We start from the raw sequence: 57,671 nt of genomic DNA on the forward strand, positions 1-57,671 counted from the left end.
CGCGGCAGTGAGACTGTGGGGGATAAGCTCCATGGTCGAGAGGGAAACAGCCCAGAGCATCGACTAAGGCCCCTAAGCGTACGCTAAGTGGGAAAGGATGTGGAGTCGCAGAGACAACCAGGAGGTTGGCTTAGAAGCAGCCATCCTTGAAAGAGTGCGTAATAGCTCACTGGTCAAGTGATTCCGCGCCGACAATGTAGCGGGGCTCAAGCGTACCGCCGAAGTCGTGTCATTGCAGTATTGACTCCTAACGGGGGCTGTGATGGGTAGGGGAGCGTCGTGTGCCGGGTGAAGCTGCGCCGTAAGGCAGTGGTGGACGGTTCACGAGTGAGAATGCAGGCATGAGTAGCGATACAAGAGTGGGAAACTCTTGCGCCGATTGACTAAGGGTTCCTGGGTCAAGCTGATCTGCCCAGGGTAAGTCGGGACCTAAGGCGAGGCCGACAGGCGTAGTCGATGGACAACCGGTTGATATTCCGGTACCCGCTTTGGAACGCCCAGTACTGAGTCTTCTGATGCTAAGGCCGTGAAGCCGCCTGCTGAGTCTTCGGATGAGGTGGGAGTGGTGGAGCCGCTGGTCCAGGGAAGTAGTAGGTAAGCGATGGGGTGACGCAGGAAGGTAGTCCAGCCCGGGCGGTGGTTGTCCCGGGGTAAGGGTGTAGGGCGTTGCTCAGGTAAATCCGGGTGACATGTGTCTGAGACCTGATGCCGAGCCGATTGTGGTGAAGTGGATGATCCTATGCTGTCGAGAAAAGCCTCTAGCGAGTTTCATGGCGGCCCGTACCCTAAACCGACTCAGGTGGTCTGGTAGAGAATACCGAGGCGTTCGGGTGAACTATGGTTAAGGAACTCGGCAAAATGCCCCCGTAACTTCGGGAGAAGGGGGGCCATTTCTGGTGATCGCCCGTGCGGTGTGAGCTGGGGGTGGCCGCAGAGACCAGCGAGAAGCGACTGTTTACTAAAAACACAGGTCCGTGCGAAGCCGTAAGGCGATGTATACGGACTGACGCCTGCCCGGTGCTGGAACGTTAAGGGGACCGGTTAGTCGTGCCTTCGGGTGTGGCGAGGCTGAGAACTTAAGCGCCAGTAAACGGCGGTGGTAACTATAACCATCCTAAGGTAGCGAAATTCCTTGTCGGGTAAGTTCCGACCTGCACGAATGGCGTAACGACTTCTCGACTGTCTCAACCATAGGCCCGGTGAAATTGCACTACGAGTAAAGATGCTCGTTTCGCGCAGCAGGACGGAAAGACCCCGGGACCTTTACTATAGCTTGATATTGGTGTTCGGTTCGGCTTGTGTAGGATAGGTGGGAGACTGTGAAGTCGCGGCGCCAGCCGTGGTGGAGTCGTCGTTGAAATACCACTCTGGTCGTGCTGGATGTCTAACCTCGGTCCGTGATCCGGATCAGGGACAGTGTCTGGTGGGTAGTTTAACTGGGGCGGTTGCCTCCTAAAGGGTAACGGAGGCGCCCAAAGGTTCCCTCAGCCTGGTTGGTAATCAGGTGTTGAGTGTAAGTGCACAAGGGAGCTTGACTGTGAGACTGACGGGTCGAGCAGGTACGAAAGTAGGGACTAGTGATCCGGCGGTGGCTTGTGGAAGCGCCGTCGCTCAACGGATAAAAGGTACCCCGGGGATAACAGGCTGATCTTCCCCAAGAGTCCATATCGACGGGATGGTTTGGCACCTCGATGTCGGCTCGTCGCATCCTGGGGCTGGAGTCGGTCCCAAGGGTTGGGCTGTTCGCCCATTAAAGCGGTACGCGAGCTGGGTTTAGAACGTCGTGAGACAGTTCGGTCCCTATCCGCTGCGCGCGTTGGAGTCTTGAGAAGGGCTGTCCCTAGTACGAGAGGACCGGGACGGACGGACCTCTGGTGTGCCAGTTGTTCTGCCAAGGGCATGGCTGGTTGGCTACGTTCGGGAGGGATAACCGCTGAAAGCATCTAAGCGGGAAGCCTGCTTCGAGATGAGGGCTCCCACCCACGTGATGGGGTAAGGCTCCCAGTAGACGACTGGGTTGATAGGCCGGATGTGGAAGCCTTGTGAGGGGTGGAGCTGACCGGTACTAATAGGCCGAGGGCTTGTCCATGTGTGCTCGCGTCCACTGTGTGGTTCTGAAACAATCAGCCGCCGTATTCCCTGCTCCTGTTTTTGTGGGGTGTGTGGGGTGGTGTGTGTTTCGTGGTGTTTCGGTGGTCATAGCGTTAGGGAAACGCCCGGTTACATTCCGAACCCGGAAGCTAAGCCTTTCAGCGCCGATGGTACTGCAGGGGGGACCCTGTGGGAGAGTAGGACACCGCCGAACAAATATTATGAATGCCGTGGTCTCCGAGCTTTGTCTCGGGGACCACGGCATTTTTGTTTCCCGTTACTTCACGTTCTTTCGTGCCGGGACTCCGACCGGGGTGATCGTGCCCTACATCGCGCCGGGCGCCCACCACCTGTACCACCTGTACACGGTCCGGGCGCCGGGGAACGGCCGGCCGGACCGGGACGCCTTCGCGCGGGCCCTGGCCGTACGCGGGGTCAAGGCGACGGTGAGTGTGCCGGTGCCAATGCGCCGCATGCCGGCGCACCGGTCGGGGGCCGTACTGCCGCAGACCGAGCTGGTGGCCGCGGACAGCCTGTCGCTGCCGGTGCATTCCGGGATCACCCAGCGGGAGTTGACGCACGTCGCCGACGCGTGCAATGCCCTCGGCGGACTGATCTGACCGACCGGCGACCGTACCGCCGGCTACGGCCCGGCCGGTGTTTCACCGCACACCCGTTCATGCGCTACGATCTTTTCGTTGTCCCGCCCCAATAGCTCAGTCGGTAGAGCGTCTCCATGGTAAGGAGAAGGTCTACGGTTCGATTCCGTATTGGGGCTCTTAAAGGTGAGGCCTCCGCTATAGGGCGGGGGCCTCACCTTTTTGCCGGGTCTGATGCGGGCCTGATCCGGGTCTGACCGGCGTCCGGTCCGGAACCGGACCCCGCGAGGGGTCCTACTTGGGTACGCGCATCGCCAGGATCGCCATGTCGTCCGAGGGCGCGTCGGAGGCGAACCGTTCCACCGCGCGCTGGATACGCGCCGCGACCGCGCCCGCCGTCAGCCCCGTGCAGGTGGCCAGGACTTCGGCGAGCCCGTCGTCGCCCAGCATCCGGGTGCCCTCGCGGCGTTCGGTGACGCCGTCGGTGACGCACAGCAGGACGTCTCCGGGGTCGAGCGTGATCGACTGCTCGAACAGCTCCAGGTCGTCCATGACGCCCAGCAGCGGCTGCGGCTCGGCGGCGGGCTCCACCGTGCCGTCCGGACGCAGCCGGAGCGGCAGCGGGTGGCCGGCGCAGACCATGCGGAGCACCGCGCTGCCGTCGTGCTGCGGCCACAGCTCGCCGTAGAGGAGGGTGAGGAACCGGCTGCGGGCGCCCTCGTCCAGGATGGCGGCGTTGAGGCGCTCCAGGACCGCGGGGCCGCCAAAGCCCTCGCGGGCCAGCAGCCGCAGTGCGTGCCGGGCCAGACCGGTCACGGCGGCGGCCTCCGGGCCCGTACCGCAGACGTCGCCGATGGCGAAGCCCCAGCAGCCGTCGCGGATCGGGAAGAGGTCGTAGAAGTCGCCCCCGACCTCGTTGCCCTCGCCGGCCGCGCGGTAGACCACCTCGACCTCGACACCGGGCACGTGGGGCAGCTCCGGCGGCAGCAGGCTGCGCTGGAGGGCCTGGCTGATGGCCGTGCGCTCGCTGTAGAGGCGGGCGTTGTCCAGAGCCAGGGCGGCTCGCCGGGAGAGGTCCTCGGCGAGCTCCAGGATCTCCTGGCGGAAGCGCTCGTCGGTGGGCTTGCCGAGGGTGAGCATGCCGATGACGCGGTTGCGGGCCACCAGCGGCAGGACGACCGTCTCGCCGCCGACCGCCGCGGCCGTGGCCAGCTGGACGCCGGGGGTGTTCGCCGGGCGGTTGCGCGCCGCGGAGGCCGCTCCGACGCCGAGGCTGCGCAGCGACGCGCGCAGCGCGCTGGAGTGGGCCACGTCCGAGGGGTCGGTCCAGATACGGGCGCCGGGGGTGGGGTCCGGGTCGGGCGGCCGTACCTGGGACAGCAGCGCCTTGATGCCGTCGATGCGGTCCTCGTCCTCATGGAGGACGAAGGCCAGCTCCGGCTCCGACTGCGACTGCTCGGCGATGGTGTAGACGGCGCACCAGCTGGCCAGCGTCGGTACGGTCATCTGTGCCATCAGGGCGAGCGTCTGGTCCCGCTCCAGCGTGCCCGCCAGCAGGTCGGAGGCTTCGACCAGGAAGGACAGCGAGCCGCGGCGCAGCCGCTCCAGTTCGGTGAGGCGGGCGCTCTCCACGGCCAGCGCGATCCGGTCGGCGGCGAACTGCAGCCGCAGCGCCTCCTGGTTGGAGTAGCGGCCCGGGGCCTCGGCGGCGACCCCGATGGAGCCGGTGAGGCGGCCCTCGACCTTCAGCGGCACGGTGACGACCGAGCGCATGCCGGTGCCGGACAGCAGCGGTACGGCGCCGGGGACGGCGGTGAGGTCCTCGTGCACGGCGGGCATCCGGGCGCTGCCGTAGCGGCCGGTGCCGGCCTCCACGGGGACCCGGGCGAAGCGCTGCCGCCCCGAGGGCAGGCCGGTGGAGGCGCGTACCTCCAGCTCGGTCTCGTCGTCGGTGGCGAGCAGCAGGTAGGCGGCGTCGCCGTCGAGCATGTCGCGGGCGCGCTCCACGGTCCGCTGGAGCAGGCCGTCGAGGTCGTCGGGGGCCGGGGAGCCGATGAAGACCTCGAAGGCGTCGGTGCTCCTGCCGCGCTGGGTCAGGCCGGAGTCGGAGTGGGCCGGCCCGCGGGTCGGGCTCTGCAGGACGGCGCGCTCCTCGGCGCGTACCAGCAGGCACACCGTGGACGGCTCGCCGGCGCTGTCGCGGACCCGCAGGTGGGAGCCGTAGACAGGCAGTACGCGCCCGTCGGCGTCCCGCAGGCCGTAGGTGCCCTCCCAGCGGGAGAGCTGGAGTGCCTCGGCGAGGCCGATGCCGGTGCCGGGGGTCTGCGGCCAGGCGGTGATGTTGGCCAGCGACCTGCCGAGTATGTCGGCGGGGGTGTGGCCGAAGAGCTCGGCGGCGTCGTCGTTCCAGCGGGTGACGGTGCCGCGGTTGTCGGCCTGGACGACCGCGACCCGGACCCGTTCGTCGGCGACCGGCAGCTCGGCGATCGGCAGCACGGGGCCGGCCGAGCGGGTGCCCGCGGGGCGCTCGGGCAGGTCGAGCTGGAACCAGACGTCCTTGCCCGCGGCGGTGTACTCCACGCCCCAGCGGCTGGCCAGCGCGGCGCACAGCAGCAGGCCCCGGCCGCCTTCGCTGTCGCCGTCGCGGAACTGCCGGCTGCGCGGCTGCATCGGGATCTCGCGCTCGGGATAGTGGTCGGAGACCTCGACGCGGACCGCGGTCTCGTACCGCAGACAGGTCACGTCGGCCGCGGTGCCGGCGTGCACCACCGCGTTGGTGACGAGTTCGCTGGTGAGGACCACCGCGTCGTCCACCACGTCGGCGAAGCCCCAGCCGTGCAGGGTGTCGCGGACGAACGCCCGGGCAACGGCGACCGACCGCCCGACAGGTTCGAAGCTGGCCGCTGCCCGCGCCGTGATCACCGGTCTCCTCACTGCTGCTCGTGGCCTGACGGGCGCGGTGGCCGTGCCCGTCGAGGTGGCGCCGCGCTGCTGGACTCTCATCGCCGGCTCCTGGAGGTGTGCGCCCGTCGGGGGGCAGACCCCCGACACCAGAGCCAGGTTACTGACCCGCAGGGACGCGGCGTGCGCCGGTTGCGGGTGTTTCCACCCGGAAACGTGCCGCGTTGCATATGCGATGGTGCCGAACTGTTATGGCCGGGCGGGGCCATGGTGAAACACTGGGCTTGCTCGTACAGCAGCAAGCTTGCACATCCGCAGGTCGGTCGACCCTCCAGGAGGGACACGGTGGAGTCTGGCGCATCGGCGCGGGGCACAGTCACGCGTACGAAGAACGGGCGATCCCGTGGCAGCGGGACCGTAGAGGTCGATTCGGCCGCGCTCACCAAGCTGCTCGGGGCGCTGGCCGCGATGCGGGACGGCAACTTCCGCAAGCGGCTCATGGTGTCCGGCGACGGGGCGATGGCCGAGATCGCGGCCGTCTTCAACGAGGTCGCGGACCGTAACCAGCACCTTACCGGGGAGCTGGCCAGGGTACGGCGGGTGGTCGGCCGCGAGGGCAAGCTTAAGGAACGGCTGGAGACCGGGGCCTGCGAGGGCGCCTGGGCGGCGGCGATCGAGGCGTCCAACGCGCTGGTGGACGACCTGGTGCGGCCGGTGTCCGAGGTCGGCCGGGTGCTGTCGGCGGTGGCCGAGGGCGACCTGGTGCAGCGGATGGACCTGCGGGCGCAGAACGCCGACGGGTCGGCGCATCCGCTGCGCGGGGAGTTCCTGAAGGTCGGCCGTACCGTCAACGGGCTGGTCGACCAGCTGTCGGCGTTCACCGACGAGGTGACGCGGGTGGCCAGCGAGGTCGGCACCGAGGGCAAGCTCGGCGGCCAGGCCAAGGTGCGCGGGATGTCCGGGTCCTGGAAGGACCTGACGGACTCGGTGAACACCATGGCGTACCGGCTGACCGCGCAGGTCCGCGACATCGCGCTGGTCACCCAGGCGGTGCTCAAGGGCGACCTGTCCCGCAAGGTGACCGTGCACGTGGCCGGCGAGATGCTGGAGCTGAAGAACACCGTCAACTCGATGGTGGACCAGCTGTCCTCCTTCTCCTCCGAGGTCACCCGGGTGGCCCGCGAGGTCGGTACCGAGGGTGAGCTGGGCGGGCAGGCCCAGGTGCCGGGTGTGGCCGGGGTGTGGAAGGACCTGACCGAGTCCGTCAACGGCATGGCCGGGAACCTGACGGCCCAGGTGCGCGACATCGCGCAGGTGACGATGGCGGTCGCCAACGGCGACCTGACGCAGAAGATCACCATCGGGGCGCGCGGCGAGGTCGCGCAGCTCGCCGAGACGATCAACGCGATGACCGAGACGCTGCGCACCTTCGCCGACGAGGTGACGCGGGTCGCGGGCGAGATCGGTGCGGAGGGCCAGCTCGGCGGGCAGGCACAGGTCCCCGGCGCGGCGGGCACCTGGAAGGACCTCACCGATTCGGTGAACACCGCGTTCCGGAACCTGACGGCTCAGGTGCGGGACATCGCGCAGGTGACGACGGCGGTGGCCGGTGGCGACCTGTCGCAGAAGGTCACGGTGGACGTCTCCGGCGAGATGCTGGAGCTGAAGAACACCGTCAACTCGATGGTCGGGCAGCTGTCCTCCTTCGGCGACGAGGTGACGCGGGTGGCCCGCGAGGTCGGCGTCGAGGGCATCCTCGGCGGGCAGGCGCAGGTGTCCGGGGCGGCCGGTACCTGGAAGGACCTCACCGATTCGGTGAACACCGCGTTCCGGAACCTGACGGCTCAGGTGCGGGACATCGCGCAGGTGACGACGGCGGTGGCCGGTGGCGACCTGTCGCAGAAGGTCACGGTGGACGTCTCCGGCGAGATGCTGGAGCTGAAGAACACCGTCAACCGGATGGTGGACCAGCTGGGCTCCTTCTCCGCGCAGGTGACCCGGATGGCCACCGACGTGGGCACCGAGGGCCGCCTCGGCGGGCAGGCCCGGGTGGACGGGGTCTCCGGCACCTGGAAGGACCTGACGGACTCCGTCAACTTCATGGCCGGCAACCTGACGTCCCAGGTGCGGCAGATCGCGCAGGTCACCACCGCGGTCGCGCGCGGCGACCTGTCGCAGAAGATCGACGTGGACGCCCGGGGCGAGATCCTCGAGCTGAAGAACACCATCAACACGATGGTCGACCAGCTGTCGTCCTTCGCCGAGCAGGTCACCCGGGTGGCGCGCGAGGTCGGCACCGACGGGCGGCTGGGCGGGCAGGCGCAGGTGCCCGGCGTGGCCGGGGTGTGGCGCGACCTGACCGACTCGGTGAACTTCATGGCCGGCAACCTCACCGGTCAGGTCCGCAACATCGCGCAGGTCGCCACGGCCGTCGCGCGCGGCGACCTGTCGCAGAAGATCGACGTGGACGCCAAGGGCGAGATCCTTGAGCTGAAGAACACCCTGAACACGATGGTCGACCAGCTGTCGTCCTTCGCCGAGCAGGTCACCCGGGTGGCGCGCGAGGTCGGCACGGAGGGCATCCTCGGCGGCCAGGCCGAGGTCAAGGGCGTCTCCGGTACCTGGAAGGACCTCACCCAGTCCGTCAACTTCATGGCGAACAACCTGACGTCCCAGGTGCGCAACATCGCCGACGTGACCAGCGCGGTCGCCCAGGGCGACCTGTCGCGGAAGATCACCGTCGACGCGAAGGGCGAGATCCTGGCGCTGGTCACCACGGTGAACACGATGGTGGACACCCTGTCGGCGTTCGCCGACGAGGTGACGCGGGTGGCCCGCGAGGTCGGCACCGAGGGCCAGCTCGGCGGCCAGGCGCGGGTGCGGGACGCCTCGGGCATCTGGAAGGACCTCACCGACAACGTCAACCTGATGGCCAACAACCTGACCAGCCAGGTCCGGTCGATCTCCTCGGTGGCCACCGCGGTCGCCAACGGCGACCTGACGAAGAAGATCGACGTGGACGCCCGGGGCGAGATCCTTGAGCTGAAGAACACCATCAACACGATGGTGGACACCCTGTCGGCGTTCGGTGACGAGGTGACGCGGGTGGCCCGTGAGGTCGGCACCGAGGGCATCCTCGGCGGCCAGGCGCGGGTGCCGGGCGTGGCGGGCACCTGGAAGGACCTGACCGAGTCCGTCAACGGCATGGCGTCCAACCTGACCGGCCAGGTGCGGCAGATCGCGCAGGTCACCACGGCGGTCGCCCGCGGCGACCTGTCCAAGAAGATCGACGTGGACGCCCGGGGCGAGATCCTGGAGCTCAAGACCACCATCAACACCATGGTCGGGCAGCTGTCGGCCTTCGGTGACGAGGTGACGCGGGTGGCCCGCGAGGTCGGCACCGAGGGCCGCCTGGGCGGTCAGGCGCGGGTGCCGGACGTCTCCGGCATCTGGAAGGACCTCACCGAGTCGGTGAACCTGATGGCCAACAACCTCACCTCCCAGGTCCGCAACATCGCCCAGGTCGCCACCGCGGTGACCCGCGGCGACCTGAACCTGCGGATCGACGTGGACGCGGCCGGCGAGATCCTGGAACTCCAGGACTACATCAACACCATGATCGTCCGGCTGCGCGAGACCACCCTGGCCAACAAGGAGCAGGACTGGCTCAAGGGCAACCTGGCCCGTATCTCCGGCCTGATGCAGGGCCGCCGCGACCTGGGCGACGTGGCGGCGCTGATCATGAGCGAGCTGACCCCGGTGGTCTCCGCGCAGCACGGCGCGTTCTTCCTGACCGAGGACACCACGGAGGCCGGCGAGGAGTACGAGCTGCACCTGATGGGCAGCTACGGCTTCTCCCGGAAGTCGATGTCCACGGTGTTCCTGCCCGGCGAGGGGCTGATCGGGCAGGCCGCGGTGGAGAAGCGCAGCATCCTGATCGAGCACGCACCGCCCGGGTACCTCAAGATCACCTCGGGGCTCGGGGAGGCGCCGCCGTCCCACGTGATCGTGCTGCCGGTGCTGTTCGAGGGCCGGGTGCTGGGCGTGATCGAACTGGCCGCGTTCCAGCCGTTCACCCAGATCCAGAAGGACTTCCTCAGCCAGATCACCGACATCATCGCGATCAGTGTCAACACCATTTCGGTCAACACCAAGACCGAGGGGCTGCTCAAGCAGTCCCAGGAGCTGACCGAGCAGCTGCAGGAGCGCTCGGCCGAGCTGGAGAGCCGGCAGCGCGCCCTGGAGATGTCCAACGCCGAGCTGGAGGACAAGGCCGAGCTGCTGGCCCGGCAGAACCGTGACATCGAGGTGAAGAACACCGAGATCGAGGAGGCCCGGCAGGTCCTGGAGGAGCGCGCCGAGCAGCTCGCGGTCTCGATGCGCTACAAGTCGGAGTTCCTCGCCAACATGTCGCACGAGCTGCGCACCCCGCTCAACTCGCTGCTGATCCTGGCCAAGCTGCTCGCCGACAACGCCGACGGCAATCTGTCGCCGAAGCAGGTGGAGTTCGCGCAGACCATCCACGGCGCCGGCTCCGACCTGCTGCAGCTGATCAACGACATCCTGGACCTGTCCAAGGTCGAGGCCGGCAAGATGGACGTCTCGCCGACCCGGATCGCCCTGGTGCAGCTGGTCGACTACGTGGAGGCCACCTTCCGGCCGCTCACCGCGGAGAAGGGCCTGGACTTCTCGGTACGGGTCTCCCCGGAGCTGCCGGTCACCTTGCACACCGACGAGCAGCGGCTGCTCCAGGTGCTGCGCAACCTGCTGTCCAACGCGGTGAAGTTCACCGACAGCGGCTCGGTGGAGCTGGTGATCCGCCCGGCCGGTCCCGAGGTGCCGCAGTCGATCCGCGAGCAGCTGCTGGAGGCCGGCACCCTGCGGGGGGTCGACCAGCCGCTGATCGCCTTCTCGGTGACCGACACCGGTATCGGTATCGCGGCCGGCAAGATGCGGGTGATCTTCGAGGCGTTCAAGCAGGCCGACGGCACCACCAGCCGCAAGTACGGCGGCACGGGTCTGGGGCTGTCGATCAGCCGTGAGATCGCCCGGCTGCTCGGCGGCGAGATCCACGCCGACAGCCAGCCCGGCCGCGGCTCGACGTTCACGCTGTACCTGCCGCTCAGCCTCGGCGAGGTGCCGCCCGCGGTACCGCAGCTGCCGGCCGGCGGCTACGGCTCGGAGTTCGACCAGGGCGGCCAGGGGCGTACCCGTAGCCCCGGCAGCAGCCTGGCCCGGCTGCGCCGCCGATCGGCGCTGCCGCCGGCCGCCGCCGCCAACGGCTATGGCGGCCAGGGCGGTGGCCAGGGCGAGCGGCAGAGCGCGGGCGAGCTGCCCGAGCCGTGGTCGGACGACACGCAAGGGGAAGGGTACCCGGGCTTCGTCGGCGGCTTCAGCGGCGAGAAGGTGCTGATCGTCGACGACGACATCCGCAACGTCTTCGCGCTCACCAGCGTGCTGGAGCAGTACGGCCTCACGGTGCTCTACGCCGAGAACGGCCGGGAGGGCATCGAGGTCCTGGAGCAGTACGACGACATCGCCGTGGTGCTGATGGACATCATGATGCCGGAGATGGACGGTTACGCCACGACCTCGGCGATCCGGAAGATGCCGCAGTTCGCCGGGCTGCCGATCATCGCGCTGACCGCCAAGGCGATGAAGGGGGACCGGGAGAAGGCCATCGACTCAGGAGCGTCGGATTATGTGACGAAGCCCGTGGACACCGATCATCTGCTCACGCTCATGGAACAGTGGATGCACGCACGCTGACCGGCGTGCGGGCCGGTACGGCTCGGTGGGTCGCCGAACGGGTGGCCCCGCCGCCCGGCCGGCGTGTCGGCAGGCGCGGGCGGCCAGGCAAGGCGTATTCTTCGCCGACCCGTTTGTCGGATGAGGTGTGGGGGCGTCGGAATCAGGGAACCTTCTGGTCCCCGCCTACGTTTTCGGTGTGTGTTGAGTGACCTGGCGGTGACAGGGTGTGGCGAACGACGGGGTGCGGCTACCATGACCGGCACAAGGACGGGCGGCATGACGGAGCTGTCCCCGGGGGCGGCGACCGGCACAGGACCGGGGCGAGGAGGGCGGGCCATGGTGCAGAAGGCCAAGATCCTCCTGGTCGATGACCGGCCGGAGAATCTGCTGGCGCTGGAGGCCATTCTCTCGGCGCTCGATCAGACCCTGGTGCGGGCATCGTCAGGGGAGGAAGCGCTCAAAGCGCTGCTGACCGACGACTTCGCGGTGATCCTGCTCGATGTCCAGATGCCGGGCATGGACGGATTCGAGACCGCGGCGCACATCAAGCGGCGGGAGCGGACCCGGGACATCCCGATCATCTTCCTGACCGCGATCAACCACGGGCCGCACCACACCTTCCGCGGCTACGCGGCCGGCGCGGTCGACTACATCTCCAAGCCGTTCGACCCGTGGGTGCTGCGGGCCAAGGTGTCGGTCTTCGTGGACCTCTACATGAAGAACTGCCAGCTGCGCGAGCAGGCGGCGCTGCTGCGGCTCCAGTTGGAGCAGGGCCTGCCGGTCGGCGCCGGGATCAACGGCGGCAAGGGCAAGGAGTCGGTGGGCATCATCGCCGAACTGTCCGCCCGGTTGGCCGCGGTCGAGGAGCAGGCCGAAGCGCTCGCCAAGCAGCTCAACGAGTCCGGCGACGGCGCCGCCGTGGCCACCGCCGCGCACCTGGAGCGCAAGCTCACCGGACTGCGGCGGGCCCTGGACGCGTTGGAGCCCGGCACCGGGGGCGGCGTCATCAGGCAGCAGAACTCCGACTAGGGTCCGTCGTCGACCGACGAGAGCGCGGCACGGCAGACGTGCGGGTGCGGGTCCCGCGGCGCCGCGGCGATCCGAACGACGGACCCCGGGGTGCGATCCGGTGTCCGGCGCCGCCGGCGACGGACCCGCCTGGCGCCTGCCCGTGGACCGGCGGCCGTTCACCGGCCGCCACGACGGGTGCGCGGCGGCCGGGCCGCGTCACCGGCGGTCGGGGCCCGCGGTCGGGGCTCCGGGCCGGGGAGCCGGTGGTCGGCGGGCCGGACGGTGAACGGCGGGAATACCGCTGCCGGGCGGCTGGTGACGTGGCGTCAATCATCTCATCGGCGCGACCCGACACGAACGGGCGTATCCGGCGGCGGGCATGCCCCCCGGCCGAAGGGCGGTAACCTCGCCTCCATGGCCTCCCGTACGTCCGGCACCGCCAAGAAAGCCCCGGCGAAGCCAGCGGCGAAGAAGCCCGCGGCCAAGAGACCCGCGGGAAAGAGCGCTCCCGCCAAGAAGGCGGCGGCGGCCAGAACCGCGCCCAGACCCGCGCCGAAACCCGCCCCTTCACCGACCAACGGCCTCTACCGCATGGTGCGCGCGGTCTGGCTCGGCTTCGCCCACGGCGTCGGCGCGGTCTTCCGCGGCATAGGGCGCGGCGCCCGCGGCCTGGACCCGGCGCACCGCAAGGACGGCCTGGCGCTGCTGCTGCTGGGCCTGACTCTGGTGGTCGCCGCCGGCACCTGGTCCGACCTGGACGGCCCGGTCGGCGACCTGGTGACGATGCTGATCACCGGCGCCTTCGGCCGGCTCGACCTGCTGGTGCCCCTTCTGCTCGGCGCGGTCGCCGTCCGGCTGATGCGCCACCCCGAGCGGTCCGAGGCCAACGGCCGGATCGTGATCGGCCTGTCCGCGCTCGTCATCGGCCTGCTCGGCCTGATCCACATCGCCTGCGGCTCCCCGGGCCGCAGCGAAGGCGCCCAGGCCATGCGGGACGCCGGCGGACTGATCGGCTGGGCCGCAGCCGCCCCCTTCCTCCACACCGTCGGCGCCGCCCTGGCCGTACCGCTGCTGCTGCTCTTCACCGTCTTCGGCCTGCTGGTGGTCACCGCGACCCCGGTCAACGCCATCCCGCAGCGGCTGCGGTACGCGGGCACCAAGCTCGGCCTGTACGCGCCGGCGCCGGACCCCGAGGCCGTACCACTGGAGGACCTCTTCGGCGAGGGCGGGCAGTCCGGCACGCCCGAGGACGAGTCACCGGTACGGCGGCTGCCGCTGCGCTTCAGCAGGACGCCGGTCGACCCGGACGCGGACCCGTACGACGTGGACCGCGACGGCGCGCTGGAGGGCGCCGCCGAGCCCAGGCCGCGGCGCAGGCCCAGGCGGCGCGCCGGGCCGGGGGACGGCCCCGACGCCGTCGACGTGGCCGCCGCCGCCGCTGCCGCGCTGGACGGCGCACTGCTGCACGGCGTCCAGCCCTCGCCCCTGGTCGCCGACCTCACCGGCCGGGTCAGGAAGCAGGTGCCGGCCGCCCGCGCGGAGGAGGGCGAGGACGGCGACGAGACCGGGGACGCCGGGTACCCCGGGTACGCGGCGGCGTCCGCGGCCGGCGGCGCCGTCCCCGACCTGACCAAGCACATGGACGACCCGGGCGCGGGCGTGCCGCTGCCGCCCCGCGCCGAGCAGCTCCAGCTCGCCGGCGACATCACCTATGCCCTGCCCTCCCTCGACCTGCTGGAACGCGGCGGCCCCGGCCGTACCCGCAGCGCCGCCAACGACGTGGTGGTGGCCTCGCTCACAAAGGTCTTCAAGGAGTTCAAGGTCGACGCGACGGTCACCGGCTTCACCCGCGGCCCGACGGTCACCCGCTACGAGGTCGCGCTGGGCGCCGCGGTCAAGGTCGAGCGGATCACCGCGCTCGCCAAGAACATCGCCTACTCCGTCGCCAGCCCCGACGTACGGATCATCAGCCCGATCCCCGGCAAGTCCGCGGTCGGCATCGAGATCCCCAACAGCGACCGCGAGATGGTCAACCTGGGCGACGTCCTGCGCTCCGCCGAGGCGGCCGGCGAGGTGCACCCGATGACGGTGGCGCTCGGCAAGGACGTCGAGGGCGGCTATGTGATGGCCAACCTCGCGAAGATGCCGCACGTCCTGGTCGCCGGCGCCACCGGCTCCGGCAAGTCCTCCTGCATCAACTGCCTGATCACCTCGGTCATGGCCCGCGCCACCCCCGACGAGGTCCGGATGGTCCTGGTCGACCCCAAGCGCGTCGAGCTGACCGCGTACGAGGGCATCCCGCACCTGATCACCCCGATCATCACCAATCCAAAGCGGGCCGCCGAGGCGCTGCAGTGGGTGGTGCGCGAGATGGACCTGCGCTACGACGACCTCGCCGCGTACGGCTTCCGGCACATCGACGACTTCAACGCCGCGGTGCGCTCGGGGAAGGCCAGGACCCCCGAGGGCAGCGAGCGCGAGCTGACGCCGTATCCGTACCTGCTGGTGATCGTGGACGAGCTGGCCGACCTGATGATGGTCGCGCCGCGCGACGTGGAGGACTCCATCGTCCGGATCACCCAGCTGGCCCGCGCGGCCGGAATCCACCTGGTGCTCGCCACCCAGCGGCCCAGCGTCGATGTCGTCACCGGTCTGATCAAGGCCAACGTGCCCTCCCGGCTGGCCTTCGCCACCTCCTCGCTCGCCGACAGCCGGGTCATCCTGGACCAGCCGGGGGCCGAAAAGCTCATCGGAAAGGGTGACGGACTGTTCCTGCCGATGGGCGCGAACAAGCCGATCCGCATGCAGGGCGCCTTCGTCACCGAGGAGGAGGTCGCCAAGGTCGTGGACCACTGCAAGGCGCAGCTCACGCCGCGCTACCGCAGCGACGTCACGGTCGGCAGCGCCCCCAAGAAGGAGGTCGACGAGGAGATCGGCGACGATCTGGACCTGCTCTGCCAGGCCGCGGAGCTGGTGGTCTCCACCCAGTTCGGCTCCACCTCGATGCTCCAGCGCAAGCTGCGGGTCGGCTTCGCCAAGGCCGGCCGGCTGATGGACCTGATGGAGTCGCGCGGCATTGTCGGCCCCAGCGAGGGGTCCAAGGCGCGCGATGTCATGGTGACGGCCGACGAGCTGGACGGCGTACTCGCGGTGATCCGTGGCGGAGGAGTGTCGTAGGACTGTCCCGGGCGTCCCCCGGGCGCATGGCGAACGCCGCCGGGACGTGTGCCCCGGCAGGAGTCGGGGCACGTTCCCGGGTAACCGTTCCTCCGCCCCACACGTCCAGTTCTCACGGGTGAAGCGGCCCGCCGCAGCCCGAGTGGCGGACACATACCGGCCGTCCGGTTGCCCCCGTGTTTCGAACCACCCCTAGACTGAACTTCCAGCAGGTGGCTGCACGCTCGAAAGGCGCTCTCGTGTCCATCGGCAACTCGCCCCCCGACGACCGGCCCTCGGTCGGCCGTGCCCTCGCCCAGGCCCGTATCGCCGCGGGCCTGTCCGTCGACGCGGTGAGCACCACCACGCGGGTCCGCGTCCCGATCCTGCAGGCGATCGAACAGGACGACTTCTCCCGCTGCGGCGGTGACGTGTACGCGCGCGGCCACATCCGCACCCTCGCCCGCGCCGTGGGGATCGACCCCGAACCGCTCGTCGAGCAGTACGCGGCCGAGCACTCCGCCGAGACCGCCCCCGCCCCCGTGGCGCCGCTGTACGAGGCCGAGCGGATCCGCTCCGAACCGCGCCGCCCCAACTGGACCGCCGCCATGGTCGCCGCGATCGTCGCGGTGGTGGGCTTCGTCGGCTACACGGTGGTGTCCGGCGACGGCGGCGACGGCGACACCTCCGCCACCTCGCCCACCGCCTCCCCGAGCTCCACCGGCCCCTCCGGCCGGTCACCGCAGGCCAACGGCGTACCGAAGCCCCCGGTGCCGTCCGGCAGCGCCATCGCGGCGGCCCCGCCCGGCAAGGTCACCGTCAAGGCCAGCGCCGAGGGCGGCACCAGCTGGATCCAGGCCACCGACGGGAACGGCAAGCAGCTGTTCCAGAACTCGCTGAAGAAGGGCGAGTCGGTGACCTGGACCGACGACAGGAAGATCAAGCTGGTGGTGGGCAACGCCGGCGCCGTCCAGCTGTTCGTCAACGGCAAGGACATCGGCCTGGCCGGCTCCAAAGGACAGGTCGCCCACCTCACCTACACCCCGGGCGACCCCACCCAGGGCTGATGTGTGCGCGGCGGTGTTCGAACCGCCGCGTACAGGTGGCCGTACCCCCTGCGGGTAGTCTGGGCTCATGCCCGAACCCCGTACCGTCGCTCTTGTCACGCTCGGCTGCGCCCGCAATGAGGTGGACTCCGAGGAACTCGCCGGCCGGCTCGCGGCGGACGGCTGGCGGCTGGTGGACGACGCGTCCGACGCCGACGTGGCGGTGGTGAACACCTGCGGCTTCGTGGAAGCGGCCAAGAAGGACTCGGTGGACGCCCTGCTGGAGGCCAACGACCTCAAGGGGCAGGGCCGCACACAGGCCGTGGTGGCGGTGGGCTGCATGGCCGAGCGGTACGGCAAGGAGCTGGCGGACGCCCTCCCCGAAGCCGACGGAGTGCTCGGCTTCGACGACTACGAGGACATCTCCGACCGGCTGCGGACGATCCTGGCCGGCGGCGTCCACGCGTCGCACACCCCGCGCGACCGGCGCAAGCTGCTGCCGGTCAGCCCGGCGGAGCGGCAGCAGGCGCGCGTGGCGCTGCCGGGGCACGGACAGGGGGCGGCGGAGGACCGGGCCGCTGTTCCCGACGGGGCGGCGGCCTCGGACGACCCGGCCGCTCCCGGCGGATCGGCCGCCCCGCAGGGCCCGGCCGCCGATCTCCGCGACCTGCCGGCGGGCGTCGCCCCCGCGTCGGGGCCGCGGGCCCCGCTGCGGCGCCGGCTGGACTCCGGCCCGGTCGCCTCCGTGAAGCTCGCCTCCGGTTGCGACCGCCGGTGCAGCTTCTGCGCGATCCCGTCCTTCCGCGGCTCCTTCATCTCGCGCCGCCCCTCCGACGTCGTCGGCGAGATCCGCTGGCTCGCCGGGCAGGGCGTCAAGGAGGTGATGCTGGTCAGCGAGAACAACACCTCCTACGGCAAGGACCTCGGCGACATCCGATTGCTGGAGACCCTGCTGCCCGAGCTCGCCGCGGTGGACGGCATCGAACGCATCCGGGTCAGCTACCTCCAGCCCGCCGAGATGCGTCCCGGCCTGATCGAGGTGCTCACCGCCACGCCGGGCGTGGTCCCGTACTTCGACCTGTCCTTCCAGCACTCGGCCCCCGCCGTCCTGCGCGCCATGCGCCGCTTCGGCGACACCGACCGCTTCCTGGATCTGCTGCACACCATCCGGGCCAAGGCGCCCGAGGCGGGCGTCCGGTCCAACTTCATCGTCGGCTTCCCCGGCGAGACCGAGGACGACCTGGCGGAGCTGGAACGCTTCCTCGGCTCGGCCCGGCTGGACGCCATCGGGGTGTTCGGCTACTCCGACGAGGAAGGCACCGAGGCGGCCACGTACGACCGCAAGCTCGACGAGGACGTGGTGGCGGCCCGGCTGGCCCGGGTCTCCCGGCTCGCCGAGGAACTGACCGCGCAGCGCGCCGAGGAACGGCTGGGCTCCACGGTGCGGGTGCTGGTCGAGGCAGTGGACGAGGAGACCGGCGAGGTCACCGGGCGGGCCGACCACCAGGCGCCGGAGACCGACGGCCAGGTCGTCCTGACCCCGGCCGGAAGCCGGTGGGAGCCTGCCGTCGGGACGTTCGTCACCGCGAAGGTGACCGGTACGGAGGGCGTCGACCTGATCGCCGAGCCGCTGGGTGTGCAGGAGACCTGTCACGGGGACGACGAGGTGGGCAGATGAGCGGAGCCTCCTCCACGCCCGCGTCCGCGTCCCCGTCCACACCGCCCCCAGGACCACCCTCGCGGCCTTCCGTGTCGCCTTCGCCGGCGCCCTCAGCCACGCCTTCGCCGGCACCGTCCGGCCCGTCCGCTCCGTCAAAGGCTTCGGCGGCTTCGGCGGCTTCGGCGGCTTCGACGACGGCGGCGGCGGTGTCGGTGTCGGCCGCCGAGTCCGTGCCGTCCCTGGCCGGGCCGATTCCGCCGGTCGGGCCGGTGACCGCGAACGGATCCGTACGCCCGCCGGCGCCCACCGGGGCCTCGGCCGCCGCCGACCACCTCGGCGACCCGGCGGAGCCCAAGGCCCGGCTGATGAACGTCGCCAACCTGCTGACGATGATCAGACTGGTGCTGGTGCCGGGCTTCGTCCTGCTGCTGGTGCACGGCGACGGGCACGACCCGGCCTGGCGGTCCTTCGCCTGGGCGGCCTTCGCGATCGCCATGATCACCGACCTGTTCGACGGCGAAGTGGCCCGGCGCTACGGCCTGGTCACCGACTTCGGCAAGATCGCCGACCCGATCGCCGACAAGGCCATCATGGGCGCGGCGCTGGCCGGACTGTCCGCGCTGGGCGACCTGCCCTGGTGGGTGACGGTGGTGATCCTGGTCCGCGAGCTGGGCATCACGCTGATGCGGTTCTGGGTGATCCGGCACGGCGTCATCCCGGCCAGCCGGGGCGGCAAGCTCAAGACGCTGGCGCAGGGGGTCGCGGTCGGCATGTACATCCTGGTGCTGACCGGGCCGCTGGCCACCATCCGGGCCTGGCTGATGGTCGTTGCGGTGATCCTCACGGTGGTGACCGGCCTGGACTACGTACGGCAGGCCGTCGTGCTGCGGCGGGCCGGACTGGCGGCCGAACGGGAGCGGCGCGCATGACGGCGGCCCGCGAGGTGCTGCGGCTGCTGGCGGAGCACGGCTGGACGCTGGCCGTCGCCGAATCCCTCACCGGCGGTCTGGTGGCCGCGGAACTGGCCGCGGTGCCCGGCGCCTCCCGCAGCTTCCGCGGCTCGGTGACGGCCTACGCGACCGCCCTCAAGCACGAGATCCTCGGAGTCGACGCCGCCCTGCTGGCCGCCCGCGGCGCCGTGGACGCCGAAGTGGCCCGGCAGATGGCCGCGGGCGTACGGGACCGGCTCGGCGCGGACTGGGGTATCTCCACGACCGGAGTCGCGGGCCCCGATCCGCAGGACGGCAAGCCGGTCGGCACGGTCTTCGTGGCGGTGGCGGGGCCGGTTCCGGCGGGCGGTGCCGGTGCGATGGCGGCGCCGGCTCCGGCGGGCTGGCCGGCGGCCGGTGCCGAGGGGGTGGAGAGCGCGGGGACTGTGGTGGCCGTGGAACTGAGCCTGACCGGTGACCGTACCGCGATCCGCGACGCCTCGGTGGCCGCGGTCCTGGAACTGCTCGCCGCGCGCTTGAGGAGGAGTACGGTTGCGCATCCGGGATTCGGCCAGAGTCTCTGATAACGGTCCCGGTACGAGTCCGGGCGCGGAGGATAGGGAAGAGGTCGGGGGGAAGGGATGTTTACAGCCCTGAGTGAACACGTCTCGGCTCCCCGCACGGCCGGTGCCGGAGGCGGTACGGTGGGGCCAGGCAGATGCGGTTACGCGGTCCGAGGAGGGAGCCACCGATGATCCTGCTCCGTCGCCTGCTTGGTGACGTGCTGCGTCGGCAGCGCCAGCGCCAGGGCCGCACCCTGCGTGAGGTCTCCTCGTCCGCCCGGGTCTCGCTCGGCTATCTGTCCGAGGTCGAGCGGGGGCAGAAAGAGGCGTCCTCCGAACTGCTCTCGGCGATCTGCGAAGCCCTGGACGTGCCGATGTCCGAGGTCATGCGTGAGGTCAGCGACGATCTGTCACTCGCCGAGCTCTCGCAGTCCGCGGCCACCGAGACCACCGCCGCGCCGATGCGGCCCCTGCTGGGCGCGGTCACGTCTGTCACTTCCGTCACCTCCGTGGCCTCCTCCGGTCCGGACGAGCGGATCACCATCAAGGCCCCCAAGAAGCCCGCCGAAGCCGTCGACGTCGTCGCCGCCTAGGCCGGGGCTCCGGCCCCCTCCCCTGTTCCTCTCACACTTCCCTGTTCCTCTCACACTTCGCGCGGCGGCCCGCCCGGGACATGTCCCCGGGACGGGCCGCCGCGCTTTGCCATGTGTACGCCGCCAAGGCAGGGTAGGCGAAGAGGGTCAGCGGGGGATGAACCGGACCTGAACGCGTCGATCCGCGAGGAGAACAGCGCATGACTGTCGTGAAAAGCCCTCTGTCCCAGCAGTCCCTGAAGACCGTCGGTGACGCTCTGCAAGGCGCACTGGTGGACCTGGTGGACCTCTCGCTGGTGGCCAAGCAGGTGCACTGGAACATCATCGGACCGCGGTTCCGCTCCATCCACCTCCAGTTGGACGAGGTGGTGTCGGCGGCCCGCACCGCGTCCGACACCATCGCCGAGCGCGCCTCGGCCCTCGGCATCTCCCCCGACGGCCGCGCCGGGACGGTCGCCAAGACCAGCGGCATCGACACGGTGACCGACGGCTGGGTCAAGGACGCCGAGGTGGTCGAGATCATGGTCGCCGCCCTGGGCTCGGTCATCACCCGGATGCGGGAACGCATCGAGTCCACCGACGAGCCGGACCCGGTGACGCAGGACCTCATCATCGGCATCACCGCCCAGCTCGAAAAGCAGCACTGGATGTTCCAGGCGGAGAACGTCTGAGCCGGACAGCGACCCCCGCAAGGCGCTGAGCCGCAGGAACGGCCGGGTTACACCGTATGCGGCGGCCTCCACGGACGAGATCCGTGGAGGCCGCCGCACGCGGTCGGACCTCGGTCGTCGGTGTGCCGCGACAGGCCGTGGACCGGATACGCCCTCGCGCGGCGTCCGGATTCCGTGGCGAGGGCGGCGAGGCGGTCGACGGTCTGGTCCGGGCGGATTCCCCGAGGCGGCTTTCCCCTGGCTTTCCCCCTGGCCGTCCCCCTGGCCGTAGACCGGCGGTGAGTCGGTGGCGGGGTCGAGCACGGTGTCTGCCGGGCCCCGGAGGCTGCCGGTCGCGTGGGCGTTGATCTCGCGCACCGAGCGGCTCACCCCGTTAGCGTCGGAGAGGCGGCGCCGGGCGTTCCGGGCGCAGAAGGTCCGAACGAGCGGCTGCCGGACGGGTAGGACGCGGCAGTACCTGACCTCGGGGCCGGGAAGACTGTCCGGGCCCCGCAGGGGCCCGGGGGGCCGGGGCGAGGAGGCGGCGATGCGTGTACTTCGGCTGCGGGGGCAAAGCGTTGTGCGCGCGGCGATACGGGGCAGGGCCGGGCAACGGGGCACGGGGCGGCGTGCGAACCGCGCGGACGGCCGGGGCCCGAGCCGTGAGCGGGGTCGTGAGCGGGGCCTGGACCGGGGCGGGGGCGCGCGCCGACGGTCGGTGCGGGTCGGTCGGTGGGTCGTCGCCGTGGTGGGCGGGCTGCTGTGGTGGTGGGTGGTGCTGCGACTGGCGGTCCGGCCGCAGGCCGCGGGGCCGTGGGAGGGCGCGGCGGCCATGGCGGGCTGGAGCCTCGGCCTGATACCCCTGCACGCCGTACCCGCCACTGCTGCCCGGACGGTCAGCCGTCGCCGGGCGCCGGGCCGGGCTGGCAACGCGGGCACCAGTACGCCGCCCGGCGCTGATCCTCCCGGCCATGCCGCCCGCCCCTGACCGGGGTGCCGCAGCGCAGACACGGCCGCCCCTCCCGGCCGTACACCCAGTTCGTCCGGCCCCGCCGGGTGTCCCCGGTCGTGACGTGCCCGGGGCGTGACCGGTTCGCCTCCAGCAGCCGCTTCGCCAGTACCACCAGCTTCTCCGGCACCCGTACCTCCCCGAACGGCGTCCACGGGGTCACCCCGCGCAGAAAGCACAGTTCCGACACGTAGACGTTGCCCACCCCGGCCAGATTCCGCTGGTCGAGCAGCGCCTCCCCTAGCGGCCGGTCCGGGCTCGCCGCCAGCCGTCTCAGCGCCCGCGCCGCGTCCCAGTCCGGCCCGAGCAGATCAGGACCCAGGTGCCCGACCACCTCGTCCTCCTCGGCGGTCGGCAGCAGTTCCAGCACCGGCAGCCGGTAGCCGACCGCGACCCGCTCCTTCGTCTCCAGCACCGCCCGCACCTGATGCGCCGGCCCGCCCCGCCACCGCTCCCCGGGGCCGTACAGGTGCCAGGAGCCGTCCATCCGCAGGTGCGAGTGCAGGGTCAGGCCGTCGGACAGCCTCGTCAGCAGGTGCTTGCCGCGTGCGGCCACCTCCAGTACCCGGCGGCCCGCCAGGTCCACCGTCGCCAGGCTGGGCACCCGCAGATCCGTACGCTGCAGCGGGCGGCCGGCCAGCGCGGCGTGCAGTCGGTGCGCGGTCAGCCAGACCGTGTCTCCCTCGGGCATCCCTCCATTCTGGCCGACCCGGCAGGCTTCCGGGCCGACCGTCCCGTCCAGCTTCTCTCCGTTCCGTCCTCCCGGGGCCGTCCTCCCGGGGCCGTCCTCCTGGGGCCGGGAGGACGGTCAGCGGTCGTCGCGCAGCCGCAGGCCGCGGGGGGTGGCGTGGAAGCCCGCCGCTTCCAGCGCCCGGCCCAGCGGGGAGGTCAGCGCGGACTCCCCATTGGTCCGCTCCACGGTGAGCCGGCCCAGCGCTCCCTCGCGGACCGCCAGCGCCAGGGCGTCAGCCGCGGCCTGCACCCGTATCCCGTCCACCGGCCAGGACAGCAGCGTCTTGCCGCCCCGCTCGACGTAGAGGGCCAACTCGCCGTCGGTGAGCACGACCAAGGCGCCCGCCTTCCGCCCCGGCTTGTGGGTCACGCCCGGCGGCTGCTCGGGCCAGGGCAGCGCCGCCCCGTACGGGTTGGCCGGATCGGCGGCGGCCAGTACCACCGTCCGGGACCTGCTGTGCGGTTCCTCCTCCCGCTCCCGGGCGGTGTTCAGCGCCCGCAGCCGGTCCACGGCGCCGTCCATCGCGAACTGCGCCGCCCCCAGACCCTCCACCACATAGCCGCGCCGGGCCTGTCCGGTGTCCTCGAAGGCCGCCAGCACCCGGTAAGCCGCCGAGAAGCCGCCCGCCACCCCCTCGGCGGCCACCGCGCCACGGGTGACCACACCGTGCCGGTCCAGCAGGGTGTGGGTCAGGGCGTGCGCCCGCAGAGTCGGATCGGGCTCCAGCGCGGGCAGCAGCGACCAGCGGCCCGCAGTGGTGGGCGGCCCGCCGCGGGAGGCGGTAGCGCGCGGGACCCTGGCGGCCGGCGAGCTGTACCGGCCGCGCGGCACCGCCCTCGGCGCCCGGTGCGCGGTGGCCCCGGCGGTGCGGCCCGAGCCGAGCAGCGCCCGCAGCGGCGCCAGGGTGTCGTTGGTGAGCCGGCCCGACCAGGCCAGATCCCACACCGCGTCGGCGATCTGCGGGTCGGTCGCCTGCTGCCCCGCGGCCCGTACCAGGTCGGCGATCTGCCGGAAGAACAAGCCATAGCCGCCGTCCAGAGCGGCCAGTACCGCCTGGTGCAGCGGGCCGGGCTCCAGCGGCCGGGCGGCCGGCAGCAGCAGCGGAGCGCTGTCCGCGGGGTAGAGCGAGACCCAGCCGTCCTTGCCGGGCAGCGCCCCGGCGCCGGCCCACAGGATCTCGCCGGAGGAGGTCAGTTCGTCCAGCATCGGCGGGCTGTAACCGGTGACCCGGGACGGCAGCACCAGCCGCTCCAGGGCCGAGGCGGGCACCGCCGCGCCCTGCAGCTGCTCCACCGCCCGCGCCAGCCCGTCCATGCCGCGCAGGCTGTGCGTGCCCACGTGCTGCCACTGCGGCAGGAACACCCCGAGCGTCGCCGGCGGCACCGGCTCCAGCTCCTGCCTCAGCGCCGCCAGCGAACGCCGCCGCAACCTCCGCAGCACCCCCGTGTCGCACCACTCCTGCCCGGCCCCGCCCGGCCGGAACTCGCCCTGTGCGACCCGGCCCGATGCCGCAAGCCGGTGCAGGGTGCCGTCCGCCACCGCCGCCCCCAGCCCGAACCGCGCGGCCACCTCGCCGGTGGTGAACGGCCCGTGCGTACGGGCGTAGCGCGCCACCAGGTCGCCCAACGGGTCCTTCACCGGCTCGGTGAACGCCACCGGCACCCCGACCGGAAGCGCCGTTCCCAACGCGTCCCGGAGTCGCCCGGCGTCCTCGACGGCCGACCAGTGCGCCGCCCCGCCGATCCGCACCCGGATCGCGCGCCGCGCGGTCTCCAACTCCACCGCCCACCCGGGATCCGCGCCCCGGGCGGTCAGTTCGCCGGTGCTGAGCGGCCCCAGTATCCGCAGCAGATCCGCGACACCCTCCGCGTCCTTGATCCTGCGGTCCTCGGTGAGCCACTGCAACTCGCGGTCCAGCTCGACCAGTACGTCGGCGTCCAGCAGTTCGCGCAGCTCCGCCTGGCCCAGCAGCTCCGCCAGCAGCCGCGAGTCCAGTGACAGCGCGGCCGCCCGCCGCTCCGCGATCGGTGAGTCCCCCTCGTACAGGAACTGCGCCACATAGCCGAACAGCAGCGAACGGGCGAACGGCGACGGCTCGGACGTGGTGACCTCCACCAGCCGCACCCTGCGGGCCTCGATGTCGCCCATCAACTCCACCAGGCCCGGCACGTCGAACACATCCTGGAGGCATTCCCGCACCGCCTCCAGCACGATCGGGAAGGATCCGAACTCGGAAGCGACCTGGAGCAGTTGGGAGGCACGTTGCCGCTGCTGCCACAACGGGGTGCGCCGGCCGGGGCTGCGGCGCGGCAGCAGCAGCGCGCGGGCGGCGCACTCGCGGAACCGTGAGGCGAACAGCGCGGAGCCACCCACCTGGTCGGTGACCAGCTGCTCGATCTCGCCCTTGTCGAAGGCGACGTCCCCGGCCCCCACCGGCGACTGCTCCGGGTCGAACTCCGCGCCCCGCTGTTCCGGATCGACGTCCAGCAGGTCCAGGCCCAGCAGATCGGCGTCCGGCAGGCGCAGCACGATGCCGTCGTCGGCGTGCATCGCCTGCGCGTCCAGCCCATACCGCTCCTGGAGCCGGGCGCCCAGCGCCAGCGCCCACGGGGCGTGCACCTGGGCGCCGAACGGGGAGTGGACGACCACCCGCCAGTCGCCCAGCTCGTCACGGAACCGCTCGACCACGATCGTCCGGTCGTCCGGTACATGGCCGCACGCCTGCCGCTGCTCCGCCAGGTACGAGAGCACGTTGTCGGCCGCCCAGGTGTCCAGGCCCGCCGCCGACAGACGCGCCCTGGCGGCCTCCGGCGTCAGCGCCCCGACCTCGCGCAGCCAGGCTCCCAGCGCCCGGCCCAGCTCCAGCGGCCGGCCCAGTTGGTCGCCCTTCCAGAACGGCAGCCGCCCCGCCGCCCCCGGTGCCGGCGACACCAGCACCCGGTCGCGGGTGATGTCCTCGATGCGCCACGAGGTGGTGCCCAGGGTGAAGACGTCGCCGACCCTGGACTCGTAGACCATCTCCTCGTCCAGTTCTCCCACCCGGCCGCCGCCCTTCTTCGGGTCGGCCCCGGCGAGGAACACCCCGAACAGGCCGCGGTCCGGGATCGTGCCGCCCGAGGTGACCGCGAGCCGCTGGGCGCCGGGCCTGGCCGTCAGCGTGTTCGCCACCCGGTCCCACACCAGGCGCGGGCGCAGCTCGGCGAACGCGTCCGACGGGTAGCGGCCGGCCAGCATGTCCAGCACCGCCACGTACGCCGAGTGGGGCAGCGACGCGAAAGGCGCCGCCCGGCGCACCACCGCCAGCAGCTCGTCCACGTCCCAGCCGTCCATCGCGGTCATCGCCACGATCTGCTGCGCCAGCACGTCCAGCGGGTTCGCCGGCACCCGCAGCGACTCGATCGCGCCCTGGCGCATCCGTTCGGTCACCACCGCGGACTGCACCAGGTCCCCCCGGTACTTGGGGAAGACCACCCCGGTGGACACCGCTCCCACCTGATGCCCGGCCCGGCCGACCCGCTGGAGCCCGGAGGCGACGGAGGGCGGCGACTCCACCTGGACGACAAGATCGACCGCGCCCATGTCGATGCCCAGCTCCAGGCTCGACGTGGCGACCACAGCCGGAAGCCGTCCCGCCTTCAGGTCCTCCTCCACCAGTGCCCGCTGCTCCTTGGACACCGAACCGTGGTGGGCCCTGGCCAGCACCGGCGGCGCGCCCTTGGCTGCGCCCGACTCGGCCATGATCTGGGCGGGGGAGTGCGCTTCGGCCAGCGGCTCGCCCTCGGCCCGCTCGTAGGCGATCTCGTTCAGCCGGTTGCACAGCCGCTCGGCGAGGCGGCGGGAGTTGGCGAAGACGATGGTGGAGCGGTGCGCCTGCACCAGGTCGGCGATCCGCTCCTCCACATGCGGCCAGATCGAGGCCCGCTCGGCGGGGCCGGCGGCCGGCCCGGTGTGCTCGGCCACCGGCGAGCCGCCCAGCTCGCCCAGATCCTCCACGGGCACGACCACCGACAGGTCGAACTTCTTCCGGGAAACCGGCTGGACGATTTGCACCCGCCGCCGCGGTGAGAGATAGCGGGCGACCTCGTCCACCGGGCGGACGGTGGCGGACAGCCCGATCCGGCGGGCCGGCCGCTCCGACAGCTCGTCCAGCCGCTCCAGGGAGAGCGCCAGATGGGCGCCGCGCTTGGTGCCCGCCACCGCGTGCACCTCGTCGAGGATCACCGTCTCCACTCCGCTGAGTGCCTCCCGCGCGGCCGAGGTGAGCATCAGGAACAGCGACTCGGGCGTGGTGATCAGGATGTCCGGCGGCCGGGTGACCAGGGTGCGCCGCTCGGCGGCGGGGGTGTCCCCGGAACGGATGCCGACGCGTACCTCGGGCTCGGGCAGGCCGAGCCGCACCGACTCCTGGCGCAGGCCCGCCAGCGGGCTGCGCAGATTGCGCTCCACGTCCACCGCCAGCGCCTTCAGCGGTGAAATGTACAGCACCCGGCAGCGGCGGCGGGCCTCGGCCGGCGGTGGGACGGTGGCCAGCCGGTCCAGCGCGGCCAGGAACGCCGCCAGCGTCTTGCCGGACCCGGTCGGCGCGACGACCAGCACGTCGGAGCCCTCCGCGATGGCCGACCACGCCCCTGCCTGGGCCGCGGTCGGCTCGCGGAACGCCCCGCTGAACCACGCGCGGGTGGCGGGGGAGAACGCGTCGAGGCTTGTGTGACCGGTCATGGCATCCATCCTGCCTCGCGCCACCGACACCGCGCCGAGCACGATCCGGGGAGCTGTGGACAACTTCTGGCGTGGACACGTCGGCGCGGCTTGCCACAATGTCCGTATGACCGCCACCACCCCCCGTGAGCAGGCCCGGCACTGGGCCCACCCCGGACTGCCCGGGGTCGACCTGCTGCGGGCCCGGTACATCCACCACACCTTTCCTCGCCATGCTCATGACGGATATGTGATCGCCGCGGTCACCGGCGGTGTCGAGGGCATAACTCTGCCCGGCGGCGCGGTGCGGGCCGGGGCGGGCAGCGTCGTACTGATCAATCCCGAGTCCCCGCACTCCGCGTACGCGGGCGGCGACGACGGCTGGAGCTACCGGGTGCTCTACCCCGCGCCGGGCGTCGTCGCCTCCGTCGCCGCCGGGACCTCCGCGCTGCGCGGCACGCCCGCCTTCACCGCGACCGTGCTGGCGGACCCGGCCACCGCCGCCATGATCACGGACGTCCACCGGGCCGCGGAGAACGACAACGCGCTGGCCGCCGATACCTTCCTGCGGCTGGTCCTCGCCCGGCTGCTGACCCGGCACGGCGCCGCGACCGCCCGGCCGGGGCCCGCCCGCGACGGCGGACGCAGCGCCGCGGCCAGCGCCCGCGACCTGCTCGCGGCCAGGCTGACCGCCCCACCCAGCCTGGCCGAACTCGCCACGCGGACCGGCACCAGCCCCTTCGCCCTGCTGCGGTCCTTCAAGAACGCCTACGGACTGCCGCCGCACTCCTGGCTGACCGGCGAGCGCGTACGGGCCGCCCGCCGCCTGCTCGCCTCCGGAGCCACCCCCGCGGCCACCGCCGTCACCGTCGGCTTCACCGACCAGTCCCACCTCAACCGGCACTTCACCCGCATCGTCGGCGTCACGCCCGGCGCGTACCAGCGCGAACACCGGATCTCTCGGACGTGGACAGACGCAGGCATCCGCGGTCGTCCGGTCGCCGACCGGGCGGAACACGGGGGACCGGACGACCCGCGACCGCGCCGGCGGGCGTGCAAGAACGTACAAGACCGCCCGGCCGCGGTTCCGTAGCGTCGGCCGGGTGACCGCACCACCGATAACCAGTCAGGACACCGTCCGACGGCTGGCGCCCGCCGCCCGCGCCGCCGTCATACGGGACGCGCTCGGCGTGGGCGTCGCCGTGGGGCTCTCCGGATTCGCCTTCGGAGTGACCTCGGCGGGCGCCGGACTGTCCGTCGTCCAGACCTGCGCCCTGTCCCTCCTGGTGTTCACCGGCGCCTCCCAGTTCGCCCTGGTAGGCGCGCTCGGGGCCGGCGGCAGTCCGTTCGCCGCGGCGGCCGGGGCGTTCTTCCTCGGCACCCGCAACGCTTTCTACGGGCTGCGGCTGTCACAGCTGCTGCGGCTGCCCGCCGCGGTACGGCCGCTGGCCGCCCAGTGGGTGATCGACGAGACCTCGGCGGTGACCTTCGCCCAGCGCGGCCGGGCCGCCGCCCGGCTCGGCTTCACCGTCACCGGCGCCAGCCTCTACCTGCTGTGGAACCTCACCACCCTGGGCGGCGCCCTGGGCGCATCAGCGCTCGGCGACCCCGACGCGTGGGGGCTGGACGCCGCGGGTCCCGCGGTCTTCCTCGCCCTGCTCGCGCCCATGGTCAAGGGCCGCGCCGAACGCGCGGTGGCCGTGTTCGCCGTACTGCTCGCCCTGGGATGCCTGCCGCTGCTGCCTGCCGGCGTCCCGGTGCTGGCGGCCGCGCTGGCCGCGCCCGTCGTGACGGCCGCCGACCGGGCCAGGGGTGCGCGCGGCGTACCGGACGACCGCGGCGCGGGAGAAGAACGGGAGGAGGGGACGCGATGAGTACCTCGGCGGACACCTGGATCGCGATCGGTGTGACCGCGGCCGGCTGCTACGCGGCGAAGCTGCTGGGACTGTCCGTGCCGGCCGGACTGCTGGAGCGGCCGGTCGTCAGGCGGCTGGCCGCGCTCGTCCCGATCGCTCTGCTGGCCGCCCTGACCGCGCTGCAGACCTTCGGCACCGACGGGCCGCGGCTGACCGTCGACGCCCGGTCGGCCGGGCTGGCCGCGGCGACCGTCGCGCTGCTGCTGCGGGCCCCCTTCCTGGGGGTGGTGGGCGTGGCGGTGGTTGTCACGGCGGCGGTGAGGGCGATCTCCGGCATGTGACCGGGCGCGCGATACTGGCACCCATGCGGTTGACGGTTTTCTGGGAGCGGATGCGCGCGCATTTCGGCGACACCTACGCCGACACCTTCGCACGCGATCATGTGATGTCGGAGCTGGGCGGCCGTACGGTCGTCCAGGCGCTGGACGACGGCTGGGAGGCCAAGGACGTGTGGCGAGCGGTGTGCGCCGCCATGGAGGTCCCGGCCTCCCGGCGCTGAGAACGAGAGGGCGGCCTTCGCGACGCCGGGTCGTTCAGGTAATAGTGCAAACGGGTTGATATCAGGACTTACCGCCAGACAGGACCCAGACTTGCCCTGTGGCAGCGAGCGACGGGACCCCGGACCCGGGGGCGGGTGAGCCGGGAAGGCCGCGCGCCCGGATGCCCGGCTGGCTGCCCCGCGCCTTTCTGCTCGCGCTCGCCCTCGTCGCCTGCTTCCACTTCGCGCACTGGGTCTTCGGCCGGCTGGTCGGCCTGCTCGTCAACGTCCTGGTCTCGTTCTTCTGCGCACTGGCCATCGAACCCGCGGTGAACCGGATGGCCGGACGCGGCATGCGCCGGGGCCTGGCCACCGGGCTGGTACTGCTCGTGCTGCTGTGCGCCGCCGGTGGCTTCCTGCTGGCGCTCGGTTCCCTGCTGGCCGACCAGATCACCACCATCGGGCACAACCTGCCGCAGTACGTGGACGACGTGGTCGTCTGGGTCAACGACACCTTCCACACCCACCTCGACACCGGCAACCTCCGGGACAAGGTGCTGCACTCCGACTGGGCGCGCAACTACCTGGCCAACGGGGCCAGCAGTGTGTGGGGTCTGTCGACCACCGTCATCGGCACGCTGTTCCGGCTCTTCACCGTGCTGCTGTTCACCTTCTACCTCGCCGCCGACGGGCCCCGGCTGCGCCGCACGCTCTGCTCGATGCTGCCGCCCGACCGTCAGGCCGAGGTGCTGCGTGCGTGGGACATCGCGGTCGTCAAGACCGGCGGCTACCTCTACTCCCGCGCGCTGATGGCCCTGATCTCGGGTGTCGCCCACTACATCCTGCTCCAGGCGCTCGGTGTGCCCTACGCGCCCGCGCTCGCGGTCTGGGTGGGCCTGGTCTCGCAGTTCATCCCCACCGTCGGCACCTACCTGGCCGGCGCGCTGCCGATCCTCATCGCCTTCACCGAGAACCCGTGGGACGCTCTGTGGGTCCTGTGCTTCGTGGTGGTCTACCAGCAGTTCGAGAACTACCTGCTGCAACCGCGGATCACCGCGCGGACCGTGGACATCCACCCGGCGGTCGCCTTCGGCTCGGTCATCGCCGGAACCGCGCTGCTCGGCGCGGTCGGCGCGCTCATCGCGATCCCCGCGACCGCCACTCTCCAGGGGTTCTTCACCGCCTACGTACGGCGCTACGAGGTCGTCGAGCAGCCGGCCGAGTGAGCACCGGACACCCGAGTCCCCGTCCGGGCCGTCGAGTCGTACCGGGCCGGCGCCCGGACGTGGGAAACGCCCGCCGCGCCACTCGGCCGCCGCGGTTGCTTGACATGAAAATCGAACATCCATTCTCATGGGGAGGCCGGGCAGCCTTTCTCCCCGTCCCGGCACGGGATTTCGCCCGTGCCGGGAGAGTTGTCCACAGTTCGGGGGCGACGTCCGAGCGCGTTGTCAGTGGCAGGCGCTAGCGTCGTGGACGTGAAGCGATCGAATCAGACATCCCGGGTGGAACCCATGGCAGGAAACGACCGCGAGAAGGCGCTTGACGCCGCTCTCGCACAGATTGAACGGCAGTTCGGCAAGGGCGCCGTCATGCGTCTCGGCGACCGGCCCAACGAGCCCATCGAGGTCATCCCCACCGGGTCGACCGCTCTGGACGTGGCCCTCGGCGTCGGCGGTCTTCCGCGCGGCCGGGTCGTGGAGGTGTACGGGCCGGAGTCCTCCGGCAAGACCACCCTCACCCTGCACGCGGTCGCCAACGCGCAGAAGGCCGGCGGCACGGTGGCGTTCGTGGACGCCGAGCACGCCCTGGACCCCGACTACGCCAAGGCCCTCGGCGTCGACACGGACAACCTCATCCTGTCCCAGCCGGACACCGGTGAGCAGGCCCTGGAGATCGTGGACATGCTGGTCCGCTCCGGTGCCATCGACCTGATCGTGATCGACTCCGTGGCAGCCCTCGTGCCGCGGGCCGAGATCGAGGGCGAGATGGGTGACTCGCACGTGGGTCTGCAGGCCCGCCTGATGAGCCAGGCGCTGCGCAAGATCACCAGCGCGCTCAACCAGACCAAGACCACCGCCATCTTCATCAACCAGCTCCGCGAGAAGATCGGCGTGATGTTCGGCTCGCCGGAGACCACCACCGGCGGTCGCGCGCTGAAGTTCTACGCCTCGGTCCGGCTCGACATCCGCCGGATCGAGACGCTCAAGGACGGCACCGACGCGATCGGCAACCGCACCCGCGTCAAGGTCGTCAAGAACAAGGTCGCGCCGCCCTTCAAGCAGGCCGAGTTCGACATCCTCTACGGCCATGGCATCAGCCGCGAGGGCGGTCTGATCGACATGGGGGTCGAGCAGGGCTTCGTCCGCAAGTCCGGCGCCTGGTACACCTACGAGGGCGACCAGCTCGGCCAGGGCAAGGAGAACGTCCGCAACTTCCTCCGGGACAACCCGGACCTGGCGGACGAGATCGAGAAGCGGATCAAGGAGAAGCTGGGCGTGGGCGTGCCGAAGCCCAAGGTCGAAGCCCCGGGCGCACAGCCGGGTGCCGACGCGGCAGGCCCGGCCGAGCTTGCCAAGGCGGAAGTCCCGGCCCCCAAGAAGGTGACCAAGGCCACCGCCGTCAAGAGCTGACGTCATGGCGTTCAGCTCCCACGAACGCGGCGGCTCTTCCGAGTCGAGGGCCTCGCGAGAGCCGCCGCTTGATCCCGAGGAGCAGGCGCGGGCGTTGTGCCTGCGCCTGCTCACCGGGACTCCCCGCACCCGCCGGCAGCTCGCCGACGCCATGCGGAAGCAGGAGATCCCCGACGAGGTCGCCGAGTACGTGCTGGAGCGGTTCCAAAACGTGGGCCTCATCGACGACCAGGCGTTCGCCAACGCCTGGGTGGAGTCCCGGCACCGGGGCCGCGGACTCGCCCGCCGCGCCCTCGCCAGGGAACTCCGACATCGCGGAGTGGACGCGGAACTGGTGACCGAGGCGGTCGGGTTGCTCGACTCCGAGCAGGAGGAGCGGACCGCCCGCGAGCTGGTACGGCGCCGGCTCCCCGGCACCCGCGGCCTGGACCGCGACAAGCGCATCCGGCGGCTGGCCGGAATGCTGGCCCGCAAGGGCTACCCGGAAGGGCTGGCCGTCAAAGTGGTACGTGACGCGCTCGCCGCGGAGGGCGTCGCCGAGGAAGGGGAGGAGGAATCATGGCTGTGGGACGACGAATAGCGCGCGGCACCGGCCGGACTCCGCCCTCCGCCCGTACCGCCGCCACCCGCCGACGGCACGACCTGGCCAGAGCCGGGGCCGTTCGTCCGCGGACAGCAGGACCCGCCCCGGCGGCAGGGCCCGTCACATCGCCCGACCGCTGACACGCCCGAGCGCCGGCCGGAGCCGGACCGGGGCACCACGGGGCCCGCGCGGCCGACCTGCCGGCTCGTCGCGCCGCCGGATCACCGACCCGCCGGATCACCGACCCGCCGGCTCGCCGCGCCGCCGGTCCTGCCGCCGCCGTGGCCCTGCCCGCCGCGTTCCGGGCGGTCGGGGCGCCCCGGGGAGTCGCCGCCGGCCGGCACGTCCTCCCCGCCAGGATCCTCGTCCGACACCGGGGGGCCGCCGCGTGCCAGGTCCGCGGCGGAGTACAGCTCCGCGGGGCGGCAGCCGATCATGGCCGTCACCAGGCGCCCGTCCGGCCGGATCAGCAGAACGCTGTGCGCGGTGGCGCCCGGATAGTTCTCGGTGACGAGCAGCTCGGCGGAGGTGGGCAGCGCGGCGACCGCGGAGGCCAGTCTCGGCATCAGCCCGGCGGTCAGCCAGTGCCGGGACTCCCACACCCCGGTGCCGGGGGCTACCAGGAGCACGACCAGTCCGCGCCCGAGCCGTTCCCGGAGCCGTCCCACCGCGCCGTCCAGAGCGGTGACCTGTACATCTGCGACCACACCGCCCGGGGGCGTGGGGGACCCGGCGGTCAGCGGCGAGCCCCCGGCCCTGCCGCCACCGCCGCGCGGCGCAGGCAGGGACAGCGGCGAGCGGCTGTACACCGGGGAGGCGGCGGCGCCGCGCCCGAGGTGGCTGTCGGTCAGTAGTTCCGCCTGCTCCCGCGCCGAACCGGACAGCAGTGTGTGCCGCACGCTCTGCCAGGTACCGCTCGACCGAAGCAGCGGAAGCGCCTGGTCGGTGGCCCGCAACCGCGCGCCGACCGCGCCGCGCCGCTCCGCCTCGTAACTGTTCAGCAGGAGGCCGGAGGCCCCTTCATGCCAGGCCAGTGACAGCTTCCAGGAGAGGTTCTCCGCGTCCCGCAGCCCCTCCTCGACGCCCTGCGCCCCCAGCGCGCCCACCAGATGGGCCGCGTCCCCGGCGAGGAAGCCGCGCCCGACCCGCCACCGCCGGGCCAGCCGCTGATGCACCGGGTAGTCCGCCGAGCCGATCAGCTCGTAGGGCACCACCTGACCGCACCAGGCGGTGAGGGTGGCGCGGACCCGCTCCACCAGTGCGTCGGAGGTCAACTGCCGGCTCTGCACGGGCAGCAGCCAGTCCAGCCGCCACAGTCCGTCGGGCAGCGGCCGGGCGGTGATCTCCTGTCCGGCCGGGGCACCCGGCGGGTCGCGGTGCAGCAAGGCCACACCGGGCTCGGGAAGCTCGGTCCGCAGCACGGCCACCGCGTGCCGGTCGACCGCGGTACGGCCGGGGAAGCGCACCCCCAGCAGTTTGCGGACCGTGGACCGCGAACCGTCGCAGCCCACCAGGAAACCGCCCCGCCACCAGGTCTCGTGCGAGCCCCGGGTGTGCACGCTGATCCCTCGCGCGTCCTGCTCGACCGCGTCCACCCGGCAGCCCGCCACGATCCGTACCGATCCGCAGGTCAGCAGCGCGTCCCGCAGCCCGCGCTCCAGCCGGTGCTGGGCGACGTGGACCGGCGCGTCGGTTCCGTCCGGGGCGAAGTCGACCCGCAGCACCTCGGTACGGCGGCGCAGCGTGCGCCAAGCCGCCCAGGCGGTGGACTCCCGGCGCAGGGCCGCATAGCCGAGACGTTCGACCAGGGCGGCGGTCGCCGGGCTGAGGACAGCGGTACGCGGCCACCGCGGTCCGTGGGCGTCGCCCATCGCCTCCGCTTCGTCGAGGAGAATGACAGGGACATCGCGGCGGGCCAGCGCGAGGGCGAGAGCCAGGCCGACAGGACCCGCCCCCGCGACGATCACCGGGTCCATGGAGCAGCCCCCGGAAGAATTGCGGTCACAAAGCGTATGCAACCCACTGCGCCTGCCCACGTCAAGCGAGGGCCGCGGCTCGGCGCGGTGCGGTGTCCGCACGCCCGGCGCACTTCACGCACGGTCCGGCGCCCGCGGTGCGTACCGGCTGGGTAACGGTCCGCCGCATGAGCCGGTACCCCCTTGACGCACCCCGTCCCGATCGGCGTGGATTCGGTCGGGAGGGACGCCGCCGCAGCGGAAAACGATACCGGCCGGCGCCGACGTGGATGAGGTGGACGCCGCCGACAGCGAAGAGGTGAGGCATGCGACTGCTGCTCGTGGAAGACGACGACCGGGTCGCCGCCGCCCTCTCCGCCGTGCTCGGCAAGCACGGTTTCGAGGTCCGGCACGCCCGCAGCGGCGAGGAGGCCATCCAGGCGGTCCTGCCGGACGGCGGCCCCGGTTTCGACTGCGTCCTGCTGGATCTGGGCCTGCCCGACCAGGACGGCTTCGCGGTGTGCAGCCGGATCCGGCGCCTCACCGCGACCCCGGTGATCATGGTCACCGCGCGGGCCGACGTACGGTCCCGTATCCACGGCCTCAACCTCGGCGCCGACGACTACGTGGTGAAGCCGTACGACATCGGTGAACTGCTGGCCCGTATCCACGCCGTCAGCCGCCGCCCTCCGCTGCGCCCGCCCGCCACCGGCCGCACGGCCGACACCGACCAGCCGGCCGCCGCGCCCGCCGCGTCCGCAGGACCCGGACCGGCCGGCGGCACGGCTCAGGTCGCCGGGAAGCCCCTGCTGCTCGGCCGGGTCGCCATGGAGCCGCTCACCCGGCGGGTCACCGTCGACGGCGCCCCGGTCGCCCTCACCCGCAAGGAGTTCGACCTGCTGGCGCTGCTCGCCCAACGGCCCGGCGTGGTTTTCCGCCGTGAGCAGATCATCAGCGAGGTGTGGCGTACCGCCTGGGAGGGCACCGGCCGCACCCTGGAGGTCCATGTGGCGTCGCTGCGTGCCAAACTGGGCGCCCCGGCGATGATCGAGACGGTGCGCGGAGTCGGCTACCGGCTCGTCGTCCCGGCCGGCTGACGGCCCGGCCGGAGAGGACCGCCGTCTTGCGTTCGCGACTGCTCCCGCTGCTCATCATGCTGATGGCCGGCGTGCTGCTGGCCCTGGGTTTCCCGCTGGCCGCCAGCCAGGCCGCCGCCCAGCAGCAGCGCGTGGTGGTGGACCGGATCGACGACACCACGCGCTTCGCCGCGGTCGCCCAGTTCGTCACCGCCCAGGACGAGACCGTGCCCGACGGCGGCTCGGCCGACGGCGAGCGGCTCTACACCCTGGAGTCCGAACTCACCCGCTACCAGCAGCTCTACGGGATCAGCGCCGGCGTCTTCTACCGCGACCGCACCGCCATGGCCGCCGCCCCCGTGGGCTGGGGCGTACCGCCCGACGGCGAGCTGTTCGACTCCTACTACTCGGCGCTGCTCGGCCGCCGCGCCCACAACCCGCAGCAGGTGTGGCCCTGGCAGTCCCGTACCCTCGCGATCTCCTCACCGATCGTGCGGGACGGCGACGTGGTGGCGGTCGTGGTCACCGACTCGCCGACCGGGGCGCTGCGCTCCCGCATCCTGCACGACTGGCTGCTGCTGGCGGCGGGCGAACTGGCGGCGATGGCGATAGCGGTGCTGCTCGCGGTCCGGCTGACCGGCTGGGTGATGCTGCCGGTCGCCACCTTGGACCGGGCCACGCACGACATCGCCACCGGCCGGATGAAGTCCAGGGTCGAGCCGGCCGGCGGACCACCGGAACTGCGCCGCCTGGTCCGCTCGTTCAACGAGATGGCCGACAACGTGGAAGCGGTGCTCGACCAGCAGCGGGCGTTCGTCGCCGACGCCTCCCACCAGCTGCGCAATCCGCTGTCGGCCCTGCTGCTGCGGATCGAGCTGCTCGGTCTTGCGCTGCCCGACGGCAACACCGAGGCCGAGTCGGTGAAGGAGGAGGGACACCGGCTCGCCCAGGTGCTCGACGACCTGCTGGGACTTGCCGTCGCCGAGAGTTCCGGCACCCAGTCCGCCCCGACGGACATCACCGAACTCGCCCGCACCAGAACCGCTGCCTGGCGGGCGGTCGCCGACCAGGCGGACATAGCGGTCGAGTTCGCGGAGCCGCCGGGGAGTGCGGCGGTGACGGGCTGGGCGGACGCGGTGGCCTTGTCCAGTGCGCTGGACGCGGTGCTGGACAACGCGATCAAGTTCACGCCGGGCGGCGAGACGGTGACGGTACGGGTCGCCGCCGACGGCGCGCGCATCGCGATAACCGTCGCCGACGGCGGCCCCGGCCTCAGCGACGACGAGCTGGCCCGGATCGGGGACCGTTTCTGGCGCAGCGCCCGCCACCAGAACGTGCAGGGCTCCGGACTCGGCCTGTCCATCGCCCACGCCCTGCTCACCCAGGGCGGCGGCACGGTCGCCTACGAGCGGCGCGACCCGCACGGCCTGACGGTCACGCTGACCGTGCCGCGCACCGCCGAGGCCGAAGCGCGGTGAGCGCGCCCGCGGGCCGCACACGGGACCAGGGCTCGATCCCGTGGCCAGGTGCCCGCAGGCCGGGCGGGGCTACGGCTTGACGGACCGGTAGTAGCGGGCCGCGCCCCCGTGCAGAGGCAGCGGATCGGTGAAAACCGCCGTCCGCAGGTCCACCAGTTGCGCGGCGTGCACCCGTTTGCCGATCACGTCCCGGCTGTCGATCACCGCCCGGGTCAGCCGCTCCACCAGGCCCGTGTCGGCGCGATCGGTGGTGACCAGCAGATTCGCCACCGCGACGGTGGCCACCGCCCGGCCGTCCTGCGCCGAGGGGTAGGCGTCGGCCGGCATCACCGCCTGCCGGTAGTACTGCATCTTCCTGCCCATCGTGTGCAGCCTGGGCACCAGGTCGCCGAGCTGTACCAGCCTGATCCCCATGGTGGTGGACAGTTTCGTCACCGGCGCCGTCGGCAGCCCACCGGACCAGAAGAAGGCGTCCAGCCTGCCGCCGGCCAGCATCGCCGGAGCCTGGTCGATGCCGACCGGGAACGGGTCGATGTCCTTGTCGATGTCCAGTCCGGCCGCCATGAGCAGCCGCCGGGCGATCAGGATGACCCCGGAGCCCGCCTGGCCGACACCCACCCGCAGTCCCCGCAGATCACGGGCGGACCGTACCGGGGAGTTCTGCGGCACGACCAGTTGCACGTAGTCGTCGTAGAGCCGGGCGCAGGCCCGCAGGTCCTTCCTGCCCGGCCCCTGGTAGTCCGCCACCGCGTCCGACGCCGCGATGGTGAAGTCGGCGTCACCGGCGACCAGGCGCTTGATGTTGTCCACCGACCCCTCGGTCTGCATCAGGTTCACCCGGACTCCGGGCAGCGCGGTACGCAGGTCGTTCTTGAGCAGCACCCCGTACGTCTCGTACACGCCGTTGGCGACACCCGTGGCGAACGAGACCGGCGCCCTGGGATACGAGGGGCCGTCCGACGGCAGCAGCCACCACAGCAGCAGCGCCAGCGCGGAGGCAGCCGCGAGCACGGCCTGCAGGGCGCGCCTGCGGCGGGACGACCGGCCGCCGAACGCCGACCACAGCCGTCCGCCGAGGTGGGGGCCGAGGTGGGGGCGGAGGCGGGAGGGGTCCATGCACCGCGATCCTGCCAGCCGGGACCGGCCCGCGGAAGGCGTCACCCGCCACTGGAGACCCGCCGGCACGGGGTGCCGCGACGGGGGAGGGCGAATCCGTTCGGGGGAAGCCCGGGGAGCGCCTACCCTTGTGGCATGACGGCGCAGGACACGCTTCCCCGCAGCTACGAGATCCGTACCTACGGATGCCAGATGAACGTCCACGACTCCGAGCGGCTGTCCGGGCTGCTGGAACAGGCGGGATACGTCCGCGCACCCGACGGCTCCGACGGTGCCGACGTCGTGGTGTTCAACACCTGCGCGGTGCGGGAGAACGCCGACAACCGGCTCTACGGCAACCTCGGCCAGCTCGTGCCGAAGAAGGCCGCGCGCCCCGGGATGCAGATCGCGGTCGGCGGCTGCCTGGCGCAGAAGGACCGCGACACCATCGTCAAACGGGCGCCGTGGGTGGACGTGGTCTTCGGCACCCACAACATCGGGCAGCTGCCGGTGCTGCTGGAGCGTGCCAGGATCGCCGAAGAGGCGCAGGTCGAGATCGTCGAGTCGCTGGAGACCTTCCCCTCGACGCTCCCCTCGCGCCGGGAGTCCGCCTACGCGGCCTGGGTCGCGATCTCGGTCGGCTGCAACAACACCTGCACTTTTTGCATCGTGCCCGCCCTGCGCGGCAAGGAGAAGGACCGCAGGCCGGGCGACGTGCTCGCCGAGGTCGAGGCGCTGGTCGCCGAGGGCGTCATCGAGGTCACCCTCCTGGGCCAGAACGTCAACGCCTACGGCTCGGATATCGGCGACCGCGAGGCGTTCGGCAAGCTGCTGCGCGCCACCGGCGGCGTGGAAGGCCTGGAGCGGGTCCGCTTCACCTCGCCGCACCCGCGGGACTTCACCGACGACGTCATCGCCGCCATGGCCGAGACGCCCAACGTCATGCACCAGCTCCACATGCCGCTGCAGTCCGGCTCCGACCGGGTGCTCAAGGCCATGCGCCGTTCGTACCGGCAGGACCGCTACCTCGGCATCATCGAGAAGGTGCGCGCGGTGATGCCGGACGCCGCCATCACCACCGACATCATCGTCGGCTTCCCCGGCGAGACCGACGCGGACTTCGAGCAGACGCTGCACGTGGTGCGGCAGGCGCGCTTCACCCAGGCGTTCACCTTCCAGTACAGCAAGCGGCCCGGCACGCCCGCCGCCGAGATGGACGGGCAGATCCCCAAGGCCGTGGTGCAGGAGCGGTACGAGCGGCTGGTCGCGCTCCAGGAGGAGATCTCCTGGGCGGAGAACAAGAAGCAGGTCGGCCGCACCCTGGAGGTGCTGGTCGCCGAGGGCGAAGGGCGCAAGGACGACGCCACCCGGCGGCTTTCCGGGCGTGCCCCCGACAACCGCCTGGTGCACTTCGAGCGGCCCGCGGAAGCCGTCAGGCCCGGCGACATGGTGACGGTCGAGGTCACCTACGCCGCCCCGCACCACCTGCTCGCCGAGCGGCCGCCGCTCGCGGTGCGCCGTACCCGCGCCGGCGACGCCTGGGAGCGCCGCACCACGGCTCCCGCGCCGCAGCCGGCCGGCGTCATGCTGGGCATCCCCACCATCGGGGCACCGGCGGCTGTGCCGGGGCCCGCTGTTCCGGCGGACGGCTGCGCCTGCTGAAGGCGCCTGTCGGGCACCTCGCCGAGGCTCGCGAGCCGGTGCCCGGCGTCCTAAGGACGCGAGGTGCGCCGTCCGGCGTCCCAAGGCGCCGGGCACGAGGCGTTGTCGGAGGGCGCCGGTAAGGTTCCGATCATGCTGGTCGCCGCCGCCGTCTGCCCCTGCCCTCCGCTGCTGGTCCCCGACGTGGCCGCGGGGGCCGCCGACGAGCTGGACTCGCTGCGGGCCGCGTGCGCGGACGCGGTGGGGGTGCTCGCCGCCTCCAGGCCCGAGCGACTGGTGGTGGTCGGCCCCGCCGAGGGGCCCGCCCGGGGCGTCTTCGCCCCGGGCGCCGCGGGCTCCTTCCGCCCTTTCGGGGTGCCGTTGGACGTCACCCTGGGAGAGGCCGCCCAGCCGCCGCCCGAGGCGCTCACGCCCGCGTACCCCGCGGCTGCCGGATCCGAGCACACCAGACCGCCCGGGGGAGGGGCGAGGCCCGGGAACGCAACGCCCCCCGCGGACGTACCGCCCACTGACGACGTACGCCCTCTGCCGCCGTCCCTGGCCGTCGCGGCCTGGCTGCTGCGCGGCTGGAGCGAGGTGCCCGTGGAAGGGCTCGGGGTCGGGGAGCGACTGGAGCCGGAGCGCTGCGCGAGGACCGGGCGGGCCCTGGCCGGATCGGCCGGGCGGGTGGCGCTGCTGGTGATGGGGGACGGCAGCGCCTGCCGCACGGTCAAGGCCCCCGGCTATCTGGACGAGCGGGCGGTGCCCTTCGACGCGGTGGTGGCCGAGGCGCTCGCGGGCGCCGACACCCGGGCGCTGGCCGCTCTCGACCCGGAGCTGGCCGAGACCCTCAAGGTGGCGGGCCGCGCGCCCTGGCAGGTGCTGGCCGGCGCCGCGGAGGGGGCGGGGCTCGGCGGCGAGCTGCTGTGCGAGACGTCGCCGTACGGGGTCGGGTACTTCGTCGCGACCTGGACCTGAGATCCGGGATCCGCGCCGGGGCCCCGGATCCGGGACCGGGGATCCCGCCCTGATCCGTACCGGGGTCCGTGCCCGTGCCGGGAGGCCGAAACCTGTGCTCCGGGTCGGGCGCCGGCCCCGGAGTCGGCTGCGGACGGGCTGCGGACGTGGACGAGCCGCGGACGGTGGAAATCCGCGGCTGTCCGGTTCAGGTGCTGCGCGTGTCCCGGGGCCGCGCACCGGCGGCCTGACGCGCTCAGGTCGGGTTGTTGCCCTTGTCCCGGTCGTCGTGCAGGGTGTCCTTGGCCTTGTCCGCCCCGGAGTCGATCCGGTCGCCGTACTTCCCGCCCGTTTTCGAGTCGAGTGTCTGGCTGCCCCGGCTGGTTCCCTGCCCCGTCGTGTCCCCGTGCTCGCGCGCGAGGCCCTCGGCCTTGCCCTTCGACATACCCAGCTTGTCCTTGAGCGTGTTCATGAAGCTCATCAGGCACCTTCCCTCGAATTCCCTCGAATTCCCTCGAAGACCGCGGCCGGGGGCGGGCGGGGTGCGCCGTTGCACCCGATGGTTCGGCACGAAACCGAAATCGCCACATAACGCCCTACCTGTCCTGATTCTACCCGCGTCGCCGGGTTTTCGCCCGGTCGGCCCAGAGCGCTCATTCGATCGAGTTCGGGGCCTGATCTTTGCGAGACTGACAGTGTGAAGAACCGTGTGATCGCCGTCGTCGGACCCACCGCGGCCGGGAAGTCCGACCTGGGCGTCGCCCTCGCCCAGGCACTGGGCGGCGAGGTGATCAACGCCGATTCGATGCAGCTCTACCGGGGAATGGACATCGGCACCGCCAAGCTCACTCCCGAGGAGCGGCAGGGGGTCCCGCACCGCCTCCTGGACATCTGGCACGTCACCGAGGCGGCCAACGTCGCCGACTACCAGCGACTGGCCCGCGCCGAGATCGACCGGCTGCACGCCGTGGGCCGCGTCCCCGTCCTCGTGGGCGGGTCCGGCCTCTACGTGCGGGCCGCCATCGACGTACTGGAGTTCCCCGGCACCGACCCCGCCGTACGGGCCCGACTGGAGGCCGAGCTGGACATGCGCGGGCCCGGCGCCCTGCACGCGCGGCTGGCGGCCGTGGACCCGGAGGCGGCCCGCGCCATCCTGCCGGGCAACGGGCGGCGGATCGTGCGCGCACTCGAGGTCGTGGAGATCACCGGCCGGCCCTTCACCGCCAACCTGCCCAGCCACGAGTCCGTCTACGACACCGTGCAGATCGGCGTCGACGTCCCCCGCCCCGAACTCGACGAACGCATCACGCTGCGTGTCGACCGGATGTGGGAGGCGGGGCTGGTCGCTGAGGTCCGCGCGCTGGAGGCCGTCGGCCTGCGCGAAGGGCGTACCGCCTCCCGGGCGCTCGGCTACCAGCAGGTGCTCGCCGAGCTGGCCGGGGAGTGTACGGAGCGGGGGGCGCGCGCCGAGACGGTACGCGCCACCAAGCGCTTCGCGCGCCGCCAGGATTCGTGGTTCCGCCGCGACGACCGGGTGCACTGGCTGTCCGCGCGGGGCGCGGAACTCACGGATCAGGCGCTGACGTTGCTCGAAGAAGCGGTCACAGCCTGATCACGTGATGGCATCGGGACGCTCCGGTGTCCAGGACGGGCCGCCCATGCGTGCCATTATCGAGCTTCAGGAAGGCTACGGTGTCGGAGACGGTGGAGGGCGCGTGGCGATGGCAGTCGGCCCACGCGACACCCCACCGGGGCGCGACGGAACGGCGAATTCGGGCATGTCCCAGACGGCGCGGGGGAATCACGCGGTTCCCGAGTCCCGTGCGCACCACGAATCGTTCAACTCCCTTGAGGCCGAAGAGTCCCTCGACCGGGTCGGGCCCTTGGAAGCGGGGGATCCCCTGGGCCCGGTCGAACCCCTGCATCCTCTTGAAGCACTCGACCCGCTGGACCCCCTGGAGTCCGCCGGGCTGCTCCCGCCCATCGAGGAAAGCCAGTCCTTCGGTGAACTGCGGCCCCAGCGACGACTGCGGATCTGGCAGCTCGCCCCGATCATCGCGCTGGCCGTCGGCGGCTCGCTGATGTTCGCCTTCCCGCTCGCTTTCGAGTCCGGCGACGCCGGGCCGGTGGTGGCCATGCTGGGTCTGCTGCTGTGCTGCTGCGCCGCCGGCTGGGGACTGACCGCCGCCCGGCGGATCGGCCAGACCTGGCCGGGGCTGCCCGTCCGCGGCTCCGGCGCCCGCCCCGACTGGCGGTACGTCGCCGGATACGCCGCCGCCATCGTGCTGCTCGCGGTGCTCGCCGTCTGGCGGGTGGCCCGGCTGCGCTGAGCGGGGGTTCTCCACAGGGCACTCCTGCGAGCCCGCGACCCCCGGCGCGGTCCGCGTACGATCGGATACGTGACCGACGACCGCTCCGCCGCCGCACCGCTCGCCGCCGTCGCGTTCCTCAAGGGACACGGCACGGAGAACGACTTCGTGATCGTTCCCGACCCGGACGGGCTGCTCGACCTGTCCCCGTCGGACGTGGCCCGGCTCTGCGACCGCCGGGCCGGCATCGGCGGCGACGGCCTGCTGCGGGTCGTCCGCTCGGCCGTCCACCCGGAGGCGGTCGCGCTCGCCGCCGAAGCCGAATGGTTCATGGACTACCGAAACAAGGACGGCAGCACCGCCGAGATGTGCGGGAACGGCGTCCGGGTCTTCGCCCGGTACCTCCAGCGTGTCGGCCTGGCCGGCCCCGGCGACCTGGCCGTCGCCACCAGGGCCGGGGTGCGCCGGGTGCACATCGCCAAGGACGCCGAGGACGGCGCCCCGGGCGACATCACGGTGCGGATGGGCCGCGCCGTCCTCCCCGGCGGCGAGGTCACGGTCGGCGTGGACGGGCGCAGCCGGCCCGCCCTGCACGTCAGCATGGGCAACCCGCACGCGGTCGTCTTCGTCGGCGGTCTGGACGAGGCCGGGGACCTGCTGCGGGCACCCGTCGTCGCCCCCGCCGAGGCGTACCCGGCGGGCACCAACGTCGAGTTCGTGGTGGACCGCGGCCCCCGCCACGTGGCGCTGCGGGTGCACGAGCGCGGCGCGGGCGAGACCCGCTCCTGCGGTACGGGTGCCTGCGCGGCGATGGTCGCCGCCGTCCGCCGCGACGGCCTGGACCCGGCGGTGACCGGCCGGCCCGTCACGTACACCGTGGACGTGCCCGGCGGCCGGCTGGTGATCAGTGAGGGCACCGACGGCGAGATCGAGATGACCGGGCCCGCGATGATCGTCGCCGAGGGCCTCATAGACGCCGCCGGGCTCGCCGGGTGAGCCGCCCGGACGGTCGGACGGCGGGGCACCCCATATCCCATGCCGAGGGCGTAACGGGACGTATGCGGTCGAGCACCCCGTACACCTTCGCTCGAACGGGTGACGGGGATCACTCTCGGCGAGAGGGTGACTGCCGCACGTGGTGGGCTCGATAGCATCAATCACCGGCGCGGCCCCGGGTCGTGGAGGGCTCCCGCAGCCGGTTCACGCTGCCGGAGGGCCGATGAGCGCAGACAACGCGGTGAACGCGGGACGGCCCGCGCTCGACGCGGGACGGACCGTGGCGGACCGCAGGCGCGGTCTGCGCCGTATCGACCTGCGGCTTCTGGGCCGGGCGGCACTGCTGGGCGGCCTCGGCGGTCGGGAACGGCTGCCCGGCGCCATCGAGCATCTGATCAAGGTCCACCGCACCCGCCACCCCGCGGCCGGCCCCGAGGCCATCGAACGGCTGCGGCGCGCCTACGTCCTGGCCGAGTCGTCGCATCGCGGCCAGATGCGCAAGAGCGGTGAGCCGTACATCACCCACCCCCTCGCGGTCACCATGATCCTCGCCGAACTCGGCGCCGAGACCACCACCCTGACGGCCTCGCTGCTGCACGACACGGTCGAGGACACCGAAGTGACGCTCGATCAGGTGGAGCGGGAGTTCGGCAAGGCGGTCGCCTACCTGGTGGACGGCGTGACTAAGCTGGAGAAGGTCGACTACGGTGCCGCCGCCGAGCCCGAGACCTTCCGCAAGATGCTCGTCGCGACCGGCAGCGACGTCCGGGTGATGTCCATCAAGCTGGCCGACCGGCTGCACAACATGCGCACCCTCGGCGTCATGCGGCCCGACAAGCAGGCCCGGATCGCCAAGGTCACCCGCGACGTACTGATCCCGCTGGCCGAGCGGCTCGGCGTCCAGGCGCTCAAGTCCGAACTGGAGGACCTGGTCTTCGCGATCCTCCACCCCGAGGAGCACGCCAGGACCCGGGCCATGATCGAAGCCCACGCGGCCGACCCCGACCCGCTTGCGGCGGTCGCCGACGACGTGCGCGCGGTGCTGCGCGATGCCGGTATCGCGGCCGACGTCGACATCCGCCCCCGACACGCCGTCTCCGTCCACCGGCTGCTGCTCAAACGCGGCGGCGCCCGGCTCGGCGGCTGCGACTTCGGCCGACTGCTGGTCCGGGTCGCCGAGGACGCCGACTGCTACGCGGTCCTCGGCGAGCTGCACACCTGCTTCACGCCGGTGATCGCGGAGTTCAAGGACTTCATCGCGGCCCCGAAGTTCAACCTGTACCAGTCGCTGCACACCGCGGTCGCCGACGACCAGGGCCGGATCGCCGAGGTGCTGGTGCGCACCCACCGGATGCACCGGGTCGCCGAGGCGGGGGTGATCGCCCTCGGCGACCCGCACGCCGGGGCGGGGGCCGGGACCGAGGCCGCCGCGCCCGCCGACAGGGAGAGCGGCCCGACCGCCGGAGACGGGGGCGTGCGGGTCGACCCCACACAGCCCGGCTGGCTCGCCCGGCTGCTGGAGTGGCAGCGCGCCGCCCCCGACGCCGACACCTTCTGGACCGCGTTGCGCGACGACCTCGCCCAGGACCGCGAGATCACCGTCTTCACCAGCCAGGACGGCGGCGCCTCCGGCACCGTCCGGCTGCCCGCCGGAGCCAGCTGCGTGGACGCCGCCTACGCGGTGCACAGCGGCTTCGGGCACGCCTGCGTGGGCGCCAGGGTCAACGGCCGGCTCGCTCCGCTGGGCACCCGGCTGCGCGACGGCGACACCCTTCAGCTGCTGATGGACGAATCCGCCACCTCCGGGCCCGACCGGGGCTGGCTGGAGCACGCCATCACCCCTGCGGCCCGGATCGCGATCTCCCGCTGGCTCGCCCAGTACCCCGCGCCGCCCGGCGAGGCCCAGGCGAGGCGGGGTCCCGCACTGCGCCCGGTGGCCGCGCCCGACACCTCGCCCGCCGCCGAACCGGTGGCCGTCACCGACCTGCCGGAGGCGGCCGTACGGCTGGCCCGCTGTTGTACGCCGGTGCCGCCGGACCTGGTGACGGGATTCGTCATCCGCGGCGGCACCGTCGCCGTACACCGCGCCGAATGCCCCACCACCACCCGGATGACCGCCGCCGGGCGCACCCCCGTGCCCGTCCGCTGGCGCGACGGCAGCCCGGCCGGGGGATACCGGGTCACCCTGCTCGCCGAGGCGCTCAGCCGGCCGCGGCTGCTCGCCGACCTCACCGAGGCCATCGCCGCCCAGGGCATCGGCATCGTCTCCGCGGCGGTGGACCCCCCGCAGGAGCACCGGGTGCGCCACTCCTACACCGTGGAAATGCCCGATCCGCTGACGCTGGGCGCCCTGATGCGGGCGATGCGGTCGGTGCCGGGTGTCTACGACGTGTACCGGGCCCGGCCGGCCGTGGCCTGGGCCGACCGGGGCGAATGAGGGAATTCCACCGGCCCCGTATTTGTTGCAGCGTCGGTGGTGCCCGCCCGGTGTGCCGGAGGGTTCGGCGGGGAAAACTCCCGTGACCTATGCCGTTGCGCGTGGGAGCATCGATCAAAACGGCGCGCCACAGGCCGCCGGACCGTTGACCGTACGACCAAAGGATCCAATGACCTCCACCTTCTCTTCCTCTTCGGACGACCGCCAGCGCCTTCCCGAGAGCCTTCGGGCCGACGCCCTGATGGAAGAGGACGTGGCCTGGAGCCATGAGATCGACGGTGAGCGCGACGGTGAGCAGCTGGACCGCTACGACCGCGCCTCTCTGCGCCGGGTCGCGGGCCTGTCCACCGAACTCGAGGACATCACCGAGGTCGAGTACCGGCAGCTCCGGCTGGAGCGCGTGGTGCTCGTCGGTGTCTGGACCAGCGGCACGGTGGACGACGCCGAGAACTCGCTGGCCGAGCTGGCGGCCCTCGCCGAGACCGCCGGCGCGCTCGTCCTGGACGGCGTGATCCAGCGTCGCGACAAGCCGGACCCGGCCACGTACATCGGCTCGGGCAAGGCCCGGGAGCTGCGCGACATCGTGATGGAGACCGGCGCCGACACGGTGGTCTGCGACGGTGAGCTGAGCCCCGGCCAGCTGATCCACCTGGAAGACGTCGTCAAGGTCAAGGTGGTCGACCGGACCGCCCTGATCCTCGACATCTTCGCCCAGCACGCCAAGTCCCGCGAGGGCAAGGCGCAGGTGTCACTGGCCCAGATGCAGTACATGCTGCCGCGACTGCGCGGCTGGGGCCAGTCGCTGTCCCGGCAGATGGGCGGCGGCGGCGCCGGCTCCTCAGGGGGCGGCATGGCGACCCGTGGCCCCGGTGAGACCAAGATCGAGACCGACCGGCGGCGGATCCGCGAGAAGATGGCGAAGATGCGCCGGGAGATCGCGGAGATGAAGACCAGCCGCGACCTCAAGCGCCAGGAGCGCAAGCGCCACAAGGTGCCGTCGGTGGCCATCGCCGGCTACACCAACGCGGGCAAGTCCTCGCTGCTCAACCGGCTCACCGGCGCCGGCGTCCTGGTGGAGAACGCGCTGTTCGCCACCCTGGACCCGACCGTGCGCAGGGCGGAGACGCCGGGCGGGCGGCTGTACACGCTGACCGACACCGTCGGGTTCGTCCGGCATCTGCCGCACCACCTGGTGGAGGCGTTCCGCTCCACCATGGAGGAGGTCGGCGACGCCGACCTGATCCTGCACGTGGTGGACGGCTCCCACCCGGTGCCGGAGGAGCAGCTGGCCGCCGTCCGCGAGGTGTTCCGCGACGTCGGCGCGCTGAACGTGCCGGAGATCGTGGTGGTCAACAAGGCGGACGCCGCCGACCCGCTGGTCCTGCAGCGCCTGCTGCACAACGAGAAGCACGCCATCGTGGTCTCCGCGCGCACCGGCACGGGCATCGACGAGCTGCTCGAACTCATCGACCGGGAACTGCCGCGGCCGGACGTGGAGGTGGAGGCCCTGGTGCCGTACACCCACGGTGGCCTGGTCTCCCGTGTGCACGGTGGCGGCGAGGTCCTCTCCGAGGAGCACACCGGCGACGGCACTTTGCTCAAGGTGCGGGTGCACGAGGAACTGGCCGCGGAGCTGGCGCCGTTCACGCTGGTCACGCGGCACTGAGCGGGTATCGCGCGTCCTGGGACGACGAGTAGGGGCCGGCCTCCTGAGGAGGCCGGCCCCTACTGCCTCAGGCGGTCGGCCCTACCGCGTGAGTGCGCGTCCCGTGCCCGGCGTCCCTTTGCGCCGACTCGGCGGTCAAACCGGCCGCGCTCAAACCGGCCGCGAAAACCCGGCACTCGCCCCGGCGGTCAGCTGAACTTCCGGCTCATCCCGTCCAGCATCTTCTCCGCCTCGGCGCCCAACCGCGGTCCGGCCAGCCAGGTGTTGGTCGCCGGACCGATCGACGTGTTGCTGACCAGCGCCCTTTTGCCGTCGGGTCGAGTGGTGAACCAGCCGCCGCCCGAGGAGCCACCGGTCATCGTGCAGCCGATGCGGTACTCGGCCGGCGCGTCCGCGGCCACCGACAGCCGCCCCGGCCGGCCCACGCAGGCGTACATCCGCTGCCCGTCGAAGGGCGCGGCCACCGGGTAGCCCCAGGCGCCCACGGCGCCGATCCTCGTCACGGGCGGCGCGTCGAACCACACCGGCACCGCGGCACCGACCGTCTCCTCCAGCGATCTGCCGCCGGTCCCCTCCTCAGGGGTGACGTGCAGCACCGCGAAGTCGTACGCCGATCCGCCGCCGCCGCTCGGCGAACCGGACGCGATCCACTCGTCGGAGGTGCTCGCGCCGTCCGCCCACCACACGCCGTAGGGCGCCAGCACATCACGCGGGGCGCCCTTGAGCGCAGCCGTGTCGAGGCCTTTGTCGTCATAGGAGGGGACAAAGGCCACGTTGCGGTACCAGCCACCCGACTCGCCGGCGTGCACGCAGTGCCCCGCCGTCCAGACCAGGTCGGACCTGCCCGGGTGGGCCGGGTCCTGCACCACCGTCGCCGAGCAGGCCATCGACCCCTCGGGACCGTCGAAGAACAGCTTCCCGACGCCCGGCGCGCTGTCGTGATAAGGCGTCGCGACAGGACGGGCCCGGACGGGCGCCGGCGCCGGGTCGGTCCAACCCCGGTCGGCGTCGATGCCTGTAGAGACCCCCTTGCCGCCCTGGCCGGCGGCCTTCATCCGCTTGTCGCTCCACAGGCCGTCGATGATCGGATTGACGAAGTCCGCGGCCCTGCGCAGCCAGGTCGACCGGTCCCAGTTCCTCCAGCCCCCGTCCCGGTACGCCTTCTCCCACTTCTTGAGGTCCTTCAGGCTGGTGGGGAAGGACGTCGGCAGGGCGGGCGGTCGACGACCGGTACCGGTCGTCACCGAGCCGGCGGGCCGCGCGCCCGCGTGGCCCCCGGACCCCGACCAGCCGCAGGCGGTCGCCGCGGCCGCCAGCAGCATGGCAGCGGCCATGGCGGCCACCACGGGTCCGACTCTCCGTGACCCGGACGATGACATGGGCGGTCCCCCTCCCTGAACGTCGGCGCGCCGCACGGTCCTTGACGCTGTGGGGGACGATCGGCCGCCCGGCACGGTTCCGTGCGGAAAGTTCTGCGGCCGCCCGTGATCGGTTCGTCACCGCGTCGTTAGTAGAGGTGGGGGACGACGAGACGGGACGCCGAGCCGGAGGAGAACGCGTGGTGGCTTTGTCGAGTGCGCCGGGACGACCGGTGGCAGCGGCCTCCGCCCTCACCGCGGGCGAGGCGATTCTCCGCAGGCAGGCGCAGCGCGAGTCCGCCGCGCGCACCTACGCCCGCGCGTTGCCGGTGGTGCCGGTGCGCGCCCGGGGGATGACGGTGGAGGGCGCGGACGGCCGCCGCTACCTGGACTGCCTGTCGGGGGCCGGAACCCTCGCGCTCGGCCACAACCACCCCGTCGTCCTGGAGGCGATCAGGGCCGTCCTGGACTCCGGGGCGCCGCTGCACGTGCTCGACCTCGCCACGCCGGTCAAGGACGCCTTCACCACCGCGCTGTTCGAGACCTTGCCGGCCGAGCTCGCCGAGCGCGGCCGGATCCAGTTCTGCGGCCCGGCCGGCACCGACGCGGTGGAGGCGGCCCTCAAACTGACCAGGACCGCCACCGGTCGAGGTGGCCTGCTCGCCTTCTCCGGCGCCTACCACGGCATGACGGCCGGCGCGCTCGCCGCCACCGGCGACACCGCGGTACGGGCCGCGGCCGGCGACACCGACGCGCGCGTCACCCGGCTGCCGTATCCGTACGACTACCGCTGCCCGTTCGGCGTCGGCGGCGACCGGGGCGCGGAGCTGTCGGCGCGTTGGACCGCGCACCAACTCGACGACCCCAAGGGCGGCGTGCTGCCGCCGGCCGCGATGCTGCTCGAAGCCGTGCAGGGCGAGGGCGGGGTGATCCCGGCCCCCGACGCCTGGCTGCGGCGGATGCGCGAGATCACCGCGGCCCGCGGTATCCCGCTGATCGTCGACGAGGTACAGACCGGTGTGGGCCGTACCGGCACCTTCTGGGCGGTCGAACGCAGCGGTGTCGTGCCGGACGTGATGGTGCTGTCCAAGGCGATCGGCGGCAGCCTGCCGCTCGCGGTGATCGTCTACCGCGAGGAACTGGACGGCTGGCGGCCCGGTGCCCACGCCGGCACCTTCCGCGGCAACCAACTCGCCATGGCGGCGGGCACGGCCACCCTGCGCTTCGTGCGGGAGCACGCGCTGCACGAGCGGGCCGAGACGCTCGGCGCCCGCATGACGAGCCGGCTGCGCGGGCTGGCCGCCCACCAGCCCTGCGTCGGCGACGTACGGGGCCGCGGCCTGATGATCGGCGTGGAACTCGTCGACACCGAGGCCGAACCCGACGACTACGGGGCGCTGCCCAACGCGCCGCAACTCGCCGCCCGCGTCCAGCAGGAGGCGCTGCGGCGCGGCCTGATCGTGGAACTCGGCGGCCGGCACGGCAGTGTGGTGCGGCTGCTCCCGCCGCTGACCATGACCGACGAGCAGGCGGAAGCGGTGCTGGAACGGCTGGCCGGCGCGATCGAGGCAGCACGGGCCGCGACGCGCGGGGGCCCGGCGTGAAGCGGGCGGCCGGCCCGGTCCGGCGGCACCGCCCGCTCCGCACCCCTGACCCCTCCCCATGGGCGACCGCCCCGACCGCACCGACCCGTGGAGTCCCGGAATGAACGCGCCTTCACCACCGGCCACCGCGGCCGCGGACGCGGACGTCTCCGCGGTCGCGGACGCGTCGGCGTCCCACCGCGGCCGGCGGGTGCCGGCACAACGGGTCGACACCGGCCCCGGCACCGAGCCATCGGGGCACCCGGAGCCGTACGCCGCCGCCGACGCGATCGGCGTGGAGAACCTGCTGCGCTGCTGGGCACGGGAGACCGGGCTGTCCAGGCCGGCCGACGGACTGCTGCGGATCCCGCTGCCCGCCAGCGGCACCGAGGCGCACGCGGCCGTCCACCACTGGTCGGCGACCGGTCACCACCGCTTCGGTCCCGTCCTGCCTGCCGCCGACCGGCGCCCGCTGACCGCCGTGGAACTGGCGGCGCTGCTGGCCCGCGAGGGGGACGCCGACCCCGCGGAGGGCGCCGATCTGGTGGCGCGGGTGGCCGACTCGGTACGGCGCAGCGCCACCTTCATCGCCGAGCGCCGCGAGCGGCCCGGCCCCGCCGTACCCGAACTGCCCTTCCTGGACTCCGAGCAGGCCCTGATCCTCGGCCATCCGCTGCACCCGGCCCCTAAGGCCCGCGAGGGGCTCGGCGAGGGCGAGAGCGCCGCCTACTCGCCCGAACTGCGCGGCAGCTTCGCGCTGCACTGGCTCGCCGTCGACGCCTCCGTGCTGGCCGCCGACTCCGGCTGGACCGAAGACGGCCGCACGGTGCCGGCCGCCGATCTGCTGACCGCGCTCGCCGGACCCGGGCTGGAACTGCCCGCCGGAACCGCGCCGCTGCCGCTGCACCCCTGGCAGGCCCGGGACATCCGGCACCGGCCCGGCGTACGCGCCCTGTTCGACGCGGGGCTGCTGCACGACCTCGGCCCGCTCGGCGAACCCTGGCACCCCACCTCCTCGGTACGCACCGTCTACCGGCCGGGCTCGCCCCTCATGCTCAAGCTCTCGTTGGGCCTGCGCATCACCAACTCCCGGCGGGAGAACCTCCGCAAGGAGCTGTTGCGCGGAGCCGAGGTGCACCGGCTGCTGCGCGGCGGCCTGGTGACCCGCTGGCAGGCCGCCCACCCCGGCTTCGACATCGTTCGGGACCCGGCCTGGCTCGCGGTGGACACCGCCGACGGCGAACCCGTCCCCGGCCTCGACGTGGCGCTCAGACACAGTCCTTTCGGCGCCGGCCACTCAGCGCACTGCGTGGCCGGCCTCACCTCGCCGCGTCCGTGGCCCGGACTGCCCGCGCCCGCTCTGCGCTCCCGGCTGGCCGTCCTGGTGGCGGCCCTCGCCGGACGCACCGGCAGGTCCGGGGCGGCCGTCGCCACCGAATGGTTCCTGCGCTACCTCGACGCCGTGGTCAAGCCGGTGCTGTGGCTCGACGGGCAGGCGGGCATCGCGCTCGAAGCCCACCAGCAGAACACCCTGGTGCTGCTGGACGCCGAAGGCTGGCCCCGCGGGGGCCGCTACCGTGACAACCAGGGCTACTACTTCCGCGACTCGCACCGCGCCGCCCTCGAAGAACAGCTCCCCGGCATCGGCACGGCCAGCGACAGCTTCGTCACCGACGACGTCGCGGACGAGCGCTTCGCCTACTACCTCGGCATCAACAACGTCTTCGGCCTGATCGGCGCCTTCGGCTCCCAAAGCCTGGCCGACGAGCAGGTACTGCTCGCCGCCTTCCGCCGCTTCCTCGCCGCCGACCGGCAGGGCAGCAGCCTCCCGGACCGGCTGCTGCACTGCGCCCGGCTGCGCTGCAAGGCCAACCTGCTGACCCGGCTGCACGGACTGGACGAACTCGTCGGCCCGGTCGACACCCAGTCCGTCTACGTCACCATTCCCAACCCGCTGGCCCGCTGATGCCTTCCGCCGATTCGAGCACCGAGGACACGCTCGACCTGAGGCTCCCCACCGAGGTCCTCGCCCTCTTCGCCGCCACCCCGCAGTACGGGGACTCCGCGTCGGCGCCCGGACTCCCGGAGCGGCCGGCCGGCTGCTCGGGCGTCCACGGCGGCCCTGCCTGCCCCAGCCGCCCGGCCGACCTGCTCGACCGCGTCGCCGGCTGGCCCGCCGCCGAGACCTCAGCCGGGTCCTTCCGGCTCGTCCCGGTCCGGCTGGAGCGCGACCTGGCCCTGGTCACCGGCTGGATGAACGACCCGGCGGTCGCCCGGTTCTGGGAGCTGGCCGGCGACCCGGGCGTCACCGAGGGCCACCTGCGCCCGCAACTGTCCGGCGACGGCCGCAGCGTCCCGTGCCTGGGCGTCCTCGACGGCACTCCCATGAGCTACTGGGAGGTCTACCGCGCCGACCTGGACCCGATCGCCCGCCACCACCCGATCAGGCCGCACGACACCGGCGTCCATCTGCTGATCGGTGATGCCGCCGACCGTGCCCGGGGCCTGGGCAGCGTCCTGCTGCGCGCCGTCTCCACGATGGTGCTCGACAACCGGCCCGCCTGCGCCCGCGTCGTCGCCGAGCCCGATCTGCGCAACACGCCCTCCGTCGCCGCGTTCCTCAGCGCGGGCTTCCGTCTTGGTGCGGAGGTCGACCTCCCCGGCAAACGCGCGGCTCTGATGGTCCGCGACCGCGCGCTCCGCCATCTGCTCTGACCGCTCCCCTGCGGGCGCCCACTCGATTCGGCACGGTACGGCCGACATGCCGTCAGCCGCCGGCCCATCCTCAGGCATACGGCTCCCGGGTCCGGCGCGGGCTGCGATGCGGGACGGGCCGTGACCGGAGGGAGCGGGGTCGCCATGGGCGCCATCGGTGCGGACGGGAGCCTGCGGACCTGCCCGGAGTGCGGCACTCCCGGCGTCCGGCCGGGTCAGCTGGTGTGCGGGGGCTGCTTCGTACCCTTCTCCCTGATGCCGTCCCGCCGGTGCCCCGGAACCGATCCCGACCCCACCGACGCACTGCCCGAAGCCGCCCCGGACACCGAACCGATCCGGATCATCGAGCTGTCGCCCGGCGCCGCCGCCCGGCAGACCGGCTCGGGCACCCCGCCCAGCGCCCTACGGCTGCTCTTCCCGGGTGGCGAGACCGTGTCCGTCGAGCCCGGTGTACGCCTCAGGTGCGGCCGCGAACCCCGCCTGTGCCCCGATGCGGCGTTCCTCGCCGGCTACGGCAGCCTGTCCCGTGTCCACGCCACGGTCGCCGTTGAGACCGACGGTTCCGCCTGGATCACCGACGAGAAGTCCACCAACGGCACCTATGCGTACGGTCACCGACTGGCCTCCGGACAGCGGGCCGCGCTGCGGCCCGGGGACACCGTACGGCTCGCCGCCGACATCACCGTTCGCGCCAGTCGGCGCGCAGGGTCAGCACCTTCACTGCCACCGGCCGCCCAAGGCGCTCGTCGACAGCCGCGTATACGTGCCCGAAGCCGCCGCCGCCCAGCGACTCCGCCAGCCGGTAGCGGCCGCCCAGGAACGTACCGGGCCCTGTTCCGGCAAAGGCCCGGCCCTCGCTCACCTCTGTCCGCCCCCGCCGGTCCCGCCGTCCCCGCCGGTCGAGCCGTCCGGGTCGTCCTGACCGTTTCGGCCGTCCGTGGACGGGAGGTCCGGTGAGAGGCCCAGCATCGTCGGCGCCGCCACGGCCCCGGCAGCCGGCCCAGGGCCGACCGTACCGTCCGTCGCGTCCTCCTCGAAGACGAACCGACGGCCGCTCGGCAGCAGTTCCAGCCGGTCGTGCAGCATGACGGAGTCACCGGGCCGCGGCCGCCACAGCGTGCCGTGGCGCAGCGGCAGCAACTCGTCTTCGGCCGGCCGGTTGTGGCGGATCCGGGTGCCGTTGGCGCTGCGCTCGTCGACGACGGTCAGCGCCTTGCCGTCATAGGAGAGCACCACGTGGGTGCGGCTGACGGAGACCACCGACGCGTCGCCGATCCAGGCGCCGAGCGGCACCCCGCCGTCGGCCGGGGCCCGGCCGACCGCCAGCGGCTCGCCGGCCGTCACCATGAAACGGCCCTTGACCGTGCCGCCCATCAGCACCTTCACCTGGGCGCGGCGCGGACGCGGCCCCGCGTCGGTGAGCGGCTGGCCGTGCGTCGGGCAGAGCACACGGTCCCTGCGGCGCCTGGGCAGCGCGGTGCTCGGCCGATCCCCGCCCCCGAAGAGCGGGCAGCCGGGCTCCGGGCAGTGCCCGTCGCGGCTGAGCACCGAGTGGTGGGCGGACGGCGCCCAGCGGCGCAGCACTCCGGCCTCCAGCAGCAGCCCTTCCTCCTCCTTGCGGGACACCTGCCACTCGGCGGGCACCGGCTTGATCCGCGGACGTACCCCGATCCGGCCGTCCGGCCCCAGGAAAGGACGCAGGAAGCGACCCCGGGAGCCCGGAAGCCAGGGGTAGGCACGGTGGAAGTCGAGGAAGTTGTCGGCGCTGACCACCCGGAGTTCCAGGGCGTCCGCCAGCTCCAGGATGCGGTCGTCGGCGCGGGGCAGCACCTCGAGCAGTCCGTCGCGGTATCAGCGGTCCAGCCGCCGGCGCTCCTCGGCGGTCAGCCGTCCGTCGGTGAGCAGCGAACGGTCGGTGATCGCGTACACCTGTACGGTCGCGTCGCGCGCGAAGGCGGCCAGCGCGTCCAGCAGGCCTTCGAGTCGGGCCAGGTCCGCCGGTCTCCCGCCGCCGAGGACCGGTTCACGGACGACGTCCGCCACATCGACGACGTATTCGGCGGCAGAGGCATCCAGCGTCAAACGGCTCTCGCACCGCATGTGACCAGAAGCTAGCACCGGCCGACCGGAGTGGTCCGGGGAACGATCGGCCCGGCTGCGTACCGGGACCGGCGGTGGCCGAAACCGGTCCCGGGCGCCTCGCGCGGGCGGCGTTGTCAGTGGCTCGCCGTAGGCTGGCCCCCCTATGAACGCCATGCCCTCACCCGCACTCACCGACCTGCTGCACGCCGCCGTCACCGCCGTCGGCGGCACCGAGCGGCCCGGTCAGGTCACCATGGCCGAAGCCGTCGCGGCAGCCGTGGACGACTCGTCCCATCTGCTCGTCCAGGCGGGCACCGGCACCGGGAAGTCACTCGGCTATCTGGTGCCCGCGCTCGCCCAGGGGGAGCGGGTCGTGGTGGCCACCGCCACCCTCGCCCTCCAGCGGCAGTTGGTCGAGCGCGACCTGCCGCGCACGGTGGAGGCGCTCAAACCGCTGCTGCGCCGCGAGCCGCAGTACGCCATGCTCAAGGGCCGGTCGAACTACCTGTGCCTGCACCGGCTGCACGAGGGCGTGCCGCAGGACGAGGGCGAAGGGCTCTTCGACCCCTTCGAGGCCGCCGCCGCGACCAGCAAACTCGGCCAGGACCTGCTGCGGCTGCGGGACTGGGCGGACGAGACCGAGACCGGTGACCGGGACGGGCTGACCCCCGGTGTCTCCGACCGCGCCTGGAGCCAGGTCGCGGTCACCTCCCGGGAGTGCCTCGGCGCCACCAAGTGCGCCTACGGCGCGGAGTGTTTCGCCGAGGCGGCCCGGGAGCGGGCCAGGCTCGCCGAGGTGGTGGTCACCAACCACGCGCTGCTGGCCATCGACGCCATCGAGGGCGCGCCGGTGCTGCCCAGCCACGAGGTGCTGATCATCGACGAGGCGCACGAGCTGGTCTCGCGGTTCACCGGGGTCGCGACCGGCGAGCTGTCCCCGATCGGCGTCAACCGGGCAGTCAAACGCGCCGCCAAGCTCGTCAACGAGAAGGCCGCCGACGCGCTGCTGGGCGCCGCGGAGGGCTTCGAGCGGGTGATGGAGCTCGCCCTGCCCGGGCGGCTGGTGGAGATCCCCGAGGACCTCGGCTACGTTTTGGCGGCGCTGCGCGACGCCTGCCGCCAGGTGATCACCGCGCTCGGCGACACCCGTGACAAGTCCGTGCAGGACGAGGACGCGGTGCGCAAGCAGGCCATGGCCTCGGTGGAGCACATCCACGAGGTCAGTGAGCGCCTGGTCCGCGGCGCGGAGGACGACGTGGTGTGGTGCGAGCGCCACGACCGGTTCGGGGCGTCGCTGCGGGTCGCGCCGCTGAACGTGTCCGG

At 72.4% G+C, this 57,671-nt stretch carries 40 protein-coding genes, 1 tRNA gene, 2 rRNA genes and 1 pseudogene (2 of these 44 only partly in view); 34 read left to right on the plus strand and 10 right to left on the minus strand.

Annotated features, from left to right (window positions below):
* The 4 genes from RLT57_RS24365 to RLT57_RS24380 all read left to right on the plus strand — a co-directional run.
* Positions 1 to 2,089, plus strand: a 23S ribosomal RNA gene (locus RLT57_RS24365) (it extends 1,038 nt beyond the left edge of the window).
* A 99-nt stretch (positions 2,090 to 2,188) separates the two neighbouring features.
* Positions 2,189 to 2,305: ribosomal RNA gene (gene rrf, locus RLT57_RS24370) — 5S ribosomal RNA — on the plus strand.
* 16 nt (positions 2,306 to 2,321) lie between these two features.
* Complete coding sequence (locus tag RLT57_RS24375) at positions 2,322 to 2,711, plus strand: DegT/DnrJ/EryC1/StrS family aminotransferase (protein WP_311299398.1); 390 nt, start codon at positions 2,322 to 2,324, stop codon at positions 2,709 to 2,711.
* A gap of 85 nt (positions 2,712 to 2,796) precedes the next feature.
* Positions 2,797 to 2,869: transfer RNA gene (locus RLT57_RS24380), tRNA-Thr, on the plus strand.
* A gap of 115 nt (positions 2,870 to 2,984) precedes the next feature.
* On the opposite strand, the gene RLT57_RS24385 is transcribed toward RLT57_RS24380, so the two are convergent.
* Positions 2,985 to 5,612 (minus strand): SpoIIE family protein phosphatase, encoded by a 2,628-nt coding sequence (locus RLT57_RS24385; protein WP_311300849.1) that lies wholly within the window; start codon positions 5,610 to 5,612, stop codon positions 2,985 to 2,987.
* Positions 5,613 to 5,936: 324 nt separating this feature from the next.
* Between RLT57_RS24385 and RLT57_RS24390 the strand changes: the two genes are divergently transcribed.
* From RLT57_RS24390 to RLT57_RS24430, 9 genes are all read left to right on the plus strand, one after another.
* The gene (locus tag RLT57_RS24390; RefSeq protein ID WP_311299399.1) at positions 5,937 to 11,360 is read left to right on the plus strand and encodes a HAMP domain-containing protein; all 5,424 of its coding nucleotides are present in this window, start codon (positions 5,937 to 5,939) and stop codon (positions 11,358 to 11,360) included.
* Between the two features lie 318 nt (positions 11,361 to 11,678).
* Positions 11,679 to 12,371, plus strand: coding sequence for a response regulator (locus RLT57_RS24395; RefSeq protein WP_311299400.1), 693 nt, complete (start codon positions 11,679 to 11,681; stop codon positions 12,369 to 12,371).
* Between the two features lie 396 nt (positions 12,372 to 12,767).
* On the plus strand, positions 12,768 to 15,530 hold the full coding sequence (locus RLT57_RS24400) for a DNA translocase FtsK (protein ID WP_311299401.1): 2,763 nt from the start codon (positions 12,768 to 12,770) through the stop codon (positions 15,528 to 15,530).
* Between the two features lie 239 nt (positions 15,531 to 15,769).
* Positions 15,770 to 16,576 (plus strand): helix-turn-helix domain-containing protein, encoded by an 807-nt coding sequence (locus tag RLT57_RS24405; protein ID WP_311299402.1) that lies wholly within the window; start codon positions 15,770 to 15,772, stop codon positions 16,574 to 16,576.
* Between the two features lie 67 nt (positions 16,577 to 16,643).
* Positions 16,644 to 18,233, plus strand: coding sequence for a 30S ribosomal protein S12 methylthiotransferase RimO (gene rimO, locus RLT57_RS24410; RefSeq protein ID WP_311299403.1), 1,590 nt, complete (start codon positions 16,644 to 16,646; stop codon positions 18,231 to 18,233).
* Between the two features lie 251 nt (positions 18,234 to 18,484).
* The gene (gene pgsA / locus RLT57_RS24415) at positions 18,485 to 19,144 is read left to right on the plus strand and encodes a CDP-diacylglycerol--glycerol-3-phosphate 3-phosphatidyltransferase (RefSeq protein ID WP_311299404.1); all 660 of its coding nucleotides are present in this window, start codon (positions 18,485 to 18,487) and stop codon (positions 19,142 to 19,144) included.
* Positions 19,141 to 19,728, plus strand: a complete 588-nt coding sequence (locus RLT57_RS24420; RefSeq protein WP_311299405.1) for a CinA family protein — start codon at positions 19,141 to 19,143, stop codon at positions 19,726 to 19,728. Before pgsA ends, RLT57_RS24420 begins: the two co-directional genes overlap by 4 nt.
* 167 nt (positions 19,729 to 19,895) lie before the next feature.
* Entirely contained in the window at positions 19,896 to 20,300 is a 405-nt protein-coding gene (locus RLT57_RS24425; RefSeq protein ID WP_311299406.1) for a helix-turn-helix domain-containing protein, read from the plus strand.
* 200 nt (positions 20,301 to 20,500) lie between these two features.
* Positions 20,501 to 20,971 (plus strand): Dps family protein, encoded by a 471-nt coding sequence (locus RLT57_RS24430; protein ID WP_311299407.1) that lies wholly within the window; start codon positions 20,501 to 20,503, stop codon positions 20,969 to 20,971.
* 875 nt (positions 20,972 to 21,846) lie between these two features.
* On the opposite strand, the gene RLT57_RS24435 is transcribed toward RLT57_RS24430, so the two are convergent.
* On the minus strand, positions 21,847 to 22,650 hold the full coding sequence (locus RLT57_RS24435) for an Fpg/Nei family DNA glycosylase (RefSeq protein WP_311299408.1): 804 nt from the start codon (positions 22,648 to 22,650) through the stop codon (positions 21,847 to 21,849).
* 117 nt (positions 22,651 to 22,767) lie between these two features.
* Positions 22,768 to 27,411: an ATP-dependent helicase gene (locus tag RLT57_RS24440; RefSeq protein ID WP_311299409.1), complete on the minus strand. Its 4,644-nt coding sequence runs from the start codon at positions 27,409 to 27,411 to the stop codon at positions 22,768 to 22,770.
* Positions 27,412 to 27,517: 106 nt separating this feature from the next.
* Between RLT57_RS24440 and RLT57_RS24445 the strand changes: the two genes are divergently transcribed.
* From RLT57_RS24445 to recX, 7 genes are all read left to right on the plus strand, one after another.
* Positions 27,518 to 28,483 carry an AraC family transcriptional regulator gene (locus RLT57_RS24445; RefSeq protein ID WP_311299410.1) on the plus strand — a complete coding sequence of 322 codons (966 nt, stop codon included), beginning with the start codon at positions 27,518 to 27,520 and terminating at the stop codon, positions 28,481 to 28,483.
* 10 nt (positions 28,484 to 28,493) lie between these two features.
* Positions 28,494 to 29,264, plus strand: a complete 771-nt coding sequence (locus tag RLT57_RS24450; RefSeq protein ID WP_399129307.1) for an AzlC family ABC transporter permease — start codon at positions 28,494 to 28,496, stop codon at positions 29,262 to 29,264.
* Positions 29,261 to 29,587, plus strand: coding sequence for an AzlD domain-containing protein (locus tag RLT57_RS24455; protein WP_311299411.1), 327 nt, complete (start codon positions 29,261 to 29,263; stop codon positions 29,585 to 29,587). The genes RLT57_RS24450 and RLT57_RS24455 overlap by 4 nt, the downstream gene beginning before the upstream one ends.
* Before the next feature lie 23 nt (positions 29,588 to 29,610).
* A complete protein-coding gene (locus RLT57_RS24460; RefSeq protein ID WP_311299412.1) occupies positions 29,611 to 29,805 on the plus strand; it encodes a DUF3046 domain-containing protein in 195 nt (64 codons plus the stop codon).
* A 98-nt stretch (positions 29,806 to 29,903) separates the two neighbouring features.
* Entirely contained in the window at positions 29,904 to 31,010 is a 1,107-nt protein-coding gene (locus RLT57_RS24465; protein WP_311299413.1) for an AI-2E family transporter, read from the plus strand.
* Positions 31,011 to 31,298: 288 nt separating this feature from the next.
* Positions 31,299 to 32,417, plus strand: coding sequence for a recombinase RecA (gene recA / locus RLT57_RS24470; RefSeq protein WP_311299414.1), 1,119 nt, complete (start codon positions 31,299 to 31,301; stop codon positions 32,415 to 32,417).
* Positions 32,418 to 32,421: 4 nt separating this feature from the next.
* A complete protein-coding gene (recX, locus tag RLT57_RS24475; protein WP_311299415.1) occupies positions 32,422 to 32,997 on the plus strand; it encodes a recombination regulator RecX in 576 nt (191 codons plus the stop codon).
* 224 nt (positions 32,998 to 33,221) lie between these two features.
* On the opposite strand, the gene RLT57_RS24480 is transcribed toward recX, so the two are convergent.
* Positions 33,222 to 34,976: an FAD-dependent monooxygenase gene (locus tag RLT57_RS24480; RefSeq protein ID WP_311299416.1), complete on the minus strand. Its 1,755-nt coding sequence runs from the start codon at positions 34,974 to 34,976 to the stop codon at positions 33,222 to 33,224.
* Positions 34,977 to 35,281: 305 nt separating this feature from the next.
* On the opposite strand from RLT57_RS24480, the gene RLT57_RS24485 reads away from it, so the two are divergent.
* Together RLT57_RS24485 and RLT57_RS24490 are read left to right on the plus strand one after the other, a co-directional pair.
* Positions 35,282 to 36,052, plus strand: coding sequence for a response regulator transcription factor (locus RLT57_RS24485; RefSeq protein WP_311299417.1), 771 nt, complete (start codon positions 35,282 to 35,284; stop codon positions 36,050 to 36,052).
* Positions 36,053 to 36,078: 26 nt separating this feature from the next.
* Positions 36,079 to 37,509: a sensor histidine kinase gene (locus RLT57_RS24490; protein ID WP_311299418.1), complete on the plus strand. Its 1,431-nt coding sequence runs from the start codon at positions 36,079 to 36,081 to the stop codon at positions 37,507 to 37,509.
* Between the two features lie 69 nt (positions 37,510 to 37,578).
* On the opposite strand, the gene RLT57_RS24495 is transcribed toward RLT57_RS24490, so the two are convergent.
* Positions 37,579 to 38,625: a TAXI family TRAP transporter solute-binding subunit gene (locus RLT57_RS24495; RefSeq protein WP_311299419.1), complete on the minus strand. Its 1,047-nt coding sequence runs from the start codon at positions 38,623 to 38,625 to the stop codon at positions 37,579 to 37,581.
* 135 nt (positions 38,626 to 38,760) lie between these two features.
* Between RLT57_RS24495 and miaB the strand changes: the two genes are divergently transcribed.
* A complete protein-coding gene (gene miaB, locus RLT57_RS24500; protein ID WP_311299420.1) occupies positions 38,761 to 40,266 on the plus strand; it encodes a tRNA (N6-isopentenyl adenosine(37)-C2)-methylthiotransferase MiaB in 1,506 nt (501 codons plus the stop codon).
* 132 nt (positions 40,267 to 40,398) lie between these two features.
* Positions 40,399 to 41,223 (plus strand): class III extradiol dioxygenase subunit B-like domain-containing protein, encoded by an 825-nt coding sequence (locus RLT57_RS24505; RefSeq protein ID WP_311299421.1) that lies wholly within the window; start codon positions 40,399 to 40,401, stop codon positions 41,221 to 41,223.
* Between the two features lie 235 nt (positions 41,224 to 41,458).
* Here the strand turns inward: RLT57_RS24505 and RLT57_RS24510 are convergent, their stop codons facing one another.
* On the minus strand, positions 41,459 to 41,683 hold the full coding sequence (locus RLT57_RS24510; protein WP_311299422.1) for an antitoxin: 225 nt from the start codon (positions 41,681 to 41,683) through the stop codon (positions 41,459 to 41,461).
* A 216-nt stretch (positions 41,684 to 41,899) separates the two neighbouring features.
* On the opposite strand from RLT57_RS24510, the gene miaA reads away from it, so the two are divergent.
* From miaA to hflX, 5 genes are all read left to right on the plus strand, one after another.
* Positions 41,900 to 42,814 carry a tRNA (adenosine(37)-N6)-dimethylallyltransferase MiaA gene (miaA, locus tag RLT57_RS24515; protein ID WP_311299423.1) on the plus strand — a complete coding sequence of 305 codons (915 nt, stop codon included), beginning with the start codon at positions 41,900 to 41,902 and terminating at the stop codon, positions 42,812 to 42,814.
* Between the two features lie 166 nt (positions 42,815 to 42,980).
* Complete coding sequence (locus tag RLT57_RS24520) at positions 42,981 to 43,532, plus strand: hypothetical protein (RefSeq protein WP_311299424.1); 552 nt, start codon at positions 42,981 to 42,983, stop codon at positions 43,530 to 43,532.
* A 69-nt stretch (positions 43,533 to 43,601) separates the two neighbouring features.
* Positions 43,602 to 44,507, plus strand: coding sequence for a diaminopimelate epimerase (gene dapF, locus RLT57_RS24525; RefSeq protein WP_311299425.1), 906 nt, complete (start codon positions 43,602 to 43,604; stop codon positions 44,505 to 44,507).
* 223 nt (positions 44,508 to 44,730) lie between these two features.
* Positions 44,731 to 46,944: a RelA/SpoT family protein gene (locus RLT57_RS24530; RefSeq protein WP_311299426.1), complete on the plus strand. Its 2,214-nt coding sequence runs from the start codon at positions 44,731 to 44,733 to the stop codon at positions 46,942 to 46,944.
* A gap of 169 nt (positions 46,945 to 47,113) precedes the next feature.
* Positions 47,114 to 48,610 (plus strand): GTPase HflX, encoded by a 1,497-nt coding sequence (gene hflX / locus RLT57_RS24535; RefSeq protein ID WP_311299427.1) that lies wholly within the window; start codon positions 47,114 to 47,116, stop codon positions 48,608 to 48,610.
* Positions 48,611 to 48,798: 188 nt separating this feature from the next.
* On the opposite strand, the gene RLT57_RS24540 is transcribed toward hflX, so the two are convergent.
* Positions 48,799 to 49,944 (minus strand): trypsin-like serine peptidase, encoded by a 1,146-nt coding sequence (locus RLT57_RS24540; RefSeq protein ID WP_311299428.1) that lies wholly within the window; start codon positions 49,942 to 49,944, stop codon positions 48,799 to 48,801.
* Positions 49,945 to 50,201: 257 nt separating this feature from the next.
* On the opposite strand from RLT57_RS24540, the gene RLT57_RS24545 reads away from it, so the two are divergent.
* The 4 genes and pseudogenes from RLT57_RS24545 to RLT57_RS33470 all read left to right on the plus strand — a co-directional run.
* The gene (locus RLT57_RS24545; protein WP_311299429.1) at positions 50,202 to 51,572 is read left to right on the plus strand and encodes a diaminobutyrate--2-oxoglutarate transaminase; all 1,371 of its coding nucleotides are present in this window, start codon (positions 50,202 to 50,204) and stop codon (positions 51,570 to 51,572) included.
* A 100-nt stretch (positions 51,573 to 51,672) separates the two neighbouring features.
* Positions 51,673 to 53,517: an IucA/IucC family protein gene (locus RLT57_RS24550; RefSeq protein ID WP_311299430.1), complete on the plus strand. Its 1,845-nt coding sequence runs from the start codon at positions 51,673 to 51,675 to the stop codon at positions 53,515 to 53,517.
* Complete coding sequence (locus RLT57_RS24555; RefSeq protein WP_311299431.1) at positions 53,517 to 54,266, plus strand: GNAT family N-acetyltransferase; 750 nt, start codon at positions 53,517 to 53,519, stop codon at positions 54,264 to 54,266. Before RLT57_RS24550 ends, RLT57_RS24555 begins: the two co-directional genes overlap by 1 nt.
* A gap of 255 nt (positions 54,267 to 54,521) precedes the next feature.
* Positions 54,522 to 54,923: pseudogene (locus RLT57_RS33470) on the plus strand (FHA domain-containing protein); the annotation flags it as partial.
* A 22-nt stretch (positions 54,924 to 54,945) separates the two neighbouring features.
* Here RLT57_RS33470 and RLT57_RS24560 read toward each other — a convergent pair.
* Genes RLT57_RS24560 through RLT57_RS24570 form a run of 3 tightly spaced genes read right to left on the minus strand, consistent with a single transcriptional unit; the run spans position 54,946 to position 56,348 of the window.
* The gene (locus RLT57_RS24560) at positions 54,946 to 55,128 is read right to left on the minus strand and encodes a hypothetical protein (RefSeq protein ID WP_311300929.1); all 183 of its coding nucleotides are present in this window, start codon (positions 55,126 to 55,128) and stop codon (positions 54,946 to 54,948) included.
* Entirely contained in the window at positions 55,125 to 56,096 is a 972-nt protein-coding gene (locus RLT57_RS24565; protein WP_311299432.1) for an FHA domain-containing protein, read from the minus strand. The genes RLT57_RS24560 and RLT57_RS24565 overlap by 4 nt, the downstream gene beginning before the upstream one ends.
* A 21-nt stretch (positions 56,097 to 56,117) precedes the next feature.
* A complete protein-coding gene (locus RLT57_RS24570; RefSeq protein WP_311299433.1) occupies positions 56,118 to 56,348 on the minus strand; it encodes a hypothetical protein in 231 nt (76 codons plus the stop codon).
* A gap of 172 nt (positions 56,349 to 56,520) precedes the next feature.
* Between RLT57_RS24570 and RLT57_RS24575 the strand changes: the two genes are divergently transcribed.
* Positions 56,521 to 57,671, plus strand: the 5' portion of a protein-coding gene (locus RLT57_RS24575) for an ATP-dependent DNA helicase (protein WP_311299434.1). 835 nt of this gene lie beyond the right edge of the window; 1,151 of the gene's 1,986 nt are visible here — the first part of the coding sequence; its start codon is at positions 56,521 to 56,523; the stop codon falls past the right edge of the window.

This window comes from Streptomyces sp. ITFR-21, from assembly GCF_031844685.1.
Taxonomy (GTDB): Bacteria; Actinomycetota; Actinomycetes; order Streptomycetales; family Streptomycetaceae; genus Actinacidiphila.

Coding starts and splice junctions, on each gene's coding strand:
- RLT57_RS24495 (WP_311299419.1), bottom strand. CDS start 38,625: ATGGACCCCTCCCGCCTCCGCCCCCACCTCGGCCCCCACCTCGGCGGA.
- RLT57_RS24395 (WP_311299400.1), top strand. CDS start 11,679: ATGGTGCAGAAGGCCAAGATCCTCCTGGTCGATGACCGGCCGGAGAAT.
- RLT57_RS24445 (WP_311299410.1), top strand. CDS start 27,518: ATGACCGCCACCACCCCCCGTGAGCAGGCCCGGCACTGGGCCCACCCC.
- RLT57_RS24425 (WP_311299406.1), top strand. CDS start 19,896: ATGATCCTGCTCCGTCGCCTGCTTGGTGACGTGCTGCGTCGGCAGCGC.
- RLT57_RS24480 (WP_311299416.1), bottom strand. CDS start 34,976: ATGGACCCGGTGATCGTCGCGGGGGCGGGTCCTGTCGGCCTGGCTCTC.
- recX (WP_311299415.1), top strand. CDS start 32,422: ATGGCGTTCAGCTCCCACGAACGCGGCGGCTCTTCCGAGTCGAGGGCC.
- recA (WP_311299414.1), top strand. CDS start 31,299: ATGGCAGGAAACGACCGCGAGAAGGCGCTTGACGCCGCTCTCGCACAG.
- RLT57_RS24550 (WP_311299430.1), top strand. CDS start 51,673: ATGAACGCGCCTTCACCACCGGCCACCGCGGCCGCGGACGCGGACGTC.
- RLT57_RS24440 (WP_311299409.1), bottom strand. CDS start 27,411: ATGACCGGTCACACAAGCCTCGACGCGTTCTCCCCCGCCACCCGCGCG.
- RLT57_RS24420 (WP_311299405.1), top strand. CDS start 19,141: ATGACGGCGGCCCGCGAGGTGCTGCGGCTGCTGGCGGAGCACGGCTGG.
- RLT57_RS24460 (WP_311299412.1), top strand. CDS start 29,611: ATGCGGTTGACGGTTTTCTGGGAGCGGATGCGCGCGCATTTCGGCGAC.
- RLT57_RS24510 (WP_311299422.1), bottom strand. CDS start 41,683: ATGAGCTTCATGAACACGCTCAAGGACAAGCTGGGTATGTCGAAGGGC.
- RLT57_RS24435 (WP_311299408.1), bottom strand. CDS start 22,650: ATGCCCGAGGGAGACACGGTCTGGCTGACCGCGCACCGACTGCACGCC.
- rimO (WP_311299403.1), top strand. CDS start 16,644: ATGCCCGAACCCCGTACCGTCGCTCTTGTCACGCTCGGCTGCGCCCGC.
- RLT57_RS24555 (WP_311299431.1), top strand. CDS start 53,517: ATGCCTTCCGCCGATTCGAGCACCGAGGACACGCTCGACCTGAGGCTC.
- RLT57_RS24430 (WP_311299407.1), top strand. CDS start 20,501: ATGACTGTCGTGAAAAGCCCTCTGTCCCAGCAGTCCCTGAAGACCGTC.
- RLT57_RS24455 (WP_311299411.1), top strand. CDS start 29,261: ATGAGTACCTCGGCGGACACCTGGATCGCGATCGGTGTGACCGCGGCC.
- hflX (WP_311299427.1), top strand. CDS start 47,114: ATGACCTCCACCTTCTCTTCCTCTTCGGACGACCGCCAGCGCCTTCCC.
- RLT57_RS24485 (WP_311299417.1), top strand. CDS start 35,282: ATGCGACTGCTGCTCGTGGAAGACGACGACCGGGTCGCCGCCGCCCTC.
- RLT57_RS24400 (WP_311299401.1), top strand. CDS start 12,768: ATGGCCTCCCGTACGTCCGGCACCGCCAAGAAAGCCCCGGCGAAGCCA.
- RLT57_RS24520 (WP_311299424.1), top strand. CDS start 42,981: ATGTCCCAGACGGCGCGGGGGAATCACGCGGTTCCCGAGTCCCGTGCG.
- RLT57_RS24505 (WP_311299421.1), top strand. CDS start 40,399: ATGCTGGTCGCCGCCGCCGTCTGCCCCTGCCCTCCGCTGCTGGTCCCC.
- RLT57_RS24530 (WP_311299426.1), top strand. CDS start 44,731: ATGAGCGCAGACAACGCGGTGAACGCGGGACGGCCCGCGCTCGACGCG.
- miaB (WP_311299420.1), top strand. CDS start 38,761: ATGACGGCGCAGGACACGCTTCCCCGCAGCTACGAGATCCGTACCTAC.
- RLT57_RS24540 (WP_311299428.1), bottom strand. CDS start 49,944: ATGGCCGCTGCCATGCTGCTGGCGGCCGCGGCGACCGCCTGCGGCTGG.